The organism is Pseudomonas sp. UF-293 (assembly GCF_058245595.1).
The window spans coordinates 57,672-115,342 of record NZ_JBSICA010000013.1 but is presented as its reverse complement, the minus strand read 5'-3'; the positions used below and the strand labels follow the sequence as shown (position 1 = coordinate 115,342).

Annotated in this window: 47 protein-coding genes and 3 tRNA genes (2 of these 50 cut by a window edge); 10 read left to right on the top strand and 40 right to left on the bottom strand. The window is 60.1% G+C overall.

Annotated elements, in window-relative coordinates:
• Both AC4IHP_RS16100 and AC4IHP_RS16095 read right to left on the bottom strand, forming a co-directional pair.
• Positions 1-732, bottom strand: partial view of a tetratricopeptide repeat protein gene (locus AC4IHP_RS16100; protein WP_490832151.1) — the 5' portion only. It extends 18 nt beyond the left edge of the window; 732 of the gene's 750 nt are visible here — the first part of the coding sequence; the start codon lies at positions 730-732; the stop codon falls past the left edge of the window.
• On the bottom strand, positions 729-1,409 hold the full coding sequence (locus tag AC4IHP_RS16095; protein WP_460123923.1) for a Fe2+-dependent dioxygenase: 681 nt from the start codon (positions 1,407-1,409) through the stop codon (positions 729-731). The genes AC4IHP_RS16100 and AC4IHP_RS16095 overlap by 4 nt, the downstream gene beginning before the upstream one ends.
• Positions 1,410-1,616: 207 nt before the next feature.
• Here AC4IHP_RS16095 and AC4IHP_RS16090 point away from each other — a divergent pair, with 207 nt between their 5' ends.
• Positions 1,617-3,932 carry a TonB-dependent receptor gene (locus tag AC4IHP_RS16090; protein WP_490832150.1) on the top strand — a complete coding sequence of 772 codons (2,316 nt, stop codon included), beginning with the start codon at positions 1,617-1,619 and terminating at the stop codon, positions 3,930-3,932.
• A 235-nt stretch (positions 3,933-4,167) separates the two neighbouring features.
• A complete protein-coding gene (locus tag AC4IHP_RS16085; protein WP_490832155.1) occupies positions 4,168-6,696 on the top strand; it encodes a PepSY domain-containing protein in 2,529 nt (842 codons plus the stop codon).
• Between the two features lie 104 nt (positions 6,697-6,800).
• Here AC4IHP_RS16085 and AC4IHP_RS16080 read toward each other — a convergent pair whose 3' ends face one another.
• The 4 genes from AC4IHP_RS16080 to ptsP all read right to left on the bottom strand — a co-directional run bounded on the left by AC4IHP_RS16080 (position 6,801) and on the right by ptsP (position 14,065).
• Positions 6,801-8,342: an alkaline phosphatase D family protein gene (locus AC4IHP_RS16080; RefSeq protein ID WP_490832149.1), complete on the bottom strand. Its 1,542-nt coding sequence runs from the start codon at positions 8,340-8,342 to the stop codon at positions 6,801-6,803.
• A 175-nt stretch (positions 8,343-8,517) separates the two neighbouring features.
• Positions 8,518-10,251, bottom strand: a complete 1,734-nt coding sequence (locus AC4IHP_RS16075) for a PTS fructose-like transporter subunit IIB (RefSeq protein WP_460123913.1) — start codon at positions 10,249-10,251, stop codon at positions 8,518-8,520.
• Between the two features lie 11 nt (positions 10,252-10,262).
• Positions 10,263-11,204: a 1-phosphofructokinase gene (pfkB, locus tag AC4IHP_RS16070; RefSeq protein WP_460123910.1), complete on the bottom strand. Its 942-nt coding sequence runs from the start codon at positions 11,202-11,204 to the stop codon at positions 10,263-10,265.
• Complete coding sequence (ptsP, locus tag AC4IHP_RS16065) at positions 11,204-14,065, bottom strand: phosphoenolpyruvate--protein phosphotransferase (protein WP_490832148.1); 2,862 nt, start codon at positions 14,063-14,065, stop codon at positions 11,204-11,206. Before ptsP ends, pfkB begins: the two co-directional genes overlap by 1 nt.
• A 305-nt stretch (positions 14,066-14,370) precedes the next feature.
• Here ptsP and cra point away from each other — a divergent pair, with 305 nt between their 5' ends.
• Together cra and AC4IHP_RS16055 are read left to right on the top strand one after the other, a co-directional pair.
• Positions 14,371-15,366: a catabolite repressor/activator gene (gene cra / locus AC4IHP_RS16060; RefSeq protein ID WP_310408073.1), complete on the top strand. Its 996-nt coding sequence runs from the start codon at positions 14,371-14,373 to the stop codon at positions 15,364-15,366.
• Between the two features lie 3 nt (positions 15,367-15,369).
• Positions 15,370-16,146: a TatD family hydrolase gene (locus tag AC4IHP_RS16055; protein ID WP_490832147.1), complete on the top strand. Its 777-nt coding sequence runs from the start codon at positions 15,370-15,372 to the stop codon at positions 16,144-16,146.
• A gap of 126 nt (positions 16,147-16,272) precedes the next feature.
• On the opposite strand, the gene AC4IHP_RS16050 is transcribed toward AC4IHP_RS16055, so the two are convergent.
• The 4 genes from AC4IHP_RS16050 to AC4IHP_RS16035 all read right to left on the bottom strand — a co-directional run bounded on the left by AC4IHP_RS16050 (position 16,273) and on the right by AC4IHP_RS16035 (position 22,151).
• Positions 16,273-16,962 (bottom strand): methyl-accepting chemotaxis protein, encoded by a 690-nt coding sequence (locus AC4IHP_RS16050; protein ID WP_370695133.1) that lies wholly within the window; start codon positions 16,960-16,962, stop codon positions 16,273-16,275.
• Between the two features lie 1,550 nt (positions 16,963-18,512).
• Positions 18,513-19,352 carry a regulatory signaling modulator protein AmpE gene (gene ampE / locus AC4IHP_RS16045; protein WP_490832146.1) on the bottom strand — a complete coding sequence of 280 codons (840 nt, stop codon included), beginning with the start codon at positions 19,350-19,352 and terminating at the stop codon, positions 18,513-18,515.
• Positions 19,349-19,909 carry a 1,6-anhydro-N-acetylmuramyl-L-alanine amidase AmpD gene (ampD, locus tag AC4IHP_RS16040; RefSeq protein WP_490832145.1) on the bottom strand — a complete coding sequence of 187 codons (561 nt, stop codon included), beginning with the start codon at positions 19,907-19,909 and terminating at the stop codon, positions 19,349-19,351. Before ampD ends, ampE begins: the two co-directional genes overlap by 4 nt.
• 64 nt (positions 19,910-19,973) lie before the next feature.
• A complete protein-coding gene (locus AC4IHP_RS16035) occupies positions 19,974-22,151 on the bottom strand; it encodes a DUF1631 domain-containing protein (RefSeq protein ID WP_490832144.1) in 2,178 nt (725 codons plus the stop codon).
• A gap of 266 nt (positions 22,152-22,417) precedes the next feature.
• On the opposite strand from AC4IHP_RS16035, the gene nadC reads away from it, so the two are divergent.
• A complete protein-coding gene (gene nadC, locus AC4IHP_RS16030) occupies positions 22,418-23,266 on the top strand; it encodes a carboxylating nicotinate-nucleotide diphosphorylase (RefSeq protein ID WP_490832143.1) in 849 nt (282 codons plus the stop codon).
• Between the two features lie 80 nt (positions 23,267-23,346).
• On the opposite strand, the gene AC4IHP_RS16025 is transcribed toward nadC, so the two are convergent.
• From AC4IHP_RS16025 to rlmE, 17 genes are all read right to left on the bottom strand, one after another.
• Positions 23,347-23,646, bottom strand: coding sequence for a DUF6388 family protein (locus tag AC4IHP_RS16025; protein WP_076565788.1), 300 nt, complete (start codon positions 23,644-23,646; stop codon positions 23,347-23,349).
• 229 nt (positions 23,647-23,875) lie between these two features.
• A tRNA-Thr gene (locus AC4IHP_RS16020) sits at positions 23,876-23,951 on the bottom strand.
• A gap of 196 nt (positions 23,952-24,147) precedes the next feature.
• On the bottom strand, positions 24,148-26,253 hold the full coding sequence (pnp, locus tag AC4IHP_RS16015) for a polyribonucleotide nucleotidyltransferase (RefSeq protein WP_460123889.1): 2,106 nt from the start codon (positions 26,251-26,253) through the stop codon (positions 24,148-24,150).
• A gap of 204 nt (positions 26,254-26,457) precedes the next feature.
• Positions 26,458-26,727 (bottom strand): 30S ribosomal protein S15, encoded by a 270-nt coding sequence (gene rpsO / locus AC4IHP_RS16010; RefSeq protein WP_016771751.1) that lies wholly within the window; start codon positions 26,725-26,727, stop codon positions 26,458-26,460.
• A 142-nt stretch (positions 26,728-26,869) separates the two neighbouring features.
• Positions 26,870-27,787 carry a tRNA pseudouridine(55) synthase TruB gene (gene truB, locus AC4IHP_RS16005; RefSeq protein ID WP_024011571.1) on the bottom strand — a complete coding sequence of 306 codons (918 nt, stop codon included), beginning with the start codon at positions 27,785-27,787 and terminating at the stop codon, positions 26,870-26,872.
• 4 nt (positions 27,788-27,791) lie between these two features.
• On the bottom strand, positions 27,792-28,193 hold the full coding sequence (gene rbfA, locus AC4IHP_RS16000) for a 30S ribosome-binding factor RbfA (protein WP_016771753.1): 402 nt from the start codon (positions 28,191-28,193) through the stop codon (positions 27,792-27,794).
• Between the two features lie 159 nt (positions 28,194-28,352).
• Positions 28,353-30,878 (bottom strand): translation initiation factor IF-2, encoded by a 2,526-nt coding sequence (gene infB, locus AC4IHP_RS15995; RefSeq protein WP_041477933.1) that lies wholly within the window; start codon positions 30,876-30,878, stop codon positions 28,353-28,355.
• Positions 30,879-30,905: 27 nt separating this feature from the next.
• The gene (gene nusA / locus AC4IHP_RS15990) at positions 30,906-32,387 is read right to left on the bottom strand and encodes a transcription termination factor NusA (RefSeq protein WP_024011569.1); all 1,482 of its coding nucleotides are present in this window, start codon (positions 32,385-32,387) and stop codon (positions 30,906-30,908) included.
• A gap of 47 nt (positions 32,388-32,434) precedes the next feature.
• A complete protein-coding gene (rimP, locus tag AC4IHP_RS15985; protein WP_007973115.1) occupies positions 32,435-32,893 on the bottom strand; it encodes a ribosome maturation factor RimP in 459 nt (152 codons plus the stop codon).
• A 139-nt stretch (positions 32,894-33,032) separates the two neighbouring features.
• Positions 33,033-33,109, bottom strand: a tRNA-Met gene (locus tag AC4IHP_RS15980).
• 97 nt (positions 33,110-33,206) lie between these two features.
• Positions 33,207-33,292: transfer RNA gene (locus tag AC4IHP_RS15975), tRNA-Leu, on the bottom strand.
• 22 nt (positions 33,293-33,314) lie between these two features.
• Positions 33,315-33,698, bottom strand: coding sequence for a preprotein translocase subunit SecG (gene secG, locus AC4IHP_RS15970; protein WP_016771756.1), 384 nt, complete (start codon positions 33,696-33,698; stop codon positions 33,315-33,317).
• A 4-nt stretch (positions 33,699-33,702) separates the two neighbouring features.
• Complete coding sequence (gene tpiA, locus AC4IHP_RS15965; RefSeq protein ID WP_490832142.1) at positions 33,703-34,458, bottom strand: triose-phosphate isomerase; 756 nt, start codon at positions 34,456-34,458, stop codon at positions 33,703-33,705.
• A 65-nt stretch (positions 34,459-34,523) separates the two neighbouring features.
• The gene (gene glmM, locus AC4IHP_RS15960) at positions 34,524-35,861 is read right to left on the bottom strand and encodes a phosphoglucosamine mutase (RefSeq protein ID WP_460123884.1); all 1,338 of its coding nucleotides are present in this window, start codon (positions 35,859-35,861) and stop codon (positions 34,524-34,526) included.
• Between the two features lie 16 nt (positions 35,862-35,877).
• Complete coding sequence (folP, locus tag AC4IHP_RS15955) at positions 35,878-36,729, bottom strand: dihydropteroate synthase (RefSeq protein ID WP_490832141.1); 852 nt, start codon at positions 36,727-36,729, stop codon at positions 35,878-35,880.
• Positions 36,730-36,737: 8 nt separating this feature from the next.
• Complete coding sequence (gene ftsH / locus AC4IHP_RS15950; RefSeq protein WP_490832140.1) at positions 36,738-38,645, bottom strand: ATP-dependent zinc metalloprotease FtsH; 1,908 nt, start codon at positions 38,643-38,645, stop codon at positions 36,738-36,740.
• A 202-nt stretch (positions 38,646-38,847) separates the two neighbouring features.
• Complete coding sequence (rlmE, locus tag AC4IHP_RS15945; protein ID WP_329515792.1) at positions 38,848-39,477, bottom strand: 23S rRNA (uridine(2552)-2'-O)-methyltransferase RlmE; 630 nt, start codon at positions 39,475-39,477, stop codon at positions 38,848-38,850.
• Positions 39,478-39,578: 101 nt separating this feature from the next.
• On the opposite strand from rlmE, the gene AC4IHP_RS15940 reads away from it, so the two are divergent.
• Positions 39,579-39,887, top strand: a complete 309-nt coding sequence (locus tag AC4IHP_RS15940; RefSeq protein WP_016771761.1) for a YhbY family RNA-binding protein — start codon at positions 39,579-39,581, stop codon at positions 39,885-39,887.
• Between the two features lie 9 nt (positions 39,888-39,896).
• On the opposite strand, the gene AC4IHP_RS15935 is transcribed toward AC4IHP_RS15940, so the two are convergent.
• The 8 genes from AC4IHP_RS15935 to grpE all read right to left on the bottom strand — a co-directional run bounded on the left by AC4IHP_RS15935 (position 39,897) and on the right by grpE (position 50,370).
• Positions 39,897-40,301: an MFS transporter gene (locus AC4IHP_RS15935; RefSeq protein WP_460123873.1), complete on the bottom strand. Its 405-nt coding sequence runs from the start codon at positions 40,299-40,301 to the stop codon at positions 39,897-39,899.
• A gap of 28 nt (positions 40,302-40,329) precedes the next feature.
• Positions 40,330-40,806: a transcription elongation factor GreA gene (gene greA, locus AC4IHP_RS15930; RefSeq protein ID WP_460125241.1), complete on the bottom strand. Its 477-nt coding sequence runs from the start codon at positions 40,804-40,806 to the stop codon at positions 40,330-40,332.
• A gap of 2 nt (positions 40,807-40,808) precedes the next feature.
• Complete coding sequence (gene carB / locus AC4IHP_RS15925; protein ID WP_016771764.1) at positions 40,809-44,030, bottom strand: carbamoyl-phosphate synthase large subunit; 3,222 nt, start codon at positions 44,028-44,030, stop codon at positions 40,809-40,811.
• 124 nt (positions 44,031-44,154) lie between these two features.
• Positions 44,155-45,291 (bottom strand): glutamine-hydrolyzing carbamoyl-phosphate synthase small subunit, encoded by a 1,137-nt coding sequence (gene carA, locus AC4IHP_RS15920; protein ID WP_325719641.1) that lies wholly within the window; start codon positions 45,289-45,291, stop codon positions 44,155-44,157.
• A gap of 258 nt (positions 45,292-45,549) precedes the next feature.
• On the bottom strand, positions 45,550-46,353 hold the full coding sequence (gene dapB / locus AC4IHP_RS15915; RefSeq protein ID WP_016771766.1) for a 4-hydroxy-tetrahydrodipicolinate reductase: 804 nt from the start codon (positions 46,351-46,353) through the stop codon (positions 45,550-45,552).
• Positions 46,354-46,362: 9 nt separating this feature from the next.
• Positions 46,363-47,487 carry a molecular chaperone DnaJ gene (gene dnaJ / locus AC4IHP_RS15910; RefSeq protein ID WP_016771767.1) on the bottom strand — a complete coding sequence of 375 codons (1,125 nt, stop codon included), beginning with the start codon at positions 47,485-47,487 and terminating at the stop codon, positions 46,363-46,365.
• Positions 47,488-47,784: 297 nt separating this feature from the next.
• The gene (gene dnaK / locus AC4IHP_RS15905) at positions 47,785-49,701 is read right to left on the bottom strand and encodes a molecular chaperone DnaK (RefSeq protein WP_024011565.1); all 1,917 of its coding nucleotides are present in this window, start codon (positions 49,699-49,701) and stop codon (positions 47,785-47,787) included.
• Positions 49,702-49,803: 102 nt separating this feature from the next.
• Positions 49,804-50,370 carry a nucleotide exchange factor GrpE gene (grpE, locus tag AC4IHP_RS15900; protein WP_039759570.1) on the bottom strand — a complete coding sequence of 189 codons (567 nt, stop codon included), beginning with the start codon at positions 50,368-50,370 and terminating at the stop codon, positions 49,804-49,806.
• A gap of 240 nt (positions 50,371-50,610) precedes the next feature.
• On the opposite strand from grpE, the gene recN reads away from it, so the two are divergent.
• Positions 50,611-52,284 carry a DNA repair protein RecN gene (gene recN / locus AC4IHP_RS15895; protein WP_490832139.1) on the top strand — a complete coding sequence of 558 codons (1,674 nt, stop codon included), beginning with the start codon at positions 50,611-50,613 and terminating at the stop codon, positions 52,282-52,284.
• 76 nt (positions 52,285-52,360) lie between these two features.
• Here recN and fur read toward each other — a convergent pair whose 3' ends face one another.
• Positions 52,361-52,765 carry a ferric iron uptake transcriptional regulator gene (gene fur / locus AC4IHP_RS15890; RefSeq protein ID WP_016771770.1) on the bottom strand — a complete coding sequence of 135 codons (405 nt, stop codon included), beginning with the start codon at positions 52,763-52,765 and terminating at the stop codon, positions 52,361-52,363.
• Between the two features lie 97 nt (positions 52,766-52,862).
• Here fur and AC4IHP_RS15885 point away from each other — a divergent pair, with 97 nt between their 5' ends.
• A complete protein-coding gene (locus AC4IHP_RS15885; protein WP_434767670.1) occupies positions 52,863-53,390 on the top strand; it encodes an outer membrane protein assembly factor BamE in 528 nt (175 codons plus the stop codon).
• A gap of 61 nt (positions 53,391-53,451) precedes the next feature.
• On the opposite strand, the gene AC4IHP_RS15880 is transcribed toward AC4IHP_RS15885, so the two are convergent.
• The 3 genes from AC4IHP_RS15880 to AC4IHP_RS15870 are packed head-to-tail and all read right to left on the bottom strand — an operon-like array spanning position 53,452 to position 55,604.
• Positions 53,452-53,766, bottom strand: coding sequence for an RnfH family protein (locus tag AC4IHP_RS15880; protein WP_490832138.1), 315 nt, complete (start codon positions 53,764-53,766; stop codon positions 53,452-53,454).
• Positions 53,759-54,193, bottom strand: a complete 435-nt coding sequence (locus tag AC4IHP_RS15875) for a type II toxin-antitoxin system RatA family toxin (protein WP_186547355.1) — start codon at positions 54,191-54,193, stop codon at positions 53,759-53,761. The genes AC4IHP_RS15880 and AC4IHP_RS15875 overlap by 8 nt, the downstream gene beginning before the upstream one ends.
• Positions 54,194-54,200: 7 nt before the next feature.
• Positions 54,201-55,604, bottom strand: coding sequence for a sodium-dependent transporter (locus tag AC4IHP_RS15870; RefSeq protein ID WP_490832137.1), 1,404 nt, complete (start codon positions 55,602-55,604; stop codon positions 54,201-54,203).
• Between the two features lie 119 nt (positions 55,605-55,723).
• Between AC4IHP_RS15870 and smpB the strand changes: the two genes are divergently transcribed.
• Positions 55,724-56,206 (top strand): SsrA-binding protein SmpB, encoded by a 483-nt coding sequence (smpB, locus tag AC4IHP_RS15865; protein ID WP_007953781.1) that lies wholly within the window; start codon positions 55,724-55,726, stop codon positions 56,204-56,206.
• A 116-nt stretch (positions 56,207-56,322) separates the two neighbouring features.
• On the opposite strand, the gene AC4IHP_RS15860 is transcribed toward smpB, so the two are convergent.
• A complete protein-coding gene (locus AC4IHP_RS15860) occupies positions 56,323-57,090 on the bottom strand; it encodes an FCD domain-containing protein (RefSeq protein ID WP_016771775.1) in 768 nt (255 codons plus the stop codon).
• Positions 57,091-57,353: 263 nt separating this feature from the next.
• Between AC4IHP_RS15860 and AC4IHP_RS15855 the strand changes: the two genes are divergently transcribed.
• Positions 57,354-57,671, top strand: the start of a protein-coding gene (locus AC4IHP_RS15855) for a lactate permease LctP family transporter (RefSeq protein WP_016771776.1). The gene runs 1,377 nt beyond the window's last position; 318 of the gene's 1,695 nt are visible here — the first part of the coding sequence; its start codon is at positions 57,354-57,356; the stop codon falls past the right edge of the window.

Genomic DNA, 57,671 nt, shown 5'->3' with positions numbered 1-57,671 from the left:
GCGTTGGGAATATTGATTGGCCATGGCCTGGATTCTGGGATCCGTAGCGCTCGCCAGCGTCTGGCTCGCTACCCGCAGGAAATTCAGATTGCCGGCGGCCAAGGCCTTCTCAAGCCATATGACGGCATCATCGATCCGCCCTTCACCCGCCAACACCGCCGCATAACTGAACTGCCCACGAAAATCCCCTGCCTCGGCAGAACGCCGATACCACTCACGCGCCGCCAGCGGATCCGCCGGACACACCTGCCCTTCCTCCAAATACCGCCCAAGCAGGTTCATCGACTTCGCATGGCCCAACTCAGCCGCGCGCCGATACAGCGCCAGCGCCTGCTGATGATCAACCGTCACCCCGCGCCCGGTCGCCAGCAGGTTGGCGAGGTTGTACATCGCCCAGTCCAGCCCCGCCTCGGCGGCGATCCGATAATGCTGCGCCGCCACCGAGGCATCCGCCGCACAACCCCAACCATGCTCATGACAACGCCCGAGCATGTTGCGCGCCATCAGATGCCCGCGCCCGGCGGCAATAGCGAACCAGCGCAGCGCAAGCGGTTGATCCTGCGCGATGCCCTGACCGTCCAGCAGGATCTGCCCCAGCAGCGCCTGCGCTTCAACCTCGCCCTCGCCGGCCGCGAGCAAGATCGCCTGCGCAGCGCGGGCAGGACTTTCGGCGAGCATTGCGCGCAACTGTTCACCGTCCAGGGCTTCCTCGCGACGCAGCTGGAAACTCATACCTCGACCCAACGCCGCAGCAAGTTGTGATAAGTGCCGGTGAGGCGGATCAGCGAAGGGTGATCGGGAACGTCGTGCGTCAGTTGCTGAATCGCCCCGTCCATTTCGAACAGCAACGCGCGCTGACTGTCTTCGCGCACCAGGCTCTGCGTCCAGAAAAATGACGCATAACGCGCACCACGGGTGACCGCGTTGACCTTGTGCAAACTGGTGCCCGGATACAACACCATGTCGCCAGCCGGCAGCTTCACTCGCTGGGTGCCGTAGGTGTCCTGAATCTCAAGTTCGCCGCCGTCGTAATCTTCCGGCTCGCTGAAAAACAGCGTCGCCGACAAATCGGTGCGCACCCGCTCGATGCTGCCCTTGGGCTGGCGCACGGCGTTGTCGATGTGAAAATCGAAACTGCCGCCGGCCGTGTAACAGTTCACCAACGGTGGGAAGACCTTGTGCGGCAATGCAGCAGACATGAACAGCGGATTCTTCCACAGCCGCTCGAGCATCGCCGCGCCGATTTCCTTGGCCAGCGGATGGCCTTCGGGCAGTTGCAGATTGTGCTTGGCCTTGGCCGACTGGAAGCCGGCGGTGATCTTGCCGTCGGCCCAATCCGCCTGCTCCAGGGCTTGGCGGATGCGCTGCACTTCGTCTTTTGCGAACAGCCCGGGAATGTGCAGCAGCATGGCGATGTCACCTGATGGCAAGAAGGCGGCAATGGTATTGATTCTTATTGACCGTGTAAAACCCGTAAGACGAATGAACGGGCAGAAACCGTAAGGGCAAATTGTAAAGAATGTAAATTCAATGCGAATAACAATGTTTCGCAATTGATACGAATACCTGTTTACCCTATATTCCGCCGCCTCAAATCCTTGGGGAGGGGAATAAAAATGGCACGTCAACACGCACAATTACCGGTCAGTTCACCACGTCTGCTCGCCTCGGCAATCGGTGTCGCAATCACCGCCGGCTCCGCTGGGCAGATGGTCTTCGCGGCGGAAAAAACCGACAGCAAAGCGTCCGGCAACGCCATCGCCCTGGACGCCACCGCCATCACCGGCGAAGCCCAGGACTCGACTTCCTATCAGGTCGAAAAAGCCTCCTCGCCCAAGTACACCGCGCCGCTGGTCGACACGCCGCGCTCGGTCACCGTCATCCCGCAACAAGTGCTCAAGGACACCGGCGCGCTGAACATGCAGGACGCCTTGCGTACTGTGCCGGGCATCACCTTCGGCGCCGGTGAAGGCGGCAACCCGCAGGGCGATCGTCCGTTCATTCGCGGCTTCGACGCCCAGGGCGACACCTATCTGGACGGCGTGCGCGACACCGGTTCGCAGAGCCGCGAAATCTTCGCCGTTGAAAACATCGAAGTCAGCAAAGGCCCGAACTCGGCGATCGGCGGTCGTGGCGCCGCCGGCGGCAGCATCAATCTGGTGAGCAAGAAAGCCCATCTGGGCAATTCGTTCGACGGCGGCTTCACCTACGGCTCCGACCAGACCCAGCGCTACACCCTCGACGGCAACTACCAGTTCAGCGACAGCGCTGCCGGCCGTCTCAACCTGATGAGTCACGAGAGCAACGTCGCCGGTCGCGACAAGGTCGATTACGACCGTTGGGGCATCGCACCGTCGCTGGCCTTCGGCCTGGGCACCGATACCCGCGTCAACCTCGACTACTACCACCTGGAAAGCAACGACACCCCGGACTCGGGCATCCCGTACACCATTCCCACCGGTGGTTCGGCCGCGCGCACCAAGTCCAATCCGGACAAGCCGTATGCCGGTGGCGATCACGACAATTTCTATGGTCTGGATCGTGACTTCCGCAAGGGCCGCACCGACACCGCGACCTTCGCCATCGAGCATGACCTCAATGATGCGCTGACCATCAAGAACACCCTGCGCCACGGCACCAGCATGCAGGATTACATCCTCACCCAGCCGGACGACAGCAAGGGCAACGTCAACAACGGCAGCGTCTGGCGTCGAGCCAACACGCGGGTGAGCAACACCGAAACCACCACCAACCAGACCGACCTGTTCGGCACCTTCTACGTGGCCGGGTTCAAGAACAGCTTCTCCACTGGTGTCGAATACACCCGTGAGCAGAGCGAGAAATCCTCGTATAACGTCAACACCGACACCACGCCGCGCACCAACGCCGTCACCACCAACTGCAACCCGGGCCTGATCGGCGCGGCCAGCGGTTATAACTGCACCTCACTGTCGAACCCGAATCCGAACGATCCGTGGAACGGCGCAATCTCGCGCAACTACGCCGGCACCGACACCCAGGCCGACACCTACGCGCTGTACGTGTTCGACACGCTGGAGTTGTCCGAGCAGTGGCTGGTGAACATGGGCCTGCGCTACGACCACTTCGACACCGACTACAAAACCTATAACGCCGCAGGCCGCACCACCTCCAAGGGCGATGACACCAGCGAATTCGTCACCGGCCAGTTCGGCGTGGTCTACAAGCCGGCGGAAAACGGCAGCATCTACGCCTCTTATGCAACCTCGGCGACACCGCCGGGCAACACCCTGGGCGAAGGCCAGGAAGGCAATCCGCTGGGCGGCACACCGGATCGCAGCGGCAACCTGCTGAGCAGCGACATGGAGCCGGAAACCACCAAGAATTACGAAATCGGCACCAAGTGGGATCTGCTCAACGATCGCCTGTCGCTGACCGCCGACATCTTCCGCACCGAGAAGGAAAACGCTCGCGTGCAGGTCGACACCAGTTCCTACGAGAACGCCGGCAAGACCCGCGTGCAAGGCTTCGAACTGTCGGCCAGCGGCAAGATCACCGGCAAGTGGCAGGTGTTCGCCGGTTACGCCTTCATGGACAGCGAACAGGTCGACGGTGGTCCGCTGGGTCGCGCCAACGATGGCAACGATCTGCCGAACACACCGAAAAACAGCGCCAGCCTGTGGACCACGTATCAGGTCACGCCAAAGCTGACGATCGGTGGTGGCGCGTTCTACGTCGACGACGTCTACGGCAGTGTTGCCAACACAACGATGGTCGATTCGTACGTGCGTTACGACGCGATGGCGGCCTACAAGCTGACCAAGAACGTCGACCTGCAACTCAACGTGCAGAACCTGACCGACGAAACCTATTACGACAAAGCCTTCTCGACCCACTTCGCCAATCAGGCGGCGGGACGCACGGCGCTGTTGAGCACCAATTTCCATTTTTGACCGATGTGAAAACCTGTGGGAGCGAGCCTGCTCGCGAAGGCAATCTTTCAGCAACATCGATGCTGACTGACACACCGCTTTCGCGAGCAGGCTCGCTCCCACAGGGAATGCGCCGCGAGGCTCGGCCCCGTTCATTCAGTTGAACGGGGCTTTTGTGTGTAACGCAAAACGCATCTTGATAACCCACGGCATAATGCGCGCCGTGATGACAATTTCCGAACGGACGGCGAGTGACGTGTTGAAGAAAACCCTGTTCCAGTTGCACTGGTTTTTTGGCATCACCGCAGGGCTGGTGCTGGCCCTGATGGGCATCACCGGCGCGGCCTATTCGTTTCAGGACGAGATCCTGCGCGCGCTGAATCCGTCCGTTCTGCAGGTGGAAAAACAGGTCGCCGGCGTGCTGCCGCCAGTGGAACTGGTGGAGCGCATCGAAGCCGCGTCCGGCAAGAAAGTCTCGATGCTCTGGGTCGAGACCGACAGCGGTCACGCCGCACGGGTGTTCTTCACCCCGCCCAAGGGCGAACGACGTGGCGAAATGCGCTACTTCGATCCGTACACCGCCGAGTTCAAGGGCGATGCCACCGGCCAGGACTTCTTCGGCCTGATGCTGCAACTGCACCGCTTCCTCGCCATGGGCGATACCGGGCGCAATATCACCGGCGCCTGCACCTTAATGTTGTTGTTCTTCTGTTTCTCTGGCCTCTATCTGCGCTGGCCGCGTCAGTGGAACAGCTGGCGCGTGTGGTTGACCCTGGACTGGAAGAAAAAGGGCCGCGCGTTCAATTGGGATCTGCACTCGGTGGCCGGCACCTGGTGCCTTTTGGTCTATCTGCTGCTGGCGTTGACCGGTTTGTCATGGTCGTACGAGTGGTACAACAAAGGCCTGACCCGACTGCTTTCCGACGCGCCGCAAAACGAACGCGTGCGCGGTGGTCGCGGCCCGGCGCCGGAAGGTCCGGCACCGACCGCCGACTACGCGGCGATGTGGAGCAGCATCTACAGCGCCGCCGGCCCGGGCCTGGCCGCGTACAACATCCGCATGCCGGCGGTTGCCGGCCAACCGGCGACCGTGTTCTACCTGCTCGACAGCTCACCGCATGACCGCGCGCTGAACCAGATCACCCTCGACCCGGCCACCGGCGTGGTCAAACGCGTCGACCGCTATGCCGACAAAAGCTTCAAGGCACAACTGCTGACCAGCATTTATGCGCTGCACGTCGGCAGTTATTTCGGCCTCGTCGGGCGCATTATCGTGACGATTGCGGCGGTGTGCATGCCGCTGTTTTTCATCACTGGCTGGCTGCTGTATCTGGATCGCCGGCGCAAGAAAAAGCAGATCAAGGATGCCCGCCAAGGTCTCGCGCAACCGTCCGCCGATGCTTCGGCGTGGCTGATCGGTTTCGCCAGCCAGAGCGGTTTCGCCGAACAGCTGGCGTGGCAGACGGCTGGCCAATTGCAGGCCGCCGGGCTACCGGTCAATGTGCAGCCGCTGGCCAATCTCAGCGAACAGGACCTGCGTGATTCGCACAATGCGCTGTTCGTGGTCAGCACCTTCGGCGACGGCGAAGCACCGGACAGCGCCCGTGGTTTCGAGCGCAAAGTGCTGGCCAAAGCCTCGACACTCGACAGCCTTAACTACGCCGTGCTCGGCCTCGGCGATCGGCAATACGCGCACTTCTGCGGCTTCGCCAAGCGCCTGCACCAATGGCTCGGCGAGCACGGCGGCAAGACCTTGTTCGCCCCGGTGGAAGTGGACAGCGGCGATCCTTACGCGCTGCGTCACTGGCAAACCCAACTCGGCCAGCTCACCGGACAGGCGCCGAGCGAAACCTGGCAAGCACCCAGCTACGACAACTGGACGCTGGTCCGCCGCGACCTGATGAACCCTGACAGCAGCGGCGCGCCGGTCTATCTGCTCGGCCTCAAAGCCCCGGACACCCGCAGCTGGCTCGCCGGTGATCTGGTCGAAGTGCTGCCGCGCAATTGCCCGTGGGCGATCGAGCATTTCCTCGACGGCCTCGGCATTCGTGGCGAGACCCCGGTCAAGGTCAATGGCATCGACGAACCACTGGAAGTGGCCCTTGCCTCACGCCAACTGCCCGAGCACCGCGCGCATCTGGTCGGCCTGCATGCGCAGTCGCTGGTCGACGCGATGGTGCCACTGGCGATGCGCGAATACTCGATCGCCTCGATTGCCGCTGACGGCGTGCTGGAGCTGATCGTGCGTCAGGAACAGCACAACGACGGCAGCCTCGGCATCGGCTCCGGCTGGCTCACCGAACACGCGCCTGTGGGCGGCAGCATCAGCCTGCGCGTGCGGCGCAACAGTGGTTTCCACCTGCCGAACGAGCCGGTGCCGATGATCCTGTTGGGCAACGGCACCGGTCTCGCGGGCCTGCGCAGCTTGCTCAAGGCACGGATTGCCGACGGTCAGCAGCGGCACTGGCTGTTGTTCGGCGAGCGCAACCGCGAACACGATTTCCTCTGCCGCGCCGAGCTGGAGGAATGGCTGGTGAATGGTGATCTGGCGCGGCTGGATCTGGCGTTTTCGCGGGATCAGGCTGAAAAGATTTATGTGCAGGATCGCTTGCGTGAGTCGGCGGATGAATTGAAGAAATGGCTGGCTGATGGTGCCGTTATCTATATCTGCGGCAGCCTTCAAGGGATGGCCTCAGGTGTAGACCAGGCGCTCAACGATATCCTCGGCAGCGCCGAAGTCGAACGCCTGATCGAACAGGGCCGCTATCGCCGGGATGTTTACTGAAAAACCCGTTGCTTTGTAGGAGCTGCCGAAGGCTGCGATCTGTTGATCTTGTATTCAAAAAATCAAAGTCAAAAGATCGCGGCCTTCGGCAGCTCCTACAGAGATCAAACAGGCTGCAATTTCTGCTCAAACACCGCCACCCCATCCAGATCCCGCAACACCACACTCATCTCGCCGCTCTGCCCTTCGATATTCACCTCACCAAAAAACTGAAACCCGGCAAACGGCGAGGTGTTCTGTACGGGCGGTGCTTTCTCGAACACCACCTCTGGCCCAAACGTCTTGTCCAGTGGATTCGGCCCGAAACTGCCGGCATTCAACGGCCCGGCAACAAATTCCCAGAACGGTTCGAAATCCTGAAACGCCGCGCGGTCCGGGTGGTAGTGATGCGCCGCGCAGTAGTGCACGTCGGCCGTCAGAAACACGAAATTGCGCACCTGCTGCGCGCGCAGAAAGCCGAGCAGTTCGGCGATTTCCAATTCACGCCCCTGCGCTGGGCCGGGGTCGCCGTTGGCCACGGCTTCCCAACGCGCAACGCCTGGGCTGACCTCGCCGTCCGGGACGCCAAGGCCGATGGGCATGTCGGCGGCGATGACTTTCCACTGCGCCGTCGACGCCTTCAATTCGCGCTTGAGCCAGTCCAGTTGCTCGCGGCCGAGAAACGGTTTTGCCGCGCCAAGGTTGTCGTCATTGGCTTCGCGATAGCTGCGCATATCCAGCACGAACACGTCGAGCATCGGCCCGTAACTGAGCTTGCGATAAATACGCCCGCCGCCGTCCGCCGCTTGCAGACGCATCGGCGCATATTCGAGCCACGCCTGCCGCGCGCGGCCGACCAGTTTGTGGATATCTTTCTCCTGATAACGCTCATCCAGTTGCTTGCCCGGTGACCAGTTGTTGACCACTTCGTGATCGTCCCACTGCCAGATCTGCGGCACTTCGGCGTTGAAGCGGCGGATGTTTTCGTCCATCAGGTTGTAGCGATAGTTGCCGCGATAATCGTCGAGGGTCTGCGCGACTCGGCTCTTGGCTTCTGTGGTGATGTTGCGCCAGATGCGCCCGCTTTCGGTGGTCAGTTGCGCGGGCACCGGGCCGTCGGCGTAGATGGTGTCGCCGCTGTGGATAAAGAAGTCCGGCAGGCGCAGGCGCATGGCTTCGTAGATACGCATGCCGCCGATGTCCGGGTTGATCCCGAAGCCCTGGCCGACGGTGTCACCGCTCCAGACAAAACGAATGTCGCGTTTTGTCGTTGGCACGCTGCGCAGATGGCCGAACCACGGTTCGCTGGCGACGCCGCTCTGGGCATCTTCGAAGTGCACACGATAGAAGATTGCCTGGTTGGCCGGCAGGCCGGTGAGTTCGACGCGGGCGGTGAAATCGCTGCGCGCATCAGCCAGTGGCGAGACGAATTTGCGCGGGTTGCCGAACAGGCTGCCGGTGTCCCACTCCACCACCATGCGCGCCGGGCGATCGCTGCGGCTCCAGATCATCGCGCGGTCGCCGAGCAGGTCGCCGGACTGCACGCCGTCGGTGAGCTGCGGACGATCCTTGACCGAGGCAATCACCGCCGGCGCCAACCCCGGCAGCAACAGCCCGGCGCCGACCGCTTGCATGACGCGCCGCCGACCGAGATTGAAATCGCTCATGGTGTTCTCCCTGCAAAAGGGAAAACTTAAGCACGGGTGTATGAACCCGCTATGACAATGCAGACTCCTGTGGGAGCGAGCCTGCTCGCGAAGGCGTCCTGCCAGTTACCACATCTTCAGCTGGCACTCCGCTTTCGCGAGCAAGCCCGCTCCCACAGGGATTTGGTGTTGTCGGTCAGGCCTTGGCAGGTTCCAGCGCCAACTCGACAGCCTCAGGCCTTTTGAGCAGTGCATACACCACCGCCGTGACCAGGCTCCCCGCAACAATCGCCAGCAGATACAGCAGCGCGTGATTGATCGCGTTGGGAATCGCCAGCACAAACAAACCACCGTGCGGCGCCATCAGTTTGCAGCCGAAATACATCGACAAGGCACCGGTCAGCGCACCGCCAGCGATGCTTGCCGGGATCACCCGCAGCGGGTCTTTCGCGGCAAACGGAATCGCTCCTTCGGAGATAAAGCACAGGCCCAGCACGAAAGCCGCTTTGCCGGCCTCGCGTTCAGTCTGGGCGAACTTGCGCCGGGCAATGAAGGTGGCGATGCCCAGACCAATCGGCGGCACCATGCCGGCGGCCATGGTCGCGGCCATCGGTGCGTAACTCTGCGAGGCCAGCAGCCCTACCGAAAACGCATAGGCAGCCTTGTTGATCGGCCCGCCGAGGTCGACGCACATCATGCCGCCGAGCAACACACCCAGCAGAATCGCGTTGGTGGTGCCCATGCTGTCGAGGAACTGCGTGAGCGCGGCGAGCATGCCGGCGACCGGTTTGCCGACCACGTAAATCATCACCAGGCCGGTGACCAGACTGGCCAGTAGCGGAATGATCAGAATCGGCTTCAGCGCTTCCAGGCTCTGCGGCAATTTCACATAGCGGGCGATGGCTTTGGCGGCGTAACCGGCGATGAAACCGGCAATGATCCCGCCGATGAATCCAGCGCCCAAGGTGCCTGCGAGCAAGCCTCCGATCATCCCCGGCGCAAGACCGGGACGGTCGGCGATCGAGTAGGCGATGTAACCGGCGAGCAGCGGCACCATCAGCTTGAACGCGGTTTCACCGCCGATCTGCATCAGCGCCGCCGCCAGCGTGCCCTCTTCCTTGTACGCGGTGATGCCGAACACGAAGGACAGCGCAATCAGCAAACCACCGGCCACTACCATCGGCAGCATGTACGACACACCCGTGAGCAGGTGCTTGTAGACGCCGGTTTTCTCGGACTTGGCCGGAGCCTTGCCGTCGCTTGCGGCGCTTTCTACAGCGCCTTCAGCCAAGGCTTTTTTCAAAGTCGCTTCGGACTGCTTCAGCGCAACGCCCGTGCCGCAGCGATAGATTTTCTTGCCAGCAAAACGCTCGGTGGCGACGTCGATATCTGCCGCCAGCAGCACTACGTCTGCCTCGGCGATGGCCGTCGCGCTGAGCGGGGTTTTCGCGCCGACCGAGCCTTGGGTTTCGACCTGCAATTCATAACCCAGGCGCTTGGCAGTCTGCTGCAACGCTTCGGCGGCCATGAAGGTGTGGGCGACGCCGGTCGGGCACGCGGTGATAGCAACGATGCGCGGCGCACGGGGCGTATCGATCGCCGGTTCGACTTCACTCGCCACGTAGACTTCGGCTTCTTCAGCACCGCGACGCAGCACCGCTTCGACATCCTGCAAGGCCTGCGCCGGAGCGATCTGGAACACGCGCTTGCCGACGAAGCGACTCATGTCCACCGCGCCAGTGGTGACCAGCAAGACCCACTCGGCGGCTTCGATGGTCGCCGCCGACAATTCGCGTTCCGGGTGCGCCGGATCGACCACTTCAACGCTGGTGCTCCAGCCCTGACGCTGCGCCGCTGCATCGAGCAGACGCGCGCACAGCACACTGGTGACCATGCCGTTCGGGCAAGCCGTAACAATGGCTAACTTCATGACAAACCCTCTTATTGTTCTGTCAGGGGGCGCACGCGCACGCCCTGTTCGAGCTGCGCCAGTTGCGCAGCGTCGTTGATGCCAAAACCGATCTGCGTCACCGCCATCGCCGCAATCGCAGTGGCGGTGCGCAGGGTTTGCTCGGGGGTGTCGGCGCTGAGCAGACCGTGGAGCATGCCTGCCAGCAAGGAATCGCCGGCACCGACCGTGCTGGCTACGCTGACCTTCGGCGGCGAGGCATGCAGAGCCGAGCCGACACTGAACCAGTTCACGCCGTCGGCGCCGTGGGAAATCACCACGTGCTCGATGCCTTGCCCGTGCAAGCGTGCAGCGGCTTGTGCTTCGGCGATCGGCGAGACCACTTCGCAGCCGAGGGCGTGGGCCAGTTCTTCGGTGTTCGGTTTGATCAACCAGGGGCTGGCCTGCAACGCCGCGCGCAAGGCCTCACCACTGGAATCGAGGGCGACTTTCAAGCCGAGCGCGTTCAACCTTTCAATCAGCTCGCGCAACCACTGCGCCGTGACGCCGCGCGGCAGACTACCGGCGACCACCACTGCATCGTGCCCCGGTGCGATCTGCAGCAAGCGATCAAGCAAGGCTTGCTGCGCCGTTGCATCGACCACCGGGCCCGGGCCATTGATGTCGGTGATGCGCCCATCCTGTTCGGCGACCTTGATGTTGCTGCGCGTCTCGCCCGGCACGCGGATAAACGCATCGACGAAGCCGCGCTTGGCGAACAGGGTTTCGAACGCTTGTTGATTGTCTTCGCCGAGAAAACCGCTGACGGTGACCTGATGGCCGAGGTCCGCCAGCACTTGGGCAACGTTGACGCCTTTGCCCGCAGCGTGGGTGTGCATTTCCTCGCTGCGATTGACCTGACCGGCATCCAGCCGTGACAGCTCGACGGTGAGGTCGAGTGCCGGGTTGAGGGTCAGGGTAAGAATCTTGGCCATTACAGGGCCTCCACTAATGCGCGTACTTCATTCGCGCTGCCCACGGCCAGGGCCTGTTGAGCAAGGGTTTGCGCCTGGGTCAGGCTGAGTTCACGGATGCGCGCCTTGACTTCGGCAATGCTGCGCCCGGACACGCTGAGTTCGTCGACACCGAGGCCTACCAGCACCGGCACCGCCAGCGGGTCGGCCGCCAGTTCGCCGCAGACGCCCACCCATTTGCCGTGGGCATGGGCGGCGCGCACGGTGATGTCGATCAGTTGCAGGACCGCCGGGTGCAAGCCGTCAGCTTGCGCCGACAGCGTCGGATGACCACGGTCGATGGCCAGGGTGTATTGCGTGAGGTCGTTGGTGCCGACGCTGAAGAAATCGACTTCCTTGGCCAGCACTGGCGCGAGCAACGCGGCCGACGGCACCTCGATCATGATCCCCAATTGCAGATCAGCGACCGGAATTTCCTCACGCAGACGCTCGGTCATGTCGCGGGCCTGGCGCCACTCTTCGACGCTGCCGACCATCGGGAACATGATTCGCAGCGGACGGTTGTCGGCCGAACGCAGCAAGGCACGCAGTTGCGCTTCCATGATCTGCGGCCGCTGCAGGGTCAGGCGAATGCCGCGCACCCCGAGGAACGGGTTTTCTTCCTTGGCGATCGGCCAATACGGCAGCGGTTTGTCGCCGCCGACGTCGAGCGTGCGTACCACCAGCGGTCGCCCGGCCAATCCATCGAGGACGCGACGGTATTCGGCCTCTTGGGTCGCCTCGTCCGGCGCCTGCGGGTGGGCCATGAAAATCAGTTCGGTGCGCAGCAGACCAATGCCTTCGGCGCCCTGCTCCACCGCGCTGTTCACCCCAGCGCTTTCGCCGATGTTGGCGAACACTTCAACGGCGTGGCCATCGGTGGTGTGCGCCGGTTGATGGCGCTGTTCGGCGGCAATCTTCAGGCGTTGCTCGCGGCTGTCGCGTTCTTCGGCGGCACGCTTGAGTGTCGCAGCATCGGCGTCGACATGCAGACGCCCGCGCTGGCCGTCGAGCAGCAATGGCGTGCCCGGTTCGAGCAACAGCACCGCCGCGCCTGCACCGACCAACGCCGGAATCCCGAGCGCGCGGGCGACGATGGCGCTGTGCGCGGTAGCGCCGCCGCGCGCGGTGAGAATCCCCGCCACTCGCGCAGGGTCCAGACGCGCGACATCGGACGGGCCGACTTCGTCCATCACCAGAATGTACGGTTGCTCAGGTTCGTTCGCGGTCTGCACGCCACACAACTGCGCCAGCACGCGACGGCCGATGTCGCGCAGATCGGCGGCACGCTCGGCGAGCAAAGCGTCCTGCAGCGATTCCTGCTGTTTGGCCGCAGCTTCGATCACCGCCATCCACGCCGCTTCGGCGCTTTCGCCTTGCTTGAGGCGGGTGTCGACTTCGTCGGTCAGATCCGGGTCGTCGAGCATTTCCTGGTGAGTGATGAAAATCTCGCGGATTGCCTTGGCCTTGCTGCGTTCGATCAAGCCCTGAATGTCGCGGCGCACGTCGCTCAGCGCTTGCTTGAGGCGCTCGCGCTCGATGGCCGCCGACTCGCCGCGCAACGGGTAATCGATGGCTTGCAGCACCTGAATGTGCGCCGGGCCAATAGCGATGCCCGGTGCGGCGGGAATCGCTTGCACCAGGCTGCCGGACGCCGGAGCGACCAGCACTTCAGCGATGTCGGCGATCACTTCGCGCTGCTGACTCACGGCCGGCAGCGGCTCGACCTCTTCACCTAGGCCTTCTTCAATCGCCGCGAGCAGGGCCGGCAAGGCATCGGCGGCGATGCTCGGCTCGGCGATCAGCTCCAGCACCTGACCGCGCCGGGCGCCGAGGCTGAGCAGTTTGCTCAGGCTTTTTACCGATACGGCGCTGTCCTGGCTGTCAACGATGCGCACGCGAATTTCGCCGTCAAAACTCTTCGCCAACTGCGCAAGAATCTTCGCTGGTCGTGCGTGCAGACCGTGGGCATTGGCCAAGGCGATGCGCGCACTCGGCCAATCGGCAGGCAGTTCGCCGCCAAGTACTTCAAGGACTTTACGGCTGCTGGTGGCGCGGCCCAGTTCGTGGCCACGACCTTCGATCAGCAACGCGCACAACCGCTCGAGCAATGCCTGATGCGCTTCGCCCAGACTGGCGAGGCAGAACAGACCGCTGAGCGGCTGGCCGAGATAACGCATTGGCTTGTCGGGCGTGACGAACGCCAGCCCCGGACGCTTCACGGTCTGCTCGCTGTGCAGCCACCACAGGCCATCACCCAATGGCAGCGCTTCGACTTGCTGCAACACGCCGGCAAAGCCGTTGCTCACACAATCGGCCTGACGCAGCAGACGTGCGCCGCGCCAGACCAGTTCTTCGAAATCATCGGCCGACACGCCGAGGCCGATCATCTGTGCGTCCAGCGCCAGTTCCTGCGGCGCGCCTTGCAGCAGTTTCAGCAACGCTTCGGGGGAGCTGGCGCGACGCAGGGCCTGGCCCAGATCGGTCTCGCCGAGGGCGCGGGTCAGCAGTTGCAGCAGGCGCAGGTGTTCATCGGATTTCGCCGCGATGCCGATCGCCAGATAAACGATCTGGCCATCGCCCCAGTCGACACCATCGGGAAACTGCATCAGGCGCACGCCGGTGGCGAATACCTGATCGCGGGTTTCTGGAGTGCCGTGGGGAATGGCGATGCCTTGACCGAGAAAGGTCGAGCCCTGGGCTTCCCGGGCCTGCAGGCCGGCGAGGTAACCGTCGGCCACCAGACCGTCGGCGACCAGATGACTGGCCAGCAATTGCAGGGCAGCGGGTTTATCCACGGCCGACTGGCCCATGGATATCTGCTCTATAGTGAGCTCGAGCATGCGATCTCCTTTTTGGCGCAGTTCAACGCCAGGTATTGTTTTGAATGGTTCACAGCTTAGGCGCTCTGCCGCGCTTTTCAGCGGCAGTTTTGGCGGTTTCACGGCAGGACCGGCCAAAGGCGTCCAAAACGTAGAAAATACGCTTGCTGAAACGTTTAATCTAGATTGATCGGCACGTTACTCGATAATGTCTCATCCTTGAAGTCCAACTGGTCGGATCTGCCTAGGCAATAAGTCGGCTGCCCTTATCGGGTAGGATTGGCGAAAATGTCGCGGCATGCTCGAAAAAACAAGGAAATACCGGGTTGAAACTCAGTGATATCGCGCGATTGGCCGGCGTCTCCGTCACCACCGCCAGCTACGTCATCAACGGCAAGGCCGAACAGCAACGCATCAGCAACGCGACCGTCGAGCGCGTGCGCGCGGTGGTCGATCTGCACGGCTTCACGCCCAATCCGCAAGCGGCCGGCCTGCGCAGTCGGCACACGCGCACCCTGGGCTTTATCCTGCCGGACCTGGAAAACCCCAGTTACGCGCGGATCGCCAAGTTGCTCGAACAAGGCGCGCGGGCTCGCGGCTATCAATTGCTGATCGCCAGTTCCGACGATGCGCCGGACAGCGAGCGCCAGTTGCTGCAACTGTTCCGCGCGCGCCGATGCGATGCGCTGATCGTTGCCAGTTGCCTGCCCGCCAGTGACGACAGCTACCGCCAGTTGCAGGCCAAGGGTCTGCCGATCATCGCCATCGACCGGGTCATGGAGCCGGAGCATTTCTGCTCGGTGATCAGCGACGACCGCGAGGCCAGCCTGCACCTGACCCAGAGCCTGCTCGATCCGCAGCCCAAGCAGATCGTGCTGCTCGGCGCACGGCCGGAGCTGAGCATCAGCCAGGAGCGTGCCGCCGGTTTCCGCGCAGCACTCAACGATTTCAAAGGCGAGGTGCTGGTCGAGCACGCCGAGTCGTTCAGCCGTGAGTGCGGCAAGCAATTGATGGAAGAACTCCTGCAGCGTCTGGGGCATTTGCCTGACGCACTGGTGACCACTTCCTACGTGCTGCTGCAGGGCGTGTTCGATGCGCTGCATGATTTCCCGTTGAAATCGCGGCCGCTGCGCCTCGGCACCTTCGGCGACACGCAGTTGCTGGATTTCCTGCCGCTGCCGGTCAATGCCATGTCCCAGCAACACCAATTGATCGCCGACAAGGCCCTGGAACTGGCGCTGGCCGCCGTCGAACAGGACGACTACCAACCGGGCGTGCAAGCCATTGCGCGGACCTTCAAGCAGCGTATTCACCGGGACTGAATCGTGGAGCTGATCGACAGCCACACTCACCTCGACTTCCCCGACTTCGACGCCGATCGCGCCGAGTTGCTGGCCGAAAGCCGCGCCCTCGGCGTGCGGCGCATCGTCGTGCTGGGGGTGCATCAGGGCAACTGGCAACGGGTCTGGGACCTGGTGCAGAGCGATGCCGACTTGTACGCGGCGTTCGGTCTGCACCCGGTGTTTCTCGATCAGCATCGGTCCGAGGATTTGCATGCGCTGGGGGACTGGCTGACGCGATTGCGCGGGCATCGGCAGCTGTGCGCAGTGGGCGAGATCGGCCTCGATTATTTCATTGAAACCCTGGATCGCGAGCGCCAGCAATCGTTGTTCGAAGCGCAGCTGCAACTGGCGGCGGACTTCGAGTTGCCGGCGCTGATCCACGTACGCCGCAGCCACGCGGCAGTGATCGCCACGCTCAAACGCTTCAAGCTCAAACGCGCCGGCATCATCCACGCCTTCGCCGGCAGTCGTGAGGAAGCGCGGGAATACCTCAAGCTCGGTTTCAAACTGGGCCTTGGCGGTGCACCTACCTGGCCGCAGGCATTGCGCATGCATCGGGTCCTGCCGGAACTGCCGCTGCAATCGGTGGTACTGGAAACCGACTCACCAGACATGGCCCCCGCGATGTTCCCCGGCCAGCGCAACAGCCCGGCGCATTTGCCGGCGATTTGTGCGGCGCTGGCCGAGCTGATGAATATCACGCCTGAACAACTCGCCGCCGCCAGCACCGCCAACTGCTGCGAAGTCTTCGGCTGGTAACACGTACCCGTGTAGGAGCTGACGAGTGCAACGAGGCTGCGATCTTTTGACTTTGCATTTGAAGATCAAAAAATCGCAGCCTCGTTGCACTCGTCAGCTCCTACGGGGGGGGGGATGGTGTCAGGTTCAGACGCGGAAGGCGCTGATCAGTTGTTTCAGTTCCACGACCTGGGCAGACAGCGCGCGGCTGGCATCTTCGGTCTGATGTGCGCCTTGTGCTGTGCGTTCGCCGGCACGGTTGATCTCGACGATATTCTGGTCGATGTCGTGGGCCACGGCGGTCTGCTGTTCGACGGCAGCGGCGATCTGCTGGTTCTGGTCGACGATCATGCCCACTGCGCCAAGAATATTTTCCAGGGCCTGCTGGACCTTCTCCGACTGGCCCACCGTGCCGTTGGCCATCTGATGGCTGACGCCCATGGCCTTCACCGCCGCGCCGACGCCACCGTGCAGCTTGGCGATCATCTGTTCGATTTCTTCGGTCGATTGCTGGGTGCGTTTGGCCAAGGTGCGCACTTCGTCGGCGACCACGGCAAAACCGCGCCCCTGCTCGCCGGCCCGGGCCGCTTCGATCGCGGCGTTGAGCGCCAGCAGGTTGGTTTGTTCGGCGATGCTCTTGATCACCTCAAGCACACGGCTGATCGACTGGCTGTCGCTGGCCAGTTGATTGATCACCAGCACCGACTGATCGATTTCGCTGGCCAGCGCGGCAATGCTGCCCTGCTGCGATTCCACCAGCCCGCGACCGCTCAGGGTTTCGTCGTTGACGCTATGGGCGCTGCTCACCGCAGCGGCGGCACTGCGCGCGACTTCCATTGAAGTTGCCGACATCTGGTTCATCGCCGTCGCTACTTGTTCGATTTGCGAACGCTGCCCGGCGACGGCCTGATTGCTCTGCGCCGACACGCTTTCCACTTGCCCGGCCTGACGCTCGACTTCGCCAACGGTGTGGCCGACGCGTTCGATCAAGTCGTGAATCTTCTTCACCGTGCCGTTGAACACCTCGCCCAACTCGCCCAGTTCATCACGGCTGCTGGCCTTGAAGTTGACGGTCATGTCACCGGCCGCGACCTTGTCCATCATCGCCCCCAGGCTTTTCAGAGTGGTGCGGGTCGAGGCGTAGAAACCGCCATAAAGATAGAAAATCAGCACGAACACCACCGACAGCGCAGAGGCTTGCAGAATCATGTGCGTACGGTTCTGCGCCAGGCGCTGCTGCAACTGGTTGTCGAGAAATTTCAGCGTGGCCTGATTGAGCTGATAGGTGTGTTCCATCAACCCGGTGACCTGATCGTAGAATGCCTGCCACGGCGCATCGAGGGTGTCAGCCATCACCACGTGTTCTTCGAACAGCTCGCTGGCCTGCTTGAGCGAGGCCTTGCTGCTGTCAGCCTGAGCACTGAGCGATTCGCGTGCAGCGTTGCTGGAACCGAGGGCGTCCTGCAGTTTCAGAGCGTACTCGGCCTGAAGTTTTTCGATCTGCACCAGCAACTCGTCGAAACGCGTGCTGGAGGAACTGTTGAGAAAGCCCTGGCCCAGTGAATACGAACCCATTGCCCGGCCTTCGCCGAGGGTCTGCGTGACGCTGGGGGTAATCAGCGTGACCAGTTCGCTGAGCTGGCGAATATCGCTTTGATTATCGCGACTGAGGCCGGCCTGACTGGTGATGATCTGGCTGAAAATCTGCGCACTGGCCAGCAACTTGCCGATCAACGCGCTTTTGCTTTGCAGCGAGCTCTCCACTTGCTGGGCCTTGAACGCGGCGATCATTTCATCGCGTTTGGCCTCGAACTGCTTGATCTGCTCCGGGTCCTCGGTCATCGCCGCCAGCCCTTCCAGGCGCGCGAGCACGGCTTGCTCGAGCGTCTGGATCTGCGCTTCGACATTGCCGGCCTTGCCGGACTGGCCGAGGGTGACGTCGATCTGTACCAGATTGTTCAGGGTCTCCAGATCGCGACGCAGGGTCAGGCTGCTGCCGAGCAGGTCAAGGCTCTGCAGTTCGACGCGGGTGCCCTGAAATTCGCGATAGGAGTCGCGCACCAGATAGAAATTGGTCACCAGCATCGGCACCAGGAACAGCACGCTGATCAGGCTGAACTTCATGCCGAAGCTCAGACGGTTCATCAGCGAGACGGCGGGATAGAGCAAGCTCTTCACTGGAAGTCTCCCTTGGTTTTTCTTGTTTTTATTGGCAGGCGCGGGACGACAGCAGATAGCCACTATCGGGCGCTATCTCTGTATAGCGTAAATCGGCGGGAGGTTTTGTAACTTAAGGTTAATGGCAATGCAGTGATCGCCAAATCAAAAGCAAAAAGATCGTCCGAAGGCTCGGGCCGCGATCGGACGATCTTTTGATCTTGCTGTAATCAGTGAACCAGAACCGTCCACAAGGCAAACCCGGCATACCACAGCACTGCCGCGCGCAGCAGCAATTCCCACAGGCAATCGAGGGTGTTGATGCCGTCCGGGCCGACCACTGGCGGTGGAACTTCCCCGGCTGCCAGGCCCACCTTGTTGATCAACTGCGCAGCGCTGATGTTCCAGTTCAGCAGCTCATGCAGCATCACCCGGCTGACCGCGACGAAGTTGCCGACCAGCGCCAGACTCGCCGCCAGCAAACGCACCGGCACCCAATCGAAGGCATGGCGCAACTGCGCAGCACGCTCGACCAGCGCCGGATTGCTGGCGTGCTCTTCGGCCAGCGCCAACAGGCGATACGCCAGTGCCGCCACGGGGCCAAGCAGGAAGTACCAGAAGATCACCGCAAAGAAACTCTGGTACGCCTGCCACAGCAGATGCCCCTGCACTTGCTCAAGCAATTGCTCACCGCTGTCGGCGCAGATATTCAGGTCGCGCTTGGCCACGTGCGCCGCCGCTTGCAGATCCTCACGGCGCCAGGCATCGCGGAACGGCCCGAGGCCGCCGAGCAGATCGCCACGCCCGAGGCTGTAAATCACCACCAGCAAATGCACCGGCAGCGCCAGCAGACCGTAAGCCACCGGTTCCAGTACCAGCAGCAACAGCGCCAGCAACGCCACCGGCAACAGCACCAGAATCGTCAGCACCAGCCACGGTCGCTTGGCCAGCCGATTGCTGTTTTCGAGTTTGTGCAGTTCGCGGATCCATCCGCCGTCGCGTTGAAGCCGATGGCGCAGGGCCGAAAACTTCTCGATCCACACCGCCAGCAGTAACACCAGAAAACTCATTGTCCTTCCTCTTTTGCCAGGGCTGCGCGGTAGCGTGCCCAGTCGAATGCCGGTCCCGGATCGGTCTTGCGCCCCGGTGCGATATCGCTGTGGCCACAGATACGCTGATCGGTGATCGCCGGAAAGCGTTTCTGCAACTGCCGGGTCAGCGCAGTCAACGTGCGATATTGTTCGTCGGTGAACGGCAGATCATCGGTGCCTTCCAGCTCGATGCCCACGGAAAAATCGTTGCAGGTTTCACGGCCTTCGAACACCGAAACACCGGCATGCCACGCCCGCGCAAGACAGGAGACAAACTGGGTGACCTTGCCGTCACGTTCGATCAGAAAATGCGCCGATACGCGCAGGTCAGCGATGCCTGCAAAATAGGGGTGTTCGGTGACATCCAGACGATTCTGGAAAAATTCCTGCACCTTGCCCGTGGCGAATTGCGCCGGCGGCAGGCTGATGTTGTGAATGACCAACAGGGACACTTCGCCCGCCGGGCGCTCATTGAAGTTGGGCGACGGGCAGATCTGCACGCCATGACACCACCCGCTCGCGGGATCCAACTGCATACCGATTCCTTCAACGCCGACCATGTGGGCGCCCAGTATGCCGCGATCCGCCCCCGACGCGCGATCACTTGCCGCGATTGAGTCGCCGCAGGTCGCCGAGCACCGATTCCAATGCGCGGTCGAACAGCAAGGTGTCATCCAGCGCACGCGCGGCGCCTCGGCTGAAAGCCAAGGCGAGGTCGGTGCGGCTGTGCTCCAGCACTTTCGTCCCGGTGCGGTCGACGAAGACATATTTGCCGGTCTCTTCGATGATCGCGGCGAGTTTGCAACGCAAGGTCTGTTCGTCGTCTGCGTCGAACACCACCCAGTGGCCCACACGCAACTGCTCGACCTGAGACAGGCCGGCTGCGTCTTGCGCCAGGCGCGGCGCCGGGGTGGCTGCTGTCTGCTCGGCGCTGTGCTGCAAGACCTCGGGCGTGACTTCGATCAGCGGCGTAACGCTGTGCTCGGCGTCATCGGAACGCTCCAGCACGCGCACGTGCAGAGCCTCCAGTTCACTGAAAAATTCGCTGGTGGCAAACGGGTCGAACGCGGTACTGCTCAGGCCATCGCGCAGTGACTTGAGCAAACCCGGGACCAACGCCAGCAGGCGCAGGCTGGATTCGCCGTCGTCATGGCGCTGCACGCTCCAGACCAACTGTTCCATGGTCTGCACGTCGGCGTGCCATTCGGCGGACTGATCACCATGCTTGAGGCAGGTCAGCAACAGCACTTTGCTCCAGGCCTGCTGGACGAAACCGACCACCGTCGCCGGCAGCACTTTGCCCAGTAGCGCCTGTTGCAACGCCTGCGCGACACGCCGCTGAGCCAGCTCGGCCTTCGCCCGGCCTTCCTCGGCGTCCCGCAAGCGTTGTTCGAGCAGTTCAGTGCGACGGCGTTCTTCCTGGGTGAAGGCGAGGAAGTCGGCGAGCAGTTCGGAGAAGATCGCCGGGTCGTCGACAAACTCGCTGAGCAAGCGCTGCACCACTTGCTCGATGCGCACGTAGAGGCTGTCGCGCTCAGCGCCGTCGCAATCGCTCCAGCCCATTGCGGCCTCGGCGATTTCGTTGAGCAAGCGCCGCGCCGGATGCGTGCTGCGGCTGAAGAAACTCTTGTCCAGCACCGCAACCTTGAGCATCGGAATCTGCAATCGGGCGATCAGCGCCTTGAGCGCATCGGGCACATTGCGATCGTCGAGGATGCAGTCGAAAACCATGGCGATCAGGTTGATCACATCTTCGTCGGCGGTCGCGACGACGCGGGAGCGGCCGCTCCTGACGCTGACCCGGGTCAGCAGTTGCTCGAGCTGATGGCGCAGATCGAAATCTTCCTGAGCCTCGAGCGCAGGTACGTATTGCTGCAAGTGCGACAACAAACGCAGCAGGTCGCGGGTGTTGATCGGATGCGCCGGGGCGCCGGGCTCCAGGGTCGGCGTGACGCGGCCGCGTACCTGGGCGAGCAATTGCTGCATCGCGGCGAACACCTCCTCGATGCCTTCGTCCGCTGGCGGCTCGTCGAGATCTTCAATCAATGTGTCGCTGTCCGCAGGCTCGACCATGCGACGGGGTATGGCGGGTTTCAGATGTGGCAATACGCCGGTGGCGAGCAACAACTGATTGGCCTCGGCATACAGCTGCTCGGTGTCGGCCAGCACATAGCGTTCGAAAAGCTTGAGCAGGATCAGCTTGACCTTGATCTCGACGCCAAGGTTACGCCCGGCCTGCAGGAAATATTCGCAGAGCATCGCCGGGCTGAGGGGATTGTGCTGATCGTCGAGACGCTTACCGAGCATCGAGCTGAAGCGTGCGGTCAGTTGATCGAGGGCAAAGCCGTCGCGCTTGAGCACGCGGCTGACCATGGTCTGCACGGCCACGGTCCGCTCCATGGCATCGGTGCGCGGCGCCGACTCTTCGACCACCGGGGCGCGTGGCAGGGTATTGGCGGCGGGGTCGTATTGGGTAAGGCCGGCGAAGGCCTCAAAGAACAGTTCAAGAAAGCCGCGCTCGATATTCTTGCGCTTGAGGCGCAGGTCGCGCATGGCTTCGAAAAAAATGTTCTGATCGACGTCGTTGCGCGCCCGGTCGGCCATTTCGAACAGCGTGTCGTCAGCGTTATCGAACAGCTCCTGCAAATCGTGGCGCAGCTGCTGCGCAGCCTTGTCGCGAACCTGCAGCAGAATCACTGGCAAGCGGGCAAGCGGCGAGTGGTCCGCCAGATCGGCAGTCGCCCGGTGCAAAGGCACCACTTTCCCGTCGTTGCGCATCCTGGCCTCCTGGAACGGTGATTCGGTTCGTCGCTTTGACACTGCCCCATTGGAGTCGTTCGTCAAAGCCATGACGTCAAATACAAGGCGGATTATCTGGCAAAAGAGGCCGGCGATGCTATAGGCCTCAGGGTTTCCCCTATACGCCATGCACCTCGCACTCGGCGCAGGAAAATCGACCAGATGCGTCAGGCATGCGCGTTCTCGCCTTGGGTTGGCTCGCGCCCTGCCCCTATAATCGAACCACTTTGTTTGTGGAGTCCGTTATGCCGAATCTACGTCTCGCCGATCTGACCGCCGAAATCGAAAACAACGTGCGTCGTGCGTTGCTTGAGGACGTCGGCAGCGGCGACATCACCGCGCAACTGATCCCGGCCGAACGCCTGGCCAAAGCCACCATCATCACCCGTGACGACGCCGTCATCTGCGGCACCGCGTGGGTCGATGCGGTGTTCCGCCAGCTCGATCCGCGCGTGGCGGTGCATTGGCAAGTGGTCGACGGCCAGCGGGTCAAGGCCAATCAGCCGCTGTTCCACCTCGAAGGCCCGGCTCGCTCGTTGCTGACGGGTGAACGCAGCGCGTTGAACTTCCTGCAGTTGTTGTCCGGCGTAGCGACGCGCGCGCAATACCTGGCGGACTTCGTAGGCGAAACGCAGGTCAAGTTGCTCGACACCCGCAAAACTCTGCCCGGCCTGCGTATGGCGCAGAAATATGCGGTGACCTGCGGCGGCTGCCACAACCATCGCATCGGCCTCTACGATGCCTTCCTGATCAAGGAAAACCACATCGCCGCCAGCGGTGGCATCGCCGAAGCCGTGGCCGCCGCGCATAAAATCGCCCCGGGCAAACCGGTAGAGATCGAAGTGGAAAGTCTTGAGGAGTTGCAGCAGGCGCTGGAAGCCGGCGCCGACATCATCATGCTCGACGAACTGAGCCTGAACGACATGCGTGAAGCCGTACGCCTGACCGCCGGCAAAGCGAAACTGGAAGCCAGCGGCGGCATCAACGAAAGCACGCTGCTGCCGATCGCCGAAACGGGCGTGGATTACATTTCGATTGGTGCGATGACCAAGGATGTCAAAGCGGTGGACCTGTCGATGCGACTAAGCCTCTAAACGCAGCGGCAAGCTACAAGCTACAAGCCAAGCGAATCTGCTTTGACTTGCAGCTTGTAGCTAGAAACTCGCAGCTGCTCTTATACGACGAGATTATTCATCTCGCAGTACTCTTCCCACTCGACACCCAATACTTCCGCCGCTTCCTTGTGCAGCACGAGGCGCTGCGCCTCGAACTCCTCCGGCGTGCTCGTGTACTTGAGGGTCAGCTCCCACGGCTGCAAGCCCTGCGCTTCGGCTTCGTCTTCGAAGGCCCACTGGATCTGGTCTTTCTGATCATCGGGACTCAGGTCCTTGATCTCATCCTTCAGGTCCGGCACATCCAGAAGGTATTTTTCCAGCGCTTGTTCGTGGCGTTGCTCTTGGGTCAATTCAGTCATGGGGTTCTCGCTGATCTTAGGAATGGAGGATGGATCTGGATCATCAAGGATCTCTCTGACGCGGACTGGCCGGCCTTCGGAACCATTCGGGATCATCTGAAAACTGCTAAGCGATGCTCTTGCAGGCACCGAATATAGGACGTTTGCATGACGAATTACACGGCTCTTTACATCTCTTGCACAAAAAGCTGACCTGCGGAACATGAATCGACGTGTCGCGCTGAGGAGCTGGTGCCCGAGACAGGAATCGAACCTGCGACCTTCGCGTTACGAGTGCGCTGCTCTACCGGCTGAGCTACACGGGCGGTGGGCTAAACCTAGCACCGGTTTTCACAAAAGCAAAGATCGCAGCCTGCGGCAGCTCCAACATGAACGGGTTATCACACCGCTTCTGTAGGAGCTGCCGCAGGCTGCGATCTTTTGACTTTTACTTCACGCAAAAAAATGCCCCCGCCGTTTGCACGGCGGGGGCATCTTCATTGCGCTAAAGCGTTGGGGTGATTAAACGCCCGAAGCCTTGGCAGCTGCCACGTCTTTGATGGACAGCTTGATACGGCCGCGGTTGTCCACGTCCAGTACCAGCACTTCCACTTCCTGGCCTTCTTTGAGGATGTCGGTGACTTTCTCTACGCGAGCGTCGCTCAGCATCGAGATGTGCACCAGACCGTCCTTGCCCGGCAGGATGTTGACGAACGCGCCGAAGTCGACGATGCGCTCAACCTTGCCGACGTAGATCTTGCCGATCTCGGCTTCTGCAGTGATGCTCAGAACGCGCTGACGAGCAGCTTCTGCGGCATCCTTGGTTTCGCCGAAGATCTTGATCGAACCGTCGTCTTCGATGTCGATCGAAGCCTTGGTTTCTTCGCAGATCGCACGGATGGTCGCGCCACCTTTACCGATAACGTCACGGATCTTGTCGGTGTCGATCTTCATCGCGATCATGGTCGGAGCGTTGGCCGACAGTTCGGTACGCGACTGGCCAATGATCTGGTTCATCTGGCCGAGGATGTTCAGGCGCGCTTCAAGGGCCTGGCCCAGAGCGATTTCCATGATCTCTTCGGTGATGCCCTTGATCTTGATGTCCATCTGCAGCGCGGTAACGCCTTTGGCGGTACCGGCTACCTTGAAGTCCATGTCGCCCAGGTGATCTTCGTCGCCGAGGATGTCGGTCAGGACGGCGAACTTCTCGCCTTCTTTAACCAGACCCATCGCGATACCGGCCACCGGCGCCTTCATCGGTACACCAGCGTCCATCAGCGCGAGGGAAGCACCGCATACGGAAGCCATCGAGCTCGAACCGTTGGATTCGGTGATTTCCGACACTACGCGGATGGTGTACGGGAACACGTCAGCGGCTGGCAGCATGGCCGAAACCGAACGACGGGCCAGACGGCCGTGACCGATTTCGCGACGACCGGCGCCACCCATGCGACCACACTCGCCTACCGAGAACGGTGGGAAGTTGTAGTGCAGCATGAACGGGTCTTTCTTTTCGCCTTCCAGGGTGTCCAGCAGTTGCGCATCACGGGCGGTGCCCAGTGTTGCAACAACCAGTGCCTGAGTTTCGCCACGGGTGAACAGTGCCGAACCGTGAGTCTTCGGCAGAACGCCGACTTCGATGTTCAGCGGACGTACGGTGCGGGTGTCGCGACCGTCGATACGTGGCTTGCCGTTGACGATGTTTTCGCGAACGGTGCGGTATTCGATTTCGCCGAAAGCTGCTTTGACTTCAGCAGCGCTAGGCTGGCCTTCTTCACCGGACAGCTTGGCAACCACTTGATCCTTCAGCTCACCCAGGCGAGCGTAACGGTCGGCCTTGATGGTGATGGTGTAAGCCTGGGAGATCGCTTCGCCGAACTCGGCGCGGATAGCGCCCAGCAGTGCGGTGGCTTCTGGCGCAGGAGCCCAGTTCCAGGTTGGCTTGGCGGCTTCGGCAGCCAGTTCTTTAACAGCGTTGATCACAACCTGGAATTCGTCGTGAGCGAACAGTACCGCACCCAGCATCTGGTCTTCGGTCAGCTCTTTGGCTTCCGATTCAACCATCAGCACGGCGTCGGAAGTACCGGCAACGACCATGTCCAGGCTCGAAGCGGCCTGCTGCTCGTAAGTCGGGTTCAGCAGGTAGCCGGTGCTTTCGTGGAAAGCCACGCGAGCGGCGCCGATCGGGCCGTCGAATGGAATGCCGGAAATGGCCAGGGCAGCCGAGGTACCGATCATCGCAGCGATGTCCGGATCGGTCTTCTTGCTGGTGGAAACGACGGTGCAGACAACCTGCACTTCGTTCATGAAGCCTTCTGGGAACAGCGGACGGATCGGACGGTCGATCAGTCGGGAAGTCAGGGTTTCTTTCTCGGAAGGACGGCCTTCACGCTTGAAGAAACCGCCAGGGATCTTACCGGCAGCGTAAGTCTTTTCCTGGTAGTGCACGGACAGAGGGAAGAAGCCCTTGCCCGGATCGGCTTGCTTTGCACCGACAACAGTCACCAACACGCTGACGTCGTCGTCAACGGTGACCAATACTGCGCCGGAGGCCTGACGGGCGATACGGCCTGTCTCGAGGGTAACGGTCGATTGACCGAACTGGAATTTTTTGATTACCGGGTTCACGGTGTCCTACCTTCTTTGTGGCTCTTGGGGGAAACGGTTTCTTGCGAATTCTTGGGCAATCTCGGGAATCGGCCCGATGGCAATTGTCCGGGTGCTACAGGTAAAGCCATGCTGCAGATAAAACTTGAGGCTGGGAGCCTGCAAGGCGCCAGCGGAGAACCGCTGACGCCCGACAGACCACCAACCTCATAGCGCAATCGCTGATTAGCGACGCAGACCCAGGCGAGCGATCAGCGCGGCGTACCGGCTTACGTCCTTGCCTTTCAGGTAGTCCAGCAGCTTGCGACGCTGGTTAACCATGCGGATCAGACCACGACGGGAGTGGTGATCTTTACCGTTGGCCTTGAAGTGACCTTGCAGTTTGTTGATGTTGGCGGTCAGCAGTGCAACCTGCACTTCTGGCGAACCAGTGTCACCAACAGCTTGCTGGTAGTCAGCAACGATTTGAGCTTTTTCTTGAACGTCGAGAGCCATGAGGCAATCCTTCCTTATCAGGAAACTGTTTCAGGGAAACAGCTTCAACAGGCCAGGGACAAATCCCTGTATCTATAAATGAGTAGTGACCATGCCTGTTAACAGCCACACTCGCCGGCCCGCTTGCGCAGACCGGTTCCGGTCATTCTGACCGAATCAAGCGACGCGGCGCGATGCGCCCGTCTTCGCTCACTTCACCGATACCGATGAAGCGACCATTGTGATCCTGTACCCGCACCATGCCGAATTTCGGCGCATCCGGGGCACGCACCGGCTGGCCGTTGAGCCAGTAGAACGCGCTCGCTTCGGAAAAGTGCAGCAGCGGCCAATCCTGCAGCCCGCTGTCCGATGGCATCAGGAAACGGTCAACCGCTTCGTTGCCGCCTTCGGCATGTACCGCTTCCAGCTCTTCGAGGGTCACGGTCTGTGCCAGGGTGAAAGGCCCGGCCTGGGTCCGACGCAATTCTGCGACGTACGCACCACAACCGAGTTGCTCACCGATATCCTCCACCAGGGTTCGAATATAGGTGCCCTTGCTGCAGTCCACCGCAAGCCGCGCAGTATCGCCTTCGAAGGCCAGCAATTCCAAGCGCGCAATAGTAACAGAACGCGGTTCGCGCTCCACTACTTCGCCTGCACGTGCCAGTTTGTACAGCGGCTGGCCATCACGCTTGAGTGCCGAGTACATCGGCGGTATCTGACTGATTTGCCCACGAAATTTCGGCAGAACCGCTTCGACATCGGCGCGACCAACGGTCACCGGACGCTCCTGCAAAACCTCACCTTCGGCATCGGCCGTGGTGGTGGTCTTGCCCAGTTGCGCCAGGGTTTCATAGCCCTTGTCGGAATCGAGCAGGTACTGCGAGAATTTGGTCGCCTCGCCAAAGCACAGCGGCAACACGCCGGTGGCCAGTGGGTCGAGGCTGCCGGTGTGCCCGGCCTTCTCGGCATTGAGCAGCCAGCGCACCTTCTGCAAGGCAGCGTTGGAGGTAAACCCCAACGGCTTGTCGAGCAGGATGATGCCGCTGACGTTACGACGGATACGTTTGACCTGAGCCACCGAGTTACTCCTTGGTGTCTTCAGGGGCTGGAGCGGCAACGTGCTGATTGTCTTCAGCGACGGCGCGCTCGATCAGCGCCGACAGGTGCGCACCACGCACGACGGATTCGTCGTAGTGGAAGTGCAGTTGCGGCACGCTGCGCAGCTTCATTTCGCGGGCCAACTGCATGCGCAGGAAGCCTGCGGCGGCATTGAGCACCTTGATGCTTTGCGCGATGTCTTCAGCGTTGTCCTGGCCCATCACGGTGATGAAAATCTTCGCGTGACCGACGTCACGGGACACTTCCACAGCGGTGATGGTGACCAGGCCGACGCGCGGGTCTTTGACTTCGCGACGGATCAGTTGCGCCAGCTCGCGCTGCATCTGATCGCCGATACGTTGGGTACGGCTGTATTCTTTTGCCATGATTTGTTACCTGTTACTGCCCAGCGGTGAAACCCGCAAGGTCTGAAAGCGGCAAACGCCCGGCCTGACAAAAGCCAGACCGGGCGTTGCGTTTAGAGTCCGGACGCTGTGCCGTGCATTTGCATGCTACGGCCCATCGTGGCCCTTGAAGTGCGCGAGTCAGAGGCTGCGAGCAACCTGAACCTTCTCGAAGACTTCGATCTTGTCACCGACTTTGACGTCGTTGTAGCTCTTCACGCCGATACCGCATTCCATGCCGGCACGTACTTCGGAAGCGTCATCCTTGAAGCGGCGCAGGGATTCCAGCTCGCCTTCGAAGATAACGATGTCTTCACGCAATACACGGATCGGACGGTTACGGTGCACGACACCTTCGATCACCATGCAACCGGCGATCGCGCCAAACTTCGGCGAACGGAACACGTCACGCACTTCGGCCACACCCAGGATGTTCTCGCGAACATCGCTGCCGAGCATGCCGGTCAGGGCTTTCTTGACGTCTTCGATGATGTCGTAGATCACGTTGTAGTAACGCATATCCAGACCTTCCTGCTCGACGATCTTGCGAGCGCCGGCATCGGCACGCACGTTGAAGCCGAACAGAACAGCGTTGGAAGCCAGTGCCAGGTTGGCGTCGGACTCGGTGATACCACCGACACCGCCACCCACGACGCGCACTTGAACTTCGTCGTTGCCCAGGCCATTCAAGGCACCGTTCAACGCTTCCAGCGAACCACGGACGTCGGATTTGAGGACGATGTTGAGCGTCTTCTTCTCGGCCTGACCCATGTTTTCGAAGATGTTTTCCAGCTTGCCGGCGTGAGCGCGAGCCAGTTTGACCTCGCGGAACTTGCCTTGACGGAATAGAGCCACTTCACGGGCTTTCTTCTCGTCGGCAACCACGCTCATCTCGTCGCCAGCGTCCGGGGTACCGTCCAGGCCGAGGATCTCGACAGGGATGGAAGGACCGGCTTCCTTGATTGGCTTGCCGTTCTCGTCGAGCATGGCACGTACACGGCCGTAGTTCGAACCGACCAGAACCATGTCGCCTTGACGCAGCGTACCGTCCTGAACAAGCACGGTTGCCACCGGGCCACGACCCTTGTCGAGACGCGATTCAACCACCACACCACGGCCAGGAGCCGATGGAGTAGCTTTCAGTTCGAGAACTTCGGCCTGCAGCAGAACGGCTTCAAGCAGCTCGTCCACGCCAGTACCCATCTTCGCCGAAACCGGAACGAATGGTGTGTCGCCACCCCAGTCTTCGGAAGTCACGCCGTGCACCGACAGCTCGCTGCGGATGCGATCGAGATCGGCGCCCGGCTTGTCGATCTTGTTCACTGCAACCACCAGCGGCACGCCAGCTGCCTGAGCATGCTGAACCGCTTCGATGGTTTGCGGCATCACGCCGTCGTCCGCTGCAACCACGAGGATCACGATGTCGGTCGCCTTGGCACCACGGGCACGCATTGCGGTAAACGCGGCGTGACCCGGGGTATCGAGGAAAGTGACCATGCCGCGATCAGTCTCAACGTGGTACGCACCGATGTGCTGAGTGATACCGCCGGCTTCGCCAGCAGCTACCTTGGCACGACGGATGTAGTCGAGCAGGGAAGTCTTACCGTGGTCAACGTGGCCCATTACGGTCACGACTGGTGCACGGGAGAACGACTCACCTTCAAACTTCAGGGACTCGGCCAGGGAATCTTCCAGAGCGGTGTCGCTGACCAGGGTCACTTTGTGGCCCAGTTCTTCGGCTACCAGTTGAGCAGTTTCCTGATCAAGCACCTGGTTGATGGTCGCTGGGGTACCCAGTTTGAACATGAACTTGATGATTTCAGCCGCTTTGACCGACATCTGGTTGGCCAGATCGCCAACCGTGATGGTCTCGCCGATCTGCACATCACGCACGACAGGGCCGGTCGGGCTCTGGAAACCGTGGGCGTTGCGCTTCTTCAGCTTGGCCTTGCCGCGACCACCACGACGGAAGCCATCGCTTTCTTCGTCGGTAGTGCGTGGCGCCACACGTGGCGCCGGGGCTTTTTCTTTGACCGATGCGCGATGCGGAGCGTTTTTGCGCTCGCCATCACCGCCACCGCTGCGACGATTGTTATCGTCGGCACGTGGCTTGTCCGGACGGCGCTGTTCGTTCTGCTTGTTGCGAACGTCAGCCGATGGAGCAGGAGCAGCAGCCACCGGTGCGCTTTCGCGAACAGGTTCGGCAGCAGCCGGCGCCGCAACGGCATCGCTGGCAGCGGTTTGCGCAGCAGCAGGCTGGCGACGCGCTTCTTCTTCGGCGCGTTGCTTGGCTTCTTCTTCAGCCTTCTGACGGGCAGCATTTTCTACTGCGCGACGCTCATCCAGTTCACGCTTGCGCTCGGCTTCGATTTCTTCCGGGCTACGCTGTACGAAAACTTTCTTCTTGCGAACTTCAACGCTGATGCTCTTGCTACCAGCCACACGCAGGGTGCTGGTGGTTTTACGCTGCAGCGTGATCTTGCGTGGTTCTTCCACTTTCGCCTTGTGACTGCTCTTCAAGTGAGTCAGCAGGGATTGCTTCTCACTGTCAGTCACATTTTCGTCGGCGGCGGTGTGCGGCAGACCTGCCTCACGCATCTGCTGCAACAGGCGCTCTACCGGTGTTTTGACCTCATCGGCCAGTTGTTTCACCGTGACTTGCGTCATGCACTTCTCTCCTCAGGCCGCGCCTAATTACTCGAACCAGTGGGCTCGGGCGGCCATGATCAACTTGCCGGCACGATCATCGTCAATGCCGTCGATGTCGAGCAGGTCGTCAATAGACTGCTCGGCCAGGTCTTCGCGGGTAATTACGCCGCGCACCGCCAGTTCCATCGCCAAATCCTTGTCCATACCCTCAAGCGAGAGCAGGTCTTCGGCCGGATGGGCGTCTGCCAGCTTTTCCTCAGTAGCGATGGCTTTGGTCAACAAGCGATCCTTGGCGCGAGCACGAAGCTCGTTGACGATGTCCTCGTCAAAGCCGTCGATGTTGAGCATCTCCTCCACCGGTACGTAGGCAATCTCTTCCAGGCTGGTGAAGCCTTCATCTACCAGCACCTGAGCCAGTTCTTCGTCGACCTCCAGCTCGTCGATGAAGTTGCGCAGGATGTCGCCGGTTTCTGCTTGCTGCTTAGCCTGGATGTCCGATTCGGTCATCACGTTCAGGGTCCAGCCAGTCAACTGGCTGGCCAGACGCACGTTCTGACCACCGCGACCAATGGCCTGAGCCAGATTGTCTGCGCCAACGGCGATGTCCATGGCATGGGCATCTTCGTCAACGATAATTGCCGCAACCTCGGCCGGGGACATGGCGTTGATGACGAACTGGGCCGGGTTGTCGTCCCACAGTACGATATCAACACGCTCACCGCCCAACTCACCCGATACCGCCTGGACGCGCGAACCGCGCATACCGATGCAGGCACCTTGTGGGTCGATGCGCTTGTCCTTGGAGCGGACGGCGATCTTGGCGCGCGAACCCGGATCACGGGAGGCGGCCATGACCTCGATGAGGCCTTCAGCAATTTCCGGCACTTCGATACGGAACAGCTCGATCAGCATTTCCGGCGCGGTTCGCGACAGGATCAGCTGCGGGCCGCGGTTCTCGGTGCGGATTTCCTTGAGCAGCGCGCGCAGACGCACGCCGACACGGAAGGTTTCGCGAGAAATAATGTCTTCACGGGCCAGCAACGCTTCAGCGTTGTTGCCCAGATCGACGATCACGTTGTCGCGGGTAACTTTTTTCACGGTGCCGGAGATGATTTCTCCCAAGCGCTCGCGATAGGCGTCGACCACTTGAGCGCGCTCGGCTTCGCGAACTTTCTGCACGATGACCTGCTTGGCAGTCTGTGCAGCGATGCGGCCGAACTCGATGGACTCGATTTTCTCTTCGACGACGTCACCGACCTTGGCGCCAGGATGCGTTTCGGCAACCTTGCTTGGCCAGGTCTCGATGGCCGGATCGTCGAGATCATTCTCTTCGACGACCGTCCAGCGACGGAATGTTTCGTAGGAACCGGTGTGGCGGTTGATTTCCACACGCAGGTCCACTTCGTCTTCGAACCGCTTTTTGGTAGCAGTGGCCAGAGCCAGCTCCAGCGCTTCAAAAATTACGCTTGCCGGTACACCCTTTTCATTGGATACCGACTCAACAACCAGCAGTACTTCTTTGCTCATCGTACGCCTCGCCTTTCGCAAGCCATTGGATCCGCGGGATCCGCGTCTCAGTCAAAACTGGGAATAATGTTGGCCTTGTCGATCATATCGATCGGCAACAGGAACTCGTGATCTTCTACCTGCACCACGACGTCCTGCTCTTCTACACCGCGCAGAAGGCCCTGAAAGTTGCGTCGACCTTCGAAAGGCGAGCGCAGCTTGATCTTCACTTGTTCACCGGCAAATTTGGCAAACTGCTCAAGAGTGAACAGCGGGCGCTCCATGCCAGGCGAGGAAACTTCAAGGGTGTATTCAACGGAGATCGGATCTTCAACATCCAGAACACCGCTGATCTGACGGCTGACAATGGCGCAATCGTCCACCAGCACGCCACCCTCTTTATCGATATAAACGCGCAACATCGAGTGCCGACCCTGAGCCGAAAACTCGATACCCCAGCATTCATAGCCCAGGGCCACGACCACCGGGGCCAGCAAGGCCTGCAACTCTTCTAGCTTGCTCGACACCTGAACCCCCTAGTGCATGATATGTGCATGCTTTGCAAAATAAAAAAATGGGCATAACGCCCATCCTTGAAACGCCGTCGAACAGCGGCGTTGAAAGTATCCAGCTAACAAAAAGCCCCTTAAAAGGGGCTCCTTAAACTGGTTGCGGGGGCCGGATTTGAACCGACGACCTTCGGGTTATGAGCCCGACGAGCTACCAGACTGCTCCACCCCGCGACAAAGCTGGGGCGGAAGTATACGACCGATCCCTTTTAGGGTCAATGTAACCTTCCACCTGCAAGAAAGCCCGCAACAGCGGGCTCTCCTGACTAATTGGTACCGAGAAGGGGACTCGAACCCCTACACCCTATGGGCACAACCACCTCAAGGTTGCGTGTCTACCAATTCCACCACCTCGGCAATACTACGTTTGAAGCTCTTCTTACTTCTGCTCTTGAGCTGGAGGCACGTCAGTCGCTGGAGTAGCCGACTTTTGCTCTTGAAGCACCGGGACATCATCAGAAGCCGGTTGTTGCTTAGGTACTTCCAACACTGCTGGATCTGGCAGACCTGCTTGAGTCAGCTGATGAGCTTTCTCTTTAGCAAAGTAACCTAACCCCAAGCTGGTTATGAAGAAACCGGCGGCAAGTATAGCAGTAAACTTACTAAGAAAGGTAGAGGAACCTTGGCTTCCGAACACAGTATTTGAAGCACCTGCTCCGAAAGACGCACCAGCATCCGCACCCTTACCCTGCTGCAGCAAAACCAGAGCAACTACGCCCAATGCACCCAGCAGATGAAAAACGACTACGACTGTTTCCAGCATTTTTTCAGCTTCCCGCGGCGCGACAGATCGCACCGAACTCATCTGCATTCAGGGAAGCTCCACCAATGAGCCCCCCATCGATATCCGGCATGCCGAACAGTTCGACCGCATTGGCCGCCTTCACGCTGCCGCCGTATAGAAGCCGCACACCTCGTGCGACTTCAGAATTCTCTGCCGCCAACTGCTCGCGAATGGCCTTATGCACATCCTGAGCCTGTTGCGGCGTTGCAGTCAGCCCGGTACCAATGGCCCAGACCGGCTCGTAAGCAATAACTGCCTTGGCAAAGGCACCGACACCCAGCTCCTCGATGATGCTGCCCAGCTGACGCCCGACAACTTCAAGAGTTTTTCCGGCTTCGCGCTGCTCGAGGGTCTCCCCTACACACAACACCGGAATCAAGCCACATGCCTGTGCCGCTGCGAACTTGCGATTCAGCATCCCGTCTCGCTCGCCGAGAATCTGGCGGCGTTCGGAGTGCCCGACAAGCACCAGGGAACAACCTGCATCCACCAGTTGGCTGGGAGCAATCTCACCAGTCAACGCACCTTGCATGGCTTCCACCGCAGAATTCTGCGCGCCGACCGAAATCGACTTGCCTTTCAAGCCATCAATCACTTGATTGATATACAAGCAAGGCGGGAACACCGCGACATCAACACCGCTAGGCAAGGCCAGATGACGAAGGCCGTTGATCAGCTCAGCGACGCTGGCGCGGGTACCGTGCATCTTCCAGTTACCAGCTACCATAGGGCGACGCATGCTGTACCTCGTCGGTCAAAGTGGGCGCAGATGTTACCCAACACAATCATGGCTTGCAAGCCGTATCAGGCAGAAACTTCGGTTACCAGTTTTGCCAGCTCTTCGGCATAGCCGCGAACCTGGTTTTCGTCCTCGCCTTCGACCATTACGCGCACCAGAGGCTCTGTGCCGGACTTGCGCAGAAGCACGCGACCGCGCCCCGCCATCGCCTGAGTTACACGGGCACTGGCCTCCTTGACAGCCGGATGTTCCAGCGGGCTGTCACCGCCACCGAAGCGGACGTTGATCAGCACCTGAGGGCACTTGCGCAAGGCCTGTCGGGTTTGGGCGAGACCTTCATTGCGGGATTTCAGAGCCATCAACACCTGTAGGGCAGCGATGATCGCGTCGCCCGTGGTGGTGTGATTGAAGCAGACCACATGCCCGGAGTTTTCCCCGCCAACGAGCCAGTTGCGCTCTTGCAGTTCGGCAATCACGTAGCGGTCACCGACATTGGCGCGAACGAACGGGATCGACAGATCCGCCAAGGCCAGCTCGAGACCAAGATTGCTCATCAATGTACCGACGACGCCACCCTGCAACTTGCCACGCTCATGCAGATCGCGGGCAATGATAAACAGCAGATCGTCACCATCAACGATGGTGCCGGTGTGATCAACCATCAATACCCGATCGCCATCACCATCAAAGGCGATACCGAGGTCAGCATGCTCGGCCAGCACCGCAGCCTGCAACGGCCCCATGTGTGTGGAACCGCAGTTATCGTTGATGTTCAGCCCGTTCGGCTGCGCAGAAAGCACGACGACTTCGGCACCCAATTCACGGAAGACGCTCGGCGCTACCTTATAGGTCGCACCATGCGCGCAGTCGATAACGATCTTCAGGCCGGCGAAATTGGTCCCGGTAGGCACGCTGCTCTTGCAGAACTCGATGTAGCGACCCGATGCATCATTGATTCGCGATACCTTGCCGATCTTGCTCGACTCGACGACAGTCATCGGCGTATCGAGCAACTCTTCGATCATCAACTCCAATTCATCCGGCAGCTTGGTGCCTTTGCCGGAGAAGAACTTGATACCGTTGTCGTCATGCGGATTGTGCGAGGCACTGATCACGATACCGGCTTCAGCCTGGAAGGTACGCGAAAGATAGGCGATGGCCGGCGTCGGCATCGGACCAAGCAGCATCACATCGGCACCTGCCGAGGTCAGCCCGGCCTCGAGCGCAGACTCGAACATATAGCCGGAGATCCGCGTGTCCTTGCCTACCAGCACCTTGCAGGCACCCATCTTGCGGAAAGCCATGCCGGCCGCCCAGCCGAGCTTGAGCATGAAGTCAGGCGTGATCGGGTATTCACCAACACGACCGCGAATGCCGTCGGTACCAAAATATTTCTTGCTCATAAGCGCTCCATCATTCTTATTCGGCTGATTCTACGGCCGCGATCATTCGCACTACATCGACAGTTTCCGCCACGTCGTGGACGCGCAATATCCGCGCCCCCTTGACCGACGCCAGCGCAGCCAGCGCCAGGCCACCATAGAGACGCTCGCCCACAGGACGGTTCAAGGCATGGCCAATCATACTCTTGCGCGAAACACCTACCAGCAATGGCCGCCCCAGCGCATGCAAGGCCTCCATGTGCTTGAACAAGCTTAGATTGTGCTGCAGGGTCTTGGCGAAGCCGAAGCCGGGATCAAGAATGATCCGCTCGGCGGGAATGCCCGCTTGGGCGCATTGATCCATACGCTCGGCAAGAAACCCACCAACCTCGCGAGTAACGTCCTGATACTGCGGATTATCCTGCATATCGCCCGGCTCGCCGAGCATGTGCATGAGGCAGACCGGCAATCCGGTCGCCGCCGCCGCATCCAGCGCGCCATCGCGACGCAGCGAACGCACATCATTGATCAATCCGGCGCCGAGTCGTGCGGTTTCACGCATGACTGCTGGCGTGGAAGTATCGACCGAGATGATGACATCCAGCTCGCGGTTGATCAGCTCGACAATCGGCGCGACGCGTTCGAGCTCCTCCAACGGAGAAACCGCTCGTGCACCTGGCCGGGTCGATTCGCCGCCGACATCGATCAGCGTCGCACCGGCAAGCACCATGGCTTCCGCGTGGCGCAGAGCCGCGTCAAGCTGACTATAGCGGCCGCCATCGGAGAAAGAATCTGGAGTGACATTGAGAATGCCCATGACATGCGTCTGGGCCAAATCAAGAACCCGGTTGCCGCAAGGCAACCGGGTCAGGGACTGAACAGAAGTCATTTCAAACCTTAAACGTCAGCAGCCGGACCACCAATCGGTTTTTCCGGACGCTCATCCTGCACCACAGGCGGCGGAGGCGTACCATTGCCACCCGACCAGTCGCGAGGCTCGCGAGGTGTGCGGCCGGCCATGATGTCGTCGATCTGCTCGGCATCGATGGTTTCGTACTTCATCAGCGCATCAGCCATGGCATCGAGCTTGTCACGGTTATCCGTGAGGATCTGCTTGGCGGTGCCGTAGCACTGATCGATGATGCTGCGTACTTCGGAGTCGATCAGCTTGGCAGTCTCACCGGAGAAGCTGGCAGCCTGGCCGCCACCGCCGCGACCGAGGAACACTTCGCCCTCTTCTTCGGCATACATCAGCGGACCAAGTTTTTCCGACAGACCCCACTTGGTCACCATGTTCCGGGCAATCTGACTCGCGCGCATGATGTCGTTGGATGCACCGGTGGTCACACCATCGAAACCCAGAGTCATTTCTTCAGCGATACGGCCACCGTACAACGAGCAGATCTGGCTGATCAGCGCACGTTTGGACAGGCTGTAGCGATCTTCTTCCGGCAGGAACATGGTCACACCCAGCGCGCGACCGCGCGGAATGATCGACACCTTGTACACCGGATCATGTTCAGGCACGACGCGACCAACGATGGCGTGGCCAGCTTCGTGGTAAGCAGTGTTCTGTTTTTCTTTCTCGGACATGACCATGGATTTGCGCTCGGCGCCCATCATGATCTTGTCTTTTGCCAGTTCGAACTCTTTCATCTCGACGATACGCTTGCCGCTACGGGCGGCGAACAGCGAAGCTTCGTTGACCAGGTTCGCCAGGTCAGCACCGGAGAAGCCTGGGGTACCACGTGCGATCACTGCCGGAGCAACGTCGTCGCCCATTGGCACTTTGCGCATGTGCACCTTCAGAATCTGCTCACGACCACGAATGTCTGGCAAGCCAACCACCACCTGACGGTCGAAACGGCCCGGACGCAGCAGCGCAGGGTCGAGTACGTCCGGACGGTTGGTTGCAGCAATCACGATGATGCCGTCGTTCATTTCGAAGCCGTCCATCTCCACCAGCAACTGGTTGAGAGTCTGCTCACGCTCGTCGTGACCACCACCCATGCCGGCGCCACGATGGCGACCTACGGCATCGATTTCGTCGATGAAGATGATGCAAGGGGCGTGCTTCTTGGCCTGCTCGAACATGTCGCGGACGCGGCTGGCGCCGACACCGACGAACATTTCGACGAAGTCAGAACCGGAAATGGTGAAGAACGGCACTTTCGCTTCGCCGGCAATTGCCTTGGCCAGCAAGGTTTTACCGGTACCCGGTGGGCCGACCATCAGCACACCGCGCGGGATTCGGCCGCCCAGACGCTGGAACTTGCCCGGATCACGCAGGAACTCAACCAGCTCGCCGACTTCTTCCTTGGCTTCGTCGCAACCGGCAACGTCAGCCAAAGTGGTTTTCACCTGATCTTCGGAGAGCAGACGTGCCTTGCTCTTGCCAAAGCTCATCGGCCCGCCCTTGCCCCCCGCACCGCCCTGCATCTGGCGCATGAAGAACATGAACACCGCGATGATCACCAGGATCGGGAAGCTGGCCACCAGCAGCTGGGTCCAGATGCTTTGCTGTTCAGGCTGCTTGCCTTCAACCACAACGTGATTGTCGACCAGATCGCCGATCAGGCCATTGTCCTGAATTGCCGGACGAATGGTCTTGAAGCTGTCGCCATCGGTGCGCTTGCCGGTAATCACATAGCCATCAACGGCTACGCGCTCGACCTTGCCATCCTTGACCTGCTGGATGAAGTCGGAATAGTTGAGGGTCTGCGGCTCGTTAGGGCTGGAGAAGTTGTTCATCACCGTCACCAGGACTGCCGCGATGATCAACCACAGGATCAGATTCTTTGCCATATCGTTCAATTAACTACCCTCTGAAGCAAGCTCCGCTACTGGCGCGCGCTTCGCATGATATTCACCGGCCTAACTTACTACATTACCTACAACTCTGGCAGGCGCCGTCTGTAACCCTTTGTGAAACACTTTCTACACAATATTCGCTTATGCACGCAGAGCGAAATATGAAAAACCTATCGCCCTGCCGAAAAACCTCGTTTTACGCATCACCGCCGCGATAACCCCAAGCCAGCATGTACTGCTCGCGGGAGCTGCCACGGGAAGAGTCTGGCTTGATCATCTGGATCTTGTCGAATTTCTTCCGAGCATCCTTCAGATAAACGTCGAAGCCTTCGCCCTGAAAAATCTTGATGACGAAGTTGCCACCGGGCTTGAGGATCCGTTCCGCCAGGTCCAGAGCCAGTTCACAGAGGAACATGGCCTTGGGCATATCCACTTCGGGCGTACCACTCATATTGGGGGCCATATCGGAAATCACAAGGTCCACCTGCGAATTACCCACGGCCTCCAGGATTTCAGCGAGCACCGCGTCCTCAGTGAAGTCGCCCTGGATAAAATGCACGTCCGGAATGCTGTCCATTTCCAGGATGTCCGAAGCGATCAGACGCCCCTGGCCACCGATCAACCGACTGGTCACCTGGGACCAGCCACCCGGCGCCGCGCCGAGGTCGACCACGCTCATGCCCGGACGGATGAGTTTGTATTTTTCCTGGATTTCCAGAAGCTTGTAACTTGCACGCGAGCGGTAGCCATCCTTCTGCGCCTGCTTCACATAAGGATCGTTGACATGTCTTTTCAGCCAACCAAGGCTTGTCTTGGAACGCGCCATTGGGCACCTCGATGATTAGGGTCGTGATTAGTTGGGCGGATCCACGAACCCTCGGGTAAAATGGCCGCCATTTTACAGAATCCAGACGAAAGGGTCAGATTATGCCGCTCACTCCAGAGCAGAAAAAACAGTACAAATCCATCGGCCACCACCTCAAACCAGTGTTGACGGTGGCGGACAACGGTTTGACTGAAGGTGTTTTAGCCGAACTTGAACGCGCCTTGGCGGATCACGAGCTGATCAAGATCAAGCTCAACATTCTTGATCGCGAGTCGCGCCTGGCGCACATCGCCGAGCTGTGCAAGGTCGGTAAAGCGGACCTGGTTCAGGTCATCGGCAAGATGGCTCTGGTCTACCGCAAGAACTTCAGCGCCAACAAGCAGCTGTCGAACGTTCATCGCTTCAAGTGATGCGCAGGGTCAAGGGTGTGCTTCGCGCACCCTGCCACCCCATCCCGGCACCGGCTGCATCACCAGCACCAAGCCGGAAAACCCCAGCACCAGATAACTGAATACCTGCCAGCGCTGCGCATCCGGCCAGCCGACACGCACGGCGACATACATCGCGCACGCGTACAACGCCATCAACAGCACCTGCCCGCGAAAATCCCGCCATAGACTGCCGAGGCCCTCGGCCTGTACCAGCACCAAAGCCTGAAAGATCACGCACAGAGCGGCGAACCCCACCACCAGCACTTCGAATGCACTGGCGACTTCGTCGATCAACAGCGGCGCGAGACCGATCTGGCCCAACGCCGGCTGCAAACCGATATGAATCAACCATAGACCACCGACCCAAAGCATCTGGGTCAGTTGCCAAAGCATGGCGCCCGCATGCAGCGGGCGCCTTCTTTCAGATGTGACGAACTTCGACAATCTCATACTCGATATCGCCGCCCGGCGTTTTTACGACGACCGTGTCGCCCTCTTCCTTGGCAATCAAGGCGCGGGCGATCGGCGAACCGACCGAAATCTTGCCGAGTTTGATGTCCGCCTCATCCTCACCCACGATCTGGTAAGTAACGCTCTCATCGGTTTCGACATTGGCGATCTCAACGGTGGTGCCGAATATCACTTTGCCGGTGTGCGGGATGGTCGTGACGTCGATCACCACCGCGTTCTGCATACGGCCTTCGATATCACGAACCCGCGCCTCGACCATGCCCTGCTCTTCGCGAGCGGCATGGTATTCAGCGTTTTCCTTGAGATCACCGAGCTCGCGTGCCTCGCCAATAGCCTGACTCAAGCGCGGGCGCTCGACCTTGGTGAGAAACGCGTGCTCTTCTTCCAAGGCTTTGGCGCCCTGAACAGTCATTGGGTATTTGGTTATGCTCATGCCTTCAATCCTGCGTGTAGATCCTGCAAGCGGCGCACGGTCTTTTCCGGACCGAACTTCAGCGCTTCGCAGATCGCTTCGCCCGCAGCAATAGTGGTGGTGCAATAGATCTTGTGCTGCAGGGCGTTGCGACGAATGGAGTACGAATCGGCGATCGACTGACGACCTTCGGTGGTGTTGATGATCAGCGTGACTTCGTCATTCTTGATCATGTCGACCACGTGCGGACGACCCTCGGTCACCTTGTTCACGCGACGCACTTTCAGACCTGCGGCTTCGATCAGCTTGGCAGTGCCGGCAGTGGCGACCACTTCGAAGCCCAAGTTGATCAGATCACGGGCCACGCCTGCAACCAGTGGCTTGTCGTCATCGCGCACGCTGATGAACGCGGTACCGCCGGTCGGCAGTACTTCGCTGGCACCCATCTGCGCCTTGGCGAATGCTTCGCCGAAGGTGTCGCCGACGCCCATCACTTCACCTGTCGACTTCATCTCTGGGCCGAGGATCGGGTCAACGCCAGGGAACTTGGCGAACGGGAACACGGCCTCTTTCACACTGTAGAAGTTCGGGATGATTTCCTTGGTGAAGCCAATTTCCTTCAGGGTTTTACCGGCCATGACGCGGGCAGCGATCATCGCCAGGGAAACACCGATGCACTTGGAAACGAACGGCACGGTACGCGAGGCACGCGGGTTGACTTCGATGACGTAGATGTCTTCGCCCTGCAAAGCCAACTGCACGTTCATCAGGCCGACAACGCCCAGTTCCAGGGCCATTTTCTTGACCTGTTCGCGCATCTCGTCCTGGATGTGCGCTGGCAGCGAGTACGGCGGCAGCGAGCACGCGGAGTCACCGGAGTGAACGCCCGCCTGTTCGATGTGCTGCATGATCGCGCCGATCACTACGTCTTTACCGTCGCAAACCGCGTCCACGTCCATTTCGATGGCGCAGTTGAGGAAGTGGTCGAGCAGCACCGGGCTGTCGTTGGACACTTGCACCGCGTCACGCAGGTAACGCTTGAGCTCGTCTTCCTTGTAAACGATTTCCATCGCACGGCCGCCCAGCACGTAGGACGGGCGCACCACCAGCGGGTAACCGATCTTCGCCGCAGCACGAACCGCTTCGTCTTCGCTGCGCACGGTGGCGTTTGGCGGCTGACGCAGGTTCAGGCGCTCAACCATTTGCTGGAAGCGCTCGCGGTCTTCGGCGCGGTCGATGGCGTCAGGGCTGGTACCGATGATCGGCACGCCAGCAGCTTCCAGAGCGCGAGCCAGCTTCAGCGGAGTCTGGCCGCCGTACTGGACGATCACGCCTTTCGGCTTCTCGACGCGGCAGATTTCCAGTACGTCTTCCAGGGTTACCGGCTCGAAGTACAGACGGTCGGAAGTGTCGTAGTCGGTGGAAACGGTTTCCGGGTTGCAGTTGACCATGATGGTTTCGTAGCCGTCTTCGCGCAGGGCGAGAGCAGCGTGAACGCAGCAGTAGTCGAACTCGATACCCTGACCGATACGGTTCGGACCGCCACCCAGAATCATGATCTTGTCGCGACCCGATGGCGCTGCTTCGCACTCTTCCTCGTAGGTCGAGTACAGATAAGCGGTGTCGGTGGCGAATTCGGCTGCGCAGGTGTCAACGCGCTTGTAGACCGGGAATACTTCCAGCTTCTGACGGTGCGTGCGCAGGTTTTTCTCGGTCACGCCCAGCAGCTTGGCCAGACGCTGATCGGAGAAGCCTTTGCGCTTGAGCTTGAACATCAGGTCGCGGTCGATCGAGGACAGACCGAGGGTCTTGACCTTCTCTTCGTCCTTGATCAGGTCTTCGATCTGCACCAGGAACCAAGGGTCGATCATGTTCATGCCGAAGATGTCTTCGACCGACAGACCGGCGCGGAAGGCGTCCGCCACGTACCAGATACGCTCGGCGCCCGGCACGGTCAGTTCGCGCTTGAGCACGCTCATGCTGTCCGGGTTGCTCAGATCGAGCTTCTCGTCCAGACCGCAAACGCCGACTTCCAGACCGCGCAGAGCTTTCTGCAGGGATTCCTGGAAGGTCCGGCCGATGGCCATGACTTCACCGACCGACTTCATTTGCGTGGTCAGGCGCGCGTCAGCCTTGGCGAATTTCTCGAAGGCGAAGCGTGGCAGCTTGGTGACAACGTAGTCGATCGACGGCTCGAAGGACGCCGGAGTCTTGCCACCGGTGATGTCGTTCGACAGTTCATCAAGGGTGTAACCCACAGCCAGTTTGGCCGCGACCTTGGCAATCGGGAAACCGGTGGCTTTCGAAGCCAGGGCCGAGGAGCGCGAAACACGCGGGTTCATTTCGATCACGACCATGCGGCCAGTGTTCGGGCAGATACCGAATTGAACGTTGGAACCACCGGTCTCGACGCCGATCTCGCGCAGTACCGCCAGCGAGGCGTTACGCAGGATCTGGTATTCCTTGTCGGTCAGCGTCTGGGCTGGAGCTACGGTGATCGAGTCACCGGTGTGCACGCCCATTGGGTCGAAGTTTTCGATCGAGCAGACGATGATGCAGTTGTCCTTTTTGTCGCGGACAACTTCCATTTCATATTCTTTCCAGCCGATCAGCGATTCGTCGATCAACAGCTCTTTGGTCGGCGACAGGTCCAGACCACGGGCGCAGATTTCTTCGAACTCTTCACGGTTGTAGGCGATACCGCCACCGGTGCCGCCCATGGTGAAGGACGGACGAATGATGCATGGGAAACCGAGGGTTTCGAGAACCGCGTTGGCCTCTTCCATGCTGTGCGCGATGCCGGAACGCGGGCACGCCAGGCCGATGGATTTCATCGCCTTGTCGAAACGCGAACGGTCTTCAGCCTTGTCGATGGTGTCGGCGTTGGCACCGATCATCTCTACGCCGAACTTCTCCAGAACGCCTTCGCGCTCCAGGTCCAGAGCGCAGTTCAATGCAGTCTGGCCGCCCATGGTCGGCAGAACGGCGTCCGGACGCTCCTTCTCGATGATCTTGGCAACGGTCTGCCACTTGATCGGCTCGATGTAGGTGGCGTCGGCCATGTCCGGGTCGGTCATGATGGTGGCCGGATTGGAGTTCACCAGGATGACGCGGTAACCCTCTTCGCGCAGGGCCTTGCAGGCCTGGGCGCCGGAGTAGTCGAATTCGCAGGCCTGGCCGATTACGATCGGGCCAGCGCCGAGAATCAGGATGCTTTTAATGTCTGTACGTTTTGGCATGGTTTGTCACTCAAATCCGCAGGTCAGTCGGCAAGCCGTCTTGATCGATTTCTGAAGTCCCGAAGGGGCCGCCGGTACCGGGGCCGCCCTCGAGGGCTTCTCTCTACAGTCTCAAGGCGAACGCTTAGCGTCGCTTGGCCATCTCGTTGATGAAGCGGTCGAACAGTGGCGCAACATCGTTCGGGCCCGGGCTCGCTTCAGGGTGACCCTGGAAGCTGAACGCGCTCTTGTCGGTGCGCTCGATGCCTTGCAGGGTGCCGTCGAACAGCGATTTGTGGATCGCACGCACGTTGGCTGGCAGGGTGGCTTCGTCTACCGCGAAACCGTGGTTCTGGCTGGTGATCATCACCACGCCTGTGTCCAGATCCTGCACCGGGTGGTTGGCACCGTGGTGGCCGTGACCCATTTTCAGGGTCTTGGCGCCGGAGGCCAGGGCCAGCAACTGGTGGCCGAGGCAGATGCCGAACACCGGCGTCTCGGTTTCCAGCACTTCCTTGATCGCCTGGATCGCGTAGTCGCATGGCTCCGGGTCACCAGGGCCGTTGGACAGGAACACGCCGTCCGGCTTCAGCGCCAGCACATCGGCGGCTGGAGTCTGTGCAGGCACTACGGTGACGCGGCAGCCGCGCTCGACCAGCATGCGCAGGATGTTGACCTTGACGCCGTAGTCGTAAGCGACCACGTGATATGGCAGTTCAGAGGCTTCGATGGTCGCGTGGCTGTCGGTTTTCAGATCCCAGACAGTCGAGCGCCATTCGTATTGCTTCTGGGTGCTGACGACTTTCGCCAGATCCATGCCCTTCAGGCCGGGGAAGCCTTGCGCAGCGGCAATGGCCGCTTCTTCGGAGATGTTGTCGCCGGCCATGATGCAGCCGTTCTGAGCGCCTTTTTCACGCAGGATGCGGGTCAGGCGACGGGTGTCGATACCGGCGATTGCCACTACATTGTTGGCTTTCAGGTAATCGGACAGGGACATCGTGTTACGCCAGTTGCTCGCTACCAGCGGCAGGTCACGGATGACCAGGCCAGCGGACCAGACGCGGTCGGACTCGGCATCTTCCGGCGTGGTGCCGGTGTTACCGATGTGCGGGTAAGTCAGGGTCACGATCTGTTGGGCGTAGGAAGGATCGGTAAGGATTTCCTGATAGCCGGTCATTGCGGTGTTGAACACCACCTCACCAACGGTCTGACCGTCGGCTCCAATGGCTTCGCCGCGAAAAATGCTGCCATCAGCAAGGGCGAGTATGGCTGGCTTAGTCAAGAAGACCTCCCGTAAATAACGCATGAAAGGGCAATCGCAGGTTGTAAAAAAGCGGAGTGACGTATGGACACGTCACCCCGCTTCTTCACTGAAATTATTCTGCGCGCTTTTAGTGGACACACTAAAGCTGTAGCTTACAGAAAAGGGCGTTTTTGGTCCACCGCTAAAGAGCCCTAAAGGCCGGAGAATGCGACAGGTCGTCGCCAAGCGGTAAAAACCGGCGCAAAACGGGACGTTTGCGCCGGGTTCAGCAACGACTCAACGCAGGTCGAGCACGTCTTGCATGTCGTACAGGCCAGGCTCGCGACCATCCAGCCACAGCGCCGCACGCACCGCGCCCTTGGCGAATGTCATGCGGCTCGAAGCCTTGTGGGTGATCTCGACGCGCTCGCCATCGGCAGCAAACAGGACGGTGTGATCACCAACGATATCGCCTGCACGTACGGTGGCGAAACCAATGGTTTCACGCTCACGCGCCCCGGTCTGGCCTTCACGACCGTAGACCGCGACCTTCTTCAGATCACGCCCCAGCGCATCGGCAATCACTTCACCCATGCGCACGGCCGTACCAGACGGCGCATCGACCTTGTGCCGGTGATGGGCTTCCATGATTTCGATATCGACATCGTCGCCCAGCACGCGCGCAGCGGTGTCGAGCAACTTCAGGCAGAGGTTGACGCCGACGCTGAAGTTGGCGGCGAAGACGATCGGAATATCCTTGCCCGCCTCGGCCAGCAACTGCTTCTCTTCAACACTGAAACCGGTGGTGCCGATGATCATCGCTTTGCCGTGTTTGCGGCAGAACGCGAGGTTTTTCAGGGTCACGGTCGGGTGAGTGAAGTCGATCAACACATCAAACTCTTCAACCACACGATCCAGATCACCGGACAGCGGCACGCCGATACGGCCGAGCGCTGCCAGCTCACCGGCATCCGCACCAACCAGCGTGCTGTCCGGGCGATCGACCGCCGCCGTCAGACCGGCGCCCGGCGTCTGCTGCACCGCTTCAATCAGGGTCTTGCCCATGCGCCCGGCGGCGCCCATCACTGCAATACGTCGCATGCCGACTCCTTACAAATCGCCGAAGAAACGCTTCACACCGTCAAACCAACCGGTGGTTTTCGGCGAGTGGCTGTTGTCGTCGGCCAGGGAGCTACGGAATTCTTCCAGCAGCTCACGCTGACGACGGTTGAGATTGACCGGCGTTTCCACAGCGACACGGCACATCAGGTCGCCGGCACCGCCGCCACGCACTGGCGCAACGCCTTTGCCGCGAACGCGGAACTGCTTGCCGGTCTGCGTGCCTTCAGGGATTTTCAGTTTGACGCGACCGTCGAGGGTTGGAATCTCCAGCTCGCCGCCCAGCGCAGCGTCGACGAAGCTGATCGGCACTTCGCAGAACAGATGCTTGCCGTCACGCTGGAAGATGTCGTGTTCGCGCACGTTGATCACAACGTACAAGTCGCCAGTCGGCCCGCCCTGGGTACCCGCCTCGCCTTCGCCAGACAGACGAATGCGGTCGCCCGTATCGACACCGGCCGGTACTTTGACCGACAGGGTTTTGTACTCTTCGACGCGACCGTCGCCGTGGCAGGAGTCGCACGGATCGGAAATGATCTTGCCCTGACCATGGCAGCGCGGGCAGGTCTGCTGCACCGAGAAGAAGCCCTGTTGCATGCGTACCTGGCCGATGCCGCCGCAGGTCGGGCACGTCGTCGGCGAAGAGCCCTTCTTGGCGCCGGAACCATCGCACGGCTTGCAGTTGACCAGTGTCGGAACGCGGATATTCACCGACGTGCCGCGCACCGCTTCTTCCAGATTCAGCTCCAGGGTATAGCGCAGATCGCTGCCACGCTGAGCACCGCCACGGGCACCGCCGCGACCGCCGCCGAAGAAGTCACTGAAGACATCGCCGAAGATGTCCGAGAAGTTCTGGCCACCGAAACCGGCACCGCCGCCACCCATGCTCGGGTCGACGCCGGCATGACCGTACTGGTCGTATGCCGCGCGCTTGCTGGCGTCGGACAACACTTCATAGGCCTCGTTGGCCTCTTTGAATGCTTCTTCCGAAGCTTTGTCGCCGGGATTACGGTCGGGGTGGTGCTTCATGGCCAGGCGGCGATAGGCCTTCTTCAGGTCCGCTTCGCTCGTGCCCCGCTCGACACCCAATACTTCGTAATAGTCACGCTTTGCCATAAGTTCTTTGCACTCTTAAGGACGTTCGGCAAACCCCTCCTGAGCCTCGCCAAACTCGTTGAGCCCCCATTAAGGCCCGGACCCAACTCACGTCAATTCAACGATCCTGGTCTTGATTGATGCGGTATCTGCGGCGCGAAAAGCAGGAGCATTCCCGGCCATACCACCAACACGCGAGCGTTGTCGCATGCTGTAAAAATTCGCGTATTCCAGATACGCCAACGCGGGAGGCAAGCTCCCGCGCGGCGACATCCTACCAGTCACCGCCGCAAGGCAGTCAACCGGGCGACCAACAACTTACTTGTGGTCTTTGACTTCTTCGAACTCGGCGTCGACAACGTCGTCAGCCTTCTCAGCCGATTCGCCTTGCGGGGCCGCGCCATCAGCTGGCTGAGCCTGTTCGGCGTACATCTTCTGAGCAACCGGAGCGGAGACTTTCGACAGCTCTTCAACCTTGGCTTCGATGGCAGCCTTGTCGTCGCCTTTGACGGCGGCTTCCAGAGCAACCACTGCGGCTTCGATTGCAGTCTTCTCTTCAGCGGTGACCTTGTCGCCCGCATCAGCGACCATCTTGCGAGTCGAGTGCACCAGTGCATCACCCTGGTTACGGGCAGCGGCCAGCTCTTCGAACTTGCGGTCTTCCTCGGCATTCGCCTCGGCGTCACGCACCATGCGCTCGATTTCTTCGTCGGACAGACCGGAGTTGGCCTTGATCACGATCGACTGGGTCTTGCCGGTAGCCTTGTCTTTCGCGCCGACGTGCAGGATGCCGTTGGCGTCGATGTCGAAGGTCACTTCGATCTGCGGCACGCCACGTGGAGCTGGTGGAATGTCGGCCAGGTCGAACTTGCCCAGCGATTTGTTCTGTGCGGCTTGCTTGCGCTCACCCTGCAGAACGTGAATGGTCACAGCGCCCTGGTTGTCGTCGGCAGTCGAGAACACTTGCGATTTCTTGGTAGGAATCGTGGTGTTTTTCTCGATCAGCGCGGTCATCACGCCACCCATGGTTTCGATACCCAGGGTCAGCGGGCTGACGTCGAGCAGCAGAACGTCTTTCACGTCACCGGCCAGAACAGCGCCCTGAATCGCAGCACCCATGGCGACAGCTTCGTCCGGGTTGACGTCTTTACGAGCTTCTTTACCGAAGAAATCGGTAACCAGCTTCTGTACCAGCGGCATACGAGTCTGACCACCGACCAGAATCACGTCGTTGATCGCGCTGACGTCGATACCGGCGTCTTTCATCGCAATGCGGCAAGGTTCGATGGTGCGCTGAACCAGGTCTTCAACCAGTGCTTCGAGCTTGGCACGGGAGATTTTCACGTTCAGGTGCTTAGGACCGGTCGCGTCTGCAGTGATGTACGGCAGGTTGACGTCGGTCGACTGAGCGGACGACAGCTCGATCTTGGCTTTCTCAGCGGCTTCTTTCAGGCGCTGCATGGCCAGCGGGTCACCTTTGAGGTTCATGCCGCTTTCTTTCTTGAATTCGTCAACGAGGTAGTCGATCAGACGAATGTCGAAGTCTTCACCGCCGAGGAAGGTGTCACCGTTGGTGGCCAACACTTCGAACTGGTGCTCGCCATCAACTTCAGCGATCTCGATCACGGAAACGTCGAAGGTACCGCCACCCAGGTCATAAACGATCACGGTGTGATCGCCCTTGGCCTTGTCCATACCGTAAGCCAGAGCAGCTGCGGTTGGTTCGTTGATGATACGTTTCACGTCCAGACCAGCGATGCGGCCGGCGTCTTTGGTGGCCTGACGCTGGCTGTCGTTGAAGTAGGCCGGAACGGTGATCACCGCTTCGGTCACTGCCTCGCCGAGGTAGTCTTCGGCGGTCTTCTTCATTTTCTTCAGAATTTCAGCCGAGATTTGCGGCGGCGCCATTTTCTGGCCGTTCACTTCTACCCAGGCGTCATTGTTGTCAGCCTTGACGATCTTGTAAGGGACCATCTGGATGTCTTTCTGCACAACTTCTTCGTCGAAACGACGACCGATCAGACGCTTTACCGCGTACAGGGTGTTGTGCGGGTTGGTTACAGCCTGACGCTTGGCCGACTGACCTACCAGGATTTCGCCATCGTTGGCGTAAGCGATGATCGACGGCGTGGTACGCGCGCCTTCAGCGTTTTCAATAACTTTGGCTTTGCCGTTTTCTAGCACGGAGACGCAGGAGTTGGTAGTCCCCAGGTCGATACCGATAATTTTGCCCATGTTCACTCTCCCGAAACTTTGGATTTTGTTGCCGCAGCAGTGGTGGCTGACTGCGGTAGCACTTAAACGCTTGACTTCTAAATGGGGGCCTTGCGGCTAATTTCAAGCCTGCTCGTCAATCGAAGGCGAAACTGGCGCCGGCGCCTTGCTGACCACGACCATCGCCGGGCGCAGCAGGCGACCATTGAGCTGGTAGCCCTTCTGGAAAACCTTCAACACGCTGTTCGGCTCGACGTCGGCACTTTCCTGCATGGCCATCGCCTGATGGTGAACGGCGTTGAACGGTTCGCCATGCGGATCGATCGCTTCAAGCTGGTAACGCTTGAGGGTGTCGTGGAACATTTTCAGGGTCAGCTCGATGCCTTCGCGCATCGGACGGATGCTTTCGTCGTCCGGGCTCGACAGTTCGAGGCCGCGCTCCAGGCTGTCGACGATCGGCAGCAGGTCGCTGGCAAATTTCTCAAGGGCAAACTTGTGCGCTTTCTCTACGTCCTGCTCGGCACGGCGGCGAACGTTCTGCAGATCGGCGGCAACACGCAGAGACTGATCCTGCGCGGCGGCCAATTGCTCTTCGAGCACTTGCACACGGGTCGCCAGGTCGTCACCCGAACCTTCGGGCGCCTGATTGGCATCTGGGTTTTGCGTATCTACTGTCTGTTCGTCAGCCATAGAATTCTCCTTTCAATTTCGTCCGCGAGCCTGACTCGCGCTTCTGCCCCGATATATGGGGCCGCAAAATCAGGCTTCAAGGGCTGCAATCGATTGTCCTTACAAAAAAGTGCTGAATAGTCATTCTTGAATGCGCTAAGAAAACTTTGCGATCAAGCAAATCGAGCTAAGCGAGGGCATTGTCAGGCCTGAACAAAACACTGTATAAATAACCAGACCTCAAGCCTGGGAGCTGCCTTTATGCTGGTGCACCTGTCCGTACACAACTACGCCATCGTTGAACATCTCGATCTTGAACTCGATCGCGGGATGAGCGTGATCACAGGGGAAACCGGCGCCGGCAAGTCGATCATGCTCGATGCCCTGGGCCTCACCCTGGGTGATCGCGCCGACAGCGGCGTGGTTCGCCCGGGCGCCGACAAGGCCGACATTCTCGCCACCTTCGACCTGGCTGATATTCCTGAAGCCAGCGTCTGGCTGGCCGAGCGCGATCTGGAAAACGACGGGCCGTGCATCTTGCGCCGGGTCATCACCTCGGAAGGTCGCTCACGCGGCTATATCAATGGCACGCCCTGCCCGCTTGGCGACCTCAAAGCCCTCGGCGAGCTGCTGATCGATATCCACAGCCAGCACGAACACCAATCGCTACTGAAAACCGACACCCATCGTCGCCTACTGGACGAGTACGCCGGCGCCACTGACTTGGCGCGTCAGGTGCAACTTGCGGCGCAGCGCTGGCGTCAGACTCGCCAGGAACTGGAGCGTCTCTCCAACTCCGGCGATGAACAGCGCGCACGTCATCAACTGCTCAGCTACCAGCTCGAAGAACTGGAAAACCTCGGCCTCGGCGAAAACGAACTCGAGCAACTGGAGCAGGAACACAAGAACCTGACCAACGCCGAAACCTTGCTGGGCATTTGCCGGCAAGTGGTCGAGCAGTGCAGTGAAAGTGATTCAGGGAATGTCCTGAATGCACTGACCGCCAGCCTCAATCGTCTGTCCAGTGTGAACAGCTCGGTGGGGGCGCTGGGTGAAGCCAGCAGCCTGCTGACCAGCGCACAGATTCAGGTAGAAGAAGCGGTCGGCGAGCTCAACCGCTTCCTCGACAACTTCGATGCCGACCCGGCTCGCCTGCAGTACCTCGAAGAACGTCTCGACGCAATCTACACCTTGGCGCGCAAGCACCGGATTCAGCCGACTGAAGTCGGCGAGATGCAGCAGAAGCTGCTCGATGAAATCGAAACCCTCAACGCCAACGATGAATCCATCGAGCGCCTGGGTGAAGAACTGGCGTCCTACGCCCGTCACTATCAAGAGAAAGCCCGCGAGCTGAGCGACCTCCGTCACCAAGCCGCCGGCAGCCTCGCCAGTGCAGTGGAGCAGGAAATCCAGCGCTTGGGCATGCCCGGCGGCCGCTTCACCATCGAGCTGAAAGCCAACAGCAGCGACGAGTTGCTGCCAAACGGGCTGGAACAGGTCGAACTGCTGGTTAGCGCCAACCCCGGCCAACCGCTCAAAGCACTGGCCAAAGTCGCCTCCGGCGGTGAGCTGTCGCGGATCAGTCTGGCGATTCAGGTAATCACCGCCCAGACCTCCCGCGTGCCGACGCTGGTATTCGACGAAGTGGACGTAGGTATTGGCGGCCCGACTGCCGAGATTGTCGGCCAGTTACTGCGCCGCCTCGGTGATCGCGGCCAGGTCTTGACGGTGACGCACTTGCCGCAAGTGGCGGCGCAAGGGCATCAACACCTGTTCGTGCACAAGGTTCGCGACGAGAAGGCGACTCACACCGCTGTCGCGAAGCTGACAAAGAACGAGCGCATCGAAGAAGTCGCGCGCATGCTCGGCGGCATCGATCTGACCAAGGAATCCCTGGCTCACGCGAAAAAAATGGTGGTGACCGCCAAGGCTTAACAAATAGTAGAAAGCACGAAGGCGACCCGTGGGTCGCCTTCGTTCGTTTCGCGAATGTGCAATTCGCGCGACATGCTTACTTTTTCTTGCGTACGTACAGCACCAGATTGTGATCAACCATCTCGAAGCCATGCTTCTCGACGATCGACTTCTGAAGTTTTTCGATTTCTTCGTCGAAGAATTCGATCACTTCACCGGATTCCACGTTGACCATATGGTCGTGGTGGCCACCGTCAGCCAGTTCGAAGACCGCGTGGCCGCCGTCGAAGTTGTGGCGGACCACGAGGCCGGCCGCTTCGAACTGGGTCAGAACACGGTAAACCGTGGCCAGACCGACGTCCTCACCAGCTTCCATCAACGCCTTGTAGACGTCCTCGGCACTCATGTGGCGCTGCTCGGTAGAGTCGAGCATTTGCAGGATCTTGACCCGTGGCAGGGTCACTTTGAGGCCGGCTTTGCGTAGTTCGCTATTTTCAACCATGGTCAGCTTTCTCGCGATGCTGCTTCGCAGCTTCTCTTAATGCGGGTATGATCGGCGTTTACGTTGTCCCAGCCAAGATAGTGGAAGTCGCCCACCGATGCAAAACACCAAGCTCTTGCTAACCAGTTTCACCTTTGTGGGACTGCTCGCACTCGCCGGTTGTTCATTCCCCGGGGTTTACAAAATCGACATCCAGCAGGGCAATGTCGTCACGCAGGACATGATAGACCAGTTACGCCCGGGAATGACCCGGCCGCAAGTACGGTTTATCATGGGCAACCCTCTGCTTGCCGACACGTTCCATGCCGATCGCTGGGATTATCTGTACAGCCTGCAACCGGGTGGCGGTGAACGCCAGCAGGAACGAATCAGCGTTATCTTCAATTCCAACGACCAGCTTGTCAGCCTGTCCGGTGACTTCATGCCCGGCGTGAGCCGTGACGAAGCCATTCTCGGCAAGGACAGCGGCACGAACGTTACCGCGCCTGCTGAAAACGCCGACAAGCCAGAAGCTGAGAAGCCAGCCAAACCAGGCTCCTTGCTGGATCAGATCCAGAAGGACGTCGATGGTGTGGAAACCGTACCGGTTCCGACACCAGAGCCGCTGGACACCTCGCCGCAGTAATAGGCGAGGCAATAAAAAACCCGGACATTCCGGGTTTTTTATTGCCTGCCGTTTGGCCAGCTCAAATATTCCGCGCCTTTGCCTCGGCAGCTTTCGCCGCGCGCAGGCGTCGCACTTCTTTCGGATCAGCCAGCAGCGGTCGATATATTTCGATCCGCTCGCCCGCCTGAACAGCGCGAGAATTCGCGTCAGCCACGACCTTGCCAAAAATGCCCAGCGGACACTCCGCCAGATTCAGCTCAGGAAACTCGGCTGCAATGCCCGATTCGTGCACCGCCGCCCGAACGCTAACGCCTTCAGCCACGCTGATCGCACGCAGGACCTGCCGATCAACCGCCGCGTACACGACTTCTATCTCGATCATAGGCTCAGCCATGCATCTGCTTGGCGCGCTGGCAGAAAGCATCCACCAACTGATTGGCCGCCTGATTGAACAGCGGGCCCAACGTAGCGCGCACCAGCGGCCCGGCGTAATCGAACGACAGGTCCAGACTGATCTTGCAGGCCTTCTCGTTCAGCGCCTTGAAGACCCAGACGCCGTGCAACTGATTGAACGGACCTTCCTCAAGATTCATCTCGATCGACTGCCCCGGCACCAGCGTATTGCGCGTGACGAAATGCTGACTGAGGCCGCCCTTGGCTACACCGACACTGGCGCGCATGTGTTCCGGGGAGCTTTCCAGCACTTCAGCCTCCGAACACCACGGCAGAAACTCCGGGTACCGCGCGACGTCATTGACCAGGTCGTAGAGAAATTGCGCCGGGTACGGCAGAAGCGCGGATCGTTGGATATGTGTCGTCATGTAAGCGTTACTTCCAGAGCTGAGCGGCAAAGACTACAAGAATGCCGATAGGCGCCACGTAGCGCATCAAGAACAGGGACAGAGCAAACAGAACCGGGTTACGGATGGACAATTCATCCCGCACCGCTTCACGCCCCATCACCCATCCCGCGAACAGCACGAAACACAAGCCACCGAGGGGCAACATGATCCGCGAGGTGAAGAAATCGATCACGCCGAAGAAGTCGAGACCGCTCTGCGCACCCCATTGGTAGAGGCTGAACGTCCCGCCTTCGTTCACGAAAAACTTGGCTTCCTTCCAGATATTGAACGAAAACACCGTGCCCAAACCGACAAACCAGCAGGTGAACGCCAGCCAGAACGTTACCCAGATGCGGCTGATTTTAGTGCGCTCTACCAGGTAGGCCACCATCGGCTCGAGCAGCGAAATAGCCGAACTCCAGGCAGCCACCGCGACCAGCACAAAGAACACCACGCCCATCAGCTGGCCGAAAAATACGTTACCAAACGCAAATGGCAGGCTGACGAACATCAGTCCCGGACCTTCGCTTGGGTTCAGGCCAGCAGCGAATACAATCGGAAACAAAGCCAGACCGGCGACCAGCGATACAAAAGTATCCAGCAGCGCAACACCGACCACGGTGCCGGACAGCGAGGTGTTCTTCGGCATGTAGGCGCCGTAGATCATGATCGAACCGACGCCGACGCTCAGCGAGAAGAACGCGTGCCCCATCGCTGGCAGCAGGCCGTCGAGGACTTTTTCCGGGTGGAAGTCGAACATGAAATGCACGCCTTCCATGAAATGCCCGGTGGTCATGCTGTAGCCCAGCAGCACCAGAATCATCACGAACAGCAGCGGCATCATGATTCGCAGGCTGCGCTCAAGCCCGGCGACCACGCCTTTGGCGATCACGAAGGCCGACAGCAGCATGAAAATCGTGTGCCAAAGTGTCAGGCGCCATGGATTGGAGATGACATTGCCGAAATAGGCGCCGACCTGATCGGCCGTCGCGCCCTGGAAATCGCCACGGCCCATGTCGAGGATGTAATCCAGCGACCAGCCGCCGACCACACTATAGAAAGACAGAATCAATAGTGCCGTGATCATCCCGGCAAAAGCACCCCACGACCATTTGGCCGAGTGACCCGCTTCCAGCGCCAGGACCTTCAGGGCGTTGGCTGGACTTTGCCGGGCACGCCGGCCGATCAGGGTTTCCGCGAGCATGACCGGCACACCGATGAGCGCGATGCACGCCAGAAACATCAGCACAAAGGCGCCGCCACCGTAGACCCCGACCATGTAGGGGAACTTCCAGATACTACCCAGTCCCACGGCCGAACCGGTCGCGGCGAGTATGAATACCCAGCGGCTAGCCCAACTGCCGTGGACAGAAACCTTGTCTGTCGACATCGTTTATCACGCCCAAGCGTTAGAAAAAGAGGCCGCATTGTCCGGGATTCACTCAACCTGCTCAAGCACGCAGCAACACCGTAGCCGACAGCCGAACAACTCCATATAATGCCGCCCCTATGGCTAAACAGAAGAAACACCCAACAGGGACCATCGCGCAGAACAAAAAGGCGCGACACGATTACTTCATCGAGCACAAGTTCGAGGCTGGTCTGGTCCTGGCCGGCTGGGAAGTAAAAAGTCTGCGGGCGAGCAAGCTGCAACTGGTCGACAGCTACGTGCTGCTCAAGGACGGCGAAGCATGGTTGCTTGGCAGCCACATCACGCCGTTGATGACCGCGAGCACCCACGTCATCGCCGACCCGGTGCGCACACGCAAATTGCTGCTCAACCGCCGCGAGCTCGACAAGCTCGCCGCCGCCGTGCAGCAAAAGGGTTATGCCTGCGTCTGCCTGTCCTGGTACTGGAGCAAGCACATGGTCAAGTGCGAAATCGCTCTGGGCAAGGGCAAGAAGGAATACGACAAGCGTGACACCGAGCGCGAGCGCGATGCCGGTCGTGAATTGCAGCGTGCGGTGCGCAACAAGGGCAAGGAAGACTGATCTTTCCCCTTTAGCGCCAATTCGCGAGCAGGCTCCTCCCACCCTGGAATGCATTTCAAAGGTGGGGGCGAGCCTGCTCGCGAAAGCTATTTCAGCATCAACCCAACTTCAACTGATCACATCCCCTTGCGCCGCTCCGCCCGAGCCATGCGCTGTACCTCCTGACGCACCTCTTCCAGCACCTCCTGCACATACAGAATATGTCGGCTGGACACTTCCCGCGCCTGCTCGGCACGCCCTTCGATAATCGCCAGATACAATTCCCGATGCTGCGAGATCAGCATGTCGCGGGTTTCCGTGCGCTGTTTGTACATGCCGCCAATGTTGGTCACGACATTGCGCTTGAGCAGATCGAACAAGCCGCGAATCGTGTGCAGCAACACCGCGTTATGGCTGGCCTCGGCAATCGCCAGATGAAATTTCGCATCCGCCGCGCCCTCTTCCGCCCGGCTGACTTCTTCGTGACGCGAGTAGCAATCCTGCAACTCTTCGAAGGCAGCAGTCAGGCGTTCACGATCGACATCGGTCGCGCGCAATGCGGCGTAGTAAGCGCACGATGCCTCCAGGGTGTGCCGGAATTCGAGCAAATCACGCTGCGCTTCAGGGTTGCTTTCAAGCAGTTGCAGTAGTGGATCGCTGAACGTTGAACCAAGGCCTTCCACCACATAATTACCGCCGCCCTGGCGACTGACCAGCAAGCCTTTGGCCGCGAGTTTCTGAATCGCCTCGCGCAACGACGGGCGTGATACGCCAAATTGTTCGGCCAGCGTGCGCTCGGCCGGCAGCCGCTCGCCCGACTTCAGCGTGCCCTCAAGGATCATCCCTTCAAGGCGCTCGACAATATCGTCAGACAAACGGCGCTGACGTATCTGATCAAAGCCCATAACTCATTTCTCCACGATCCCGACCGCTCGCCGGGGTGTCTATTCTGGCCTATCCGCGCGCCGCCGACACCTGCCAGAAGCCAGTTCGCCAAAGCGGATCAGTTGCCCTCTGCACCGCATCTTCGACGAAAGTTTCAGAGCGGCAAATTGACACACCGCCACCAAGGCTTTTACCCTAGCCGACAGCGCTTGTAAATTGGTATTACCAATTATCCAAGATTGCTCACAGTGCCTGACCAACAACAATTAGGGGCCACCCCACCATGCAAACCTGGCAACAGCTCTACAGTCCGCTCGGCAGTCTTGGCGTCTCCGCTCTCGCGGCCGTCATTCCCATCGTGTTCTTCTTTCTCGCCCTGGCAGTGTTCCGCCTCAAAGGCCATGTGGCCGGCAGCATCACCCTCGCGCTTTCGATTGCCGTGGCGATTTTCGCCTTCCAGATGCCGGTGGACATGGCCTTCGCCGCCGCTGGTTATGGTTTCGCTTATGGTCTGTGGCCGATTGCCTGGATCATTGTCGCGGCGGTGTTCCTCTACAAGCTGACGGTGAAGAGCGGTCAGTTCGAGGTCATCCGCAGCTCA

Excerpts from the sequence above, each read along its gene's own strand:
- AC4IHP_RS16095 (WP_460123923.1), bottom strand. The coding sequence starts at position 1,409 with ATGCTGCTGCACATTCCCGGGCTGTTCGCAAAAGACGAAGTGCAGCGC.
- AC4IHP_RS16090 (WP_490832150.1), top strand. The coding sequence starts at position 1,617 with ATGGCACGTCAACACGCACAATTACCGGTCAGTTCACCACGTCTGCTC.
- AC4IHP_RS16080 (WP_490832149.1), bottom strand. The coding sequence starts at position 8,342 with ATGAGCGATTTCAATCTCGGTCGGCGGCGCGTCATGCAAGCGGTCGGC.
- AC4IHP_RS16075 (WP_460123913.1), bottom strand. The coding sequence starts at position 10,251 with ATGAAGTTAGCCATTGTTACGGCTTGCCCGAACGGCATGGTCACCAGT.
- pfkB (WP_460123910.1), bottom strand. The coding sequence starts at position 11,204 with ATGGCCAAGATTCTTACCCTGACCCTCAACCCGGCACTCGACCTCACC.
- ptsP (WP_490832148.1), bottom strand. The coding sequence starts at position 14,065 with ATGCTCGAGCTCACTATAGAGCAGATATCCATGGGCCAGTCGGCCGTG.
- AC4IHP_RS16050 (WP_370695133.1), bottom strand. The coding sequence starts at position 16,962 with ATGGAAGTCGCGCGCAGTGCCGCCGCTGCGGTGAGCAGCGCCCATAGC.
- ampE (WP_490832146.1), bottom strand. The coding sequence starts at position 19,352 with ATGAGTTTTCTGGTGTTACTGCTGGCGGTGTGGATCGAGAAGTTTTCG.
- ampD (WP_490832145.1), bottom strand. The coding sequence starts at position 19,909 with ATGCAGTTGGATCCCGCGAGCGGGTGGTGTCATGGCGTGCAGATCTGC.
- AC4IHP_RS16035 (WP_490832144.1), bottom strand. The coding sequence starts at position 22,151 with ATGCGCAACGACGGGAAAGTGGTGCCTTTGCACCGGGCGACTGCCGAT.
- nadC (WP_490832143.1), top strand. The coding sequence starts at position 22,418 with ATGCCGAATCTACGTCTCGCCGATCTGACCGCCGAAATCGAAAACAAC.
- AC4IHP_RS16025 (WP_076565788.1), bottom strand. The coding sequence starts at position 23,646 with ATGACTGAATTGACCCAAGAGCAACGCCACGAACAAGCGCTGGAAAAA.
- rpsO (WP_016771751.1), bottom strand. The coding sequence starts at position 26,727 with ATGGCTCTCGACGTTCAAGAAAAAGCTCAAATCGTTGCTGACTACCAG.
- rbfA (WP_016771753.1), bottom strand. The coding sequence starts at position 28,193 with ATGGCAAAAGAATACAGCCGTACCCAACGTATCGGCGATCAGATGCAG.
- infB (WP_041477933.1), bottom strand. The coding sequence starts at position 30,878 with ATGACGCAAGTCACGGTGAAACAACTGGCCGATGAGGTCAAAACACCG.
- nusA (WP_024011569.1), bottom strand. The coding sequence starts at position 32,387 with ATGAGCAAAGAAGTACTGCTGGTTGTTGAGTCGGTATCCAATGAAAAG.
- secG (WP_016771756.1), bottom strand. The coding sequence starts at position 33,698 with ATGCTGGAAACAGTCGTAGTCGTTTTTCATCTGCTGGGTGCATTGGGC.
- tpiA (WP_490832142.1), bottom strand. The coding sequence starts at position 34,458 with ATGCGTCGCCCTATGGTAGCTGGTAACTGGAAGATGCACGGTACCCGC.
- glmM (WP_460123884.1), bottom strand. The coding sequence starts at position 35,861 with ATGAGCAAGAAATATTTTGGTACCGACGGCATTCGCGGTCGTGTTGGT.
- folP (WP_490832141.1), bottom strand. The coding sequence starts at position 36,729 with ATGACTTCTGTTCAGTCCCTGACCCGGTTGCCTTGCGGCAACCGGGTT.
- ftsH (WP_490832140.1), bottom strand. The coding sequence starts at position 38,645 with ATGGCAAAGAATCTGATCCTGTGGTTGATCATCGCGGCAGTCCTGGTG.
- rlmE (WP_329515792.1), bottom strand. The coding sequence starts at position 39,477 with ATGGCGCGTTCCAAGACAAGCCTTGGTTGGCTGAAAAGACATGTCAAC.
- AC4IHP_RS15940 (WP_016771761.1), top strand. The coding sequence starts at position 39,579 with ATGCCGCTCACTCCAGAGCAGAAAAAACAGTACAAATCCATCGGCCAC.
- AC4IHP_RS15935 (WP_460123873.1), bottom strand. The coding sequence starts at position 40,301 with ATGCTTTGGCAACTGACCCAGATGCTTTGGGTCGGTGGTCTATGGTTG.
- carB (WP_016771764.1), bottom strand. The coding sequence starts at position 44,030 with ATGCCAAAACGTACAGACATTAAAAGCATCCTGATTCTCGGCGCTGGC.
- dapB (WP_016771766.1), bottom strand. The coding sequence starts at position 46,353 with ATGCGACGTATTGCAGTGATGGGCGCCGCCGGGCGCATGGGCAAGACC.
- dnaJ (WP_016771767.1), bottom strand. The coding sequence starts at position 47,487 with ATGGCAAAGCGTGACTATTACGAAGTATTGGGTGTCGAGCGGGGCACG.
- dnaK (WP_024011565.1), bottom strand. The coding sequence starts at position 49,701 with ATGGGCAAAATTATCGGTATCGACCTGGGGACTACCAACTCCTGCGTC.
- grpE (WP_039759570.1), bottom strand. The coding sequence starts at position 50,370 with ATGGCTGACGAACAGACAGTAGATACGCAAAACCCAGATGCCAATCAG.
- recN (WP_490832139.1), top strand. The coding sequence starts at position 50,611 with ATGCTGGTGCACCTGTCCGTACACAACTACGCCATCGTTGAACATCTC.
- fur (WP_016771770.1), bottom strand. The coding sequence starts at position 52,765 with ATGGTTGAAAATAGCGAACTACGCAAAGCCGGCCTCAAAGTGACCCTG.
- AC4IHP_RS15885 (WP_434767670.1), top strand. The coding sequence starts at position 52,863 with ATGCAAAACACCAAGCTCTTGCTAACCAGTTTCACCTTTGTGGGACTG.
- AC4IHP_RS15880 (WP_490832138.1), bottom strand. The coding sequence starts at position 53,766 with ATGGCTGAGCCTATGATCGAGATAGAAGTCGTGTACGCGGCGGTTGAT.
- AC4IHP_RS15875 (WP_186547355.1), bottom strand. The coding sequence starts at position 54,193 with ATGACGACACATATCCAACGATCCGCGCTTCTGCCGTACCCGGCGCAA.
- AC4IHP_RS15870 (WP_490832137.1), bottom strand. The coding sequence starts at position 55,604 with ATGTCGACAGACAAGGTTTCTGTCCACGGCAGTTGGGCTAGCCGCTGG.
- smpB (WP_007953781.1), top strand. The coding sequence starts at position 55,724 with ATGGCTAAACAGAAGAAACACCCAACAGGGACCATCGCGCAGAACAAA.
- AC4IHP_RS15860 (WP_016771775.1), bottom strand. The coding sequence starts at position 57,090 with ATGGGCTTTGATCAGATACGTCAGCGCCGTTTGTCTGACGATATTGTC.